Genomic DNA, 55,824 nt, shown 5'->3' with positions numbered 1-55,824 from the left:
GTACCACGCCGGGATCTGGTGGCCCCACCAGAGCTGGCGGCTGATGCACCAGTCCTGGATGTTGTTCATCCACTGGTGGTAGGTGTTCACCCATTGCTCGGGCACGAACCTGACGCGGCCGTCCTGCACCACCTCGATGGCTTCCTCGGCGATGGACTTGCCGTTCGCGCCCGGCTTGCTCATGGCGACGAACCACTGGTCGGTCAGCATCGGCTCGACCACCTGCCCGGTGCGCGCGCAGCGCGGCACCATCAGCTTGTGCTTGCGGGTCTCGACCAGCAGGCCCTGCGACTCGAGGTCGGCGACGACCTTCTTGCGCGCGACGAAGCGGTCCAGGCCGCGGTAAGGCTCGGGCACGTCGTCGGTGGTCTTCGCGTCCAGCGTGAGGATGCCGATGACGGGCAGGCCGTGTCGCTGGCCGACCGCGTAGTCGTTGAAGTCGTGCGCCGGCGTCACCTTGACCACGCCGGTGCCGAAGGCCTTGTCCACGTAGGCATCGGCGATCACGGGCACCAGGCGGCCCGTCAGCGGCAGCTTCACCTGCTTGCCGACGAAGGCGGTGTAGCGTTCGTCCTCGGGGTGCACCATCACCGCGGTGTCGCCGAGCATGGTCTCCGGCCGCGTGGTGGCCACGACCAGCTCGCCAGAGCCGTCGTCGAGCGGGTAGCGGATGTGCCAGAGGAAACCGTCCTCCTCCTCGCTTTCCACCTCCAGGTCGGAGACGGCGGACTTCAGCACCGGGTCCCAGTTGACCAGCCGCTTGCCGCGGTAGATCAGCCCCTCCTCGTACAGCTTGACGAAGGTGTCCGTCACCACCGGCGAGAGCTTCTCGTCCATGGTGAAGTACTCGTGCTGCCACGACACCGAAGCGCCCAGGCGCCGCATCTGCCGGGTGATGGTGGAGCCCGACTGCTCCTTCCATTCCCACACGCGGGCGACGAAGTTCTTGCGGCCGAGGTCGTGGCGGCTCTGGCCCTGGTCCTGCAGCTGGCGCTCGACGACGATCTGGGTGGCGATGCCCGCGTGGTCGGTGCCCGGCACCCACAGCGTGTTGAAGCCCCGCATGCGGTGGTAGCGGGTCAGCGCGTCCATGATGGTCTGGTTGAACGCGTGCCCCATGTGCAGCGTGCCCGTCACGTTGGGCGGCGGCAGCTGGATGGCGAAGGAAGGCCGCGTCTCGTCCAGCGTCGGCTCGTAGGCGCCGCTCTGCTCCCACAGCGGTCCCCAGCGGGACTCGATGGCGGCGGGTTCGAAGGACTTGGCGAGGTCGGTCATGACGGGCGGGCGGCGAGGGACGGCGGCGCGGGCGCGCGCGAAGGCGGGGATTGTAGGTAGGGCATGACGTACCACCGCCGTCGTTGCCCGGGCCCGGCGCCGAGCCCCGGGCCGCTTCACATCAGCAGGTGCTCGCCCGCGTTCTCGCCGCCGAGGATGACGTAGTTGACCTTGCGCAGGTCGGCCAGCTGCACGCCGCCGGCGTAGGACACCGAGCTCTGCAGGTCCTCCTGCATCTCGCGCAGCGTGTCGGCCAGCGTGCCCTTGATCGGCTCGAGGATGCGCTTGCCTTCGACGTGCTTGTACTCGCCCTTGTTGAAGTCCGACGCCGAGCCGAAGTACTCCTTGTAGAGCTTGCCGTCGACTTCCACCGTCTTGCCGGGCGACTCCTCCAGGCCGGCGAACAGCGAGCCGATCATCACCATGGTGGCGCCGAAGCGCACGCTCTTGGCGATGTCGCCGTGCTCGCGGATGCCGCCGTCCGCGATGATGGGCTTGCTGGCCACACGCGCGCACCACTTCAGGGCCGACAGCTGCCAGCCGCCGGTGCCGAAACCGGTCTTCAGCCGGGTGATGCACACCTTGCCGGGCCCGATGCCGACCTTGGTCGCGTCCGCGCCCCAGTTCTCCAGGTCGATCACGCCTTCGGGCGTGCCCACGTTGCCGGCGATGACGAAGGCCTGCGGCAGCTGCTGCTTGATGTGCTCGATGGTGCGGCGCACGCTGTCGGCATGGCCGTGGGCGATGTCGATGGTGATGTAGTCGGCGCCCAGGCCTTCGGCCTTCAGCCGGTCGATGACGGCGAAATCGGCCGGCTTCACCCCCGAGCTGATGGACACGAACAGGCCCTTGTCGCGCATGCGGCGCGCATACGCCACCGCGTCGAGGTCGAAGCGGTGCATGACGTAGAAGTGGCCGTTGGCGGCCAGCCACTCGGTGGTCCGTTCGTCGACCACCGTCTTCATGTTGGCCGGCACCACCGGCAGCTTGAAGCGCCGCCCACCGAAGTCCACCGAGGTGTCGCATTCCGCTCGGCTGTTCACGCGGCACTTGCGCGGCAGCAGCAGCACGTTGTCGTAGTCGAAGATGTCCATCGTCGTCGTCCGGTCACAGGAGGGTTCGGCGCGCTCTCCCCGGAAGGCCTGCGAAGGTCGGCAGGGCGGGACGGGCGGTGAGCCGTGGCGGCGCGTTGTGGCAGTGCGCGGCCCAATGGCTGCTGGGTGCGGCTGGCGGCCGGAGGCCTCGCAAGGCGCGACGGCCGACGCGTACCCGGGCGCCGATTCTACGAAGCCCGGGTCACCATGGCGCGGCGGCGGCCATGGCGGTGTCTGCTGACCGGTGGCGTGCAGACATGAAAAAGGCGGGCCGCAGCCCGCCTTTTGTCATCGCACGGTGCGCTTATTCGGCACGCTTGCGGCGACGGGCCATCCAGCCGGCGACACCCAGGCCACCCAGCATCAGAGCGTAGGTGCTCGGCTCGGGCACCACGGTGACACGGAAGACCATGTCGTTGTAGTCCTTGTCGCCGTCGGGCAGCAGGATGTCCTCGAAGCCGAGGATGAAGGTGCTGCCCTGCTCGTTGATCAGCTTGACCTGGTTGAAGTCGACACCCGTGGACAGGGTGTAGTCGTTGCTGTCCAGGATGCCGTTGGAGTTTTGGTCCACGGTCAGCGTGAAAATTGCGGGGCTCGTCACGTTGGGAATGACGACCGTGTCGCCGATGTTGGACGTGTTGTTAACAAACACGGCGCCGGCCCAGCTGATCTGATACAGCGTGTTCTCGTAGGTTGCACTATGACCCAGGAATTGGACCGTGACCGGGCCCGGGCTCGGCGAGAAGGCGATCTGCGGCGCCGCGATGGTCGGGTACAGCGGATCGGCGAGCTTTTCCAGGAAGCTGGGGCTTCCGGTGGTCAGGCTCGGGTCGTAGACGCCGAAGGGCGAGGCGCTTGCGGCGCCGGCGAAGGCCAGCAGCGCTGCTGCGGCCAGAACATTGCGTTTCATTGAAAACTCCCCCGGAGAGCTGGTGTTGGAACGTCGAGGCCAGCTACTGCTCTTTTGCCGGCGTAAGTAAGTGTGGCATGGGGGTTCGGGTTGTCACCCCCTCAAGCCAGTGGCAGTGCAGCAATTTCGCGGGATGGTGGTCGTCCCTCCCGCGCCTGAGGGTCGACCGCTCCGCGGAGCGGGCGGAATCGGCGGCTTCCTAGAATCCGGCGATGAGCAGCACCCGATCGCCCGACCTCTTCTCCTTTGCCGACGCGGAGGCGGACACGGGGGAAGGTGTGCTCCAGAACGGTGCCGGCGCCGACGGCAACCCGCTCCTGCGGCACCTGAACCCGGAGCAATTGGCGGCGGTGACGCTGCCGGCCGAGCCGGCGCTCATCCTGGCCGGGGCCGGCTCCGGCAAGACCCGCGTGCTGACCACCCGCATCGCCTGGCTGCTGCAGACGAACCAGGTGTCGCCCGGCGGGGTGATGGCGGTCACCTTCACCAACAAGGCCGCCAAGGAGATGCTGACCCGGCTGTCGGCGCTGCTGCCGGTGAACGTGCGCGGCATGTGGATCGGCACCTTCCACGGGCTGTGCAACCGCTTCCTGCGGGCGCACTGGAAGCTGGCCGGGCTGCCCCAGTCCTTCCAGATCCTCGATGCGGGGGACACCGTCTCGGCCGTCAAGCGCGTCATCAAGGGCATGGGCCTGGACGAGGAGCGCTTCGTGCCCAAGCAGGTGAGCTGGTTCATCGCCGGTCAGAAGGAGGACGGCCAGCGCCCGAAGGACCTGGTGCCGCAGGACGAGCACACCCGCCGGCTGATCGAGGTCTACCAGGCCTACGAGGACCAGTGCCAGCGCGAGGGCGTGGTCGACTTCGCCGAGCTGATGCTGCGCACCTACGAGCTGATGCGTGACAACGCCGCCGTGCGCGACCACTACCAGCGCCGTTTCCGCCATGTGCTGGTCGACGAGTTCCAGGACACCAACCGCCTGCAGTACAACTGGCTCAAGATGTTCTCGCCGCCCGGCCGCGCCGGCCACGGCACCTTCGCGGTGGGCGACGACGACCAGAGCATCTACGCCTTCCGCGGCGCCCAGGTGGGCAACATGGCCCTCTTCGAACGCGAATACCGGGTGCGCCGGGTGGTCAAGCTCGAGCGCAACTACCGCAGCTTCGGCCACATCCTCGACAGCGCCAACGAACTGATCGCGCGCAACAGCCGGCGCCTGGGCAAGAACCTGCGCACCGAGGCCGGCCCGGGCGAACCGGTGCGCGTCTACGAGGCCACTAGCGATTTCGCCGAGGCGCAGTGGTTCCTCGAGGAAGCGCAACAGCTGCACCGCGCCGGCATGCCGCGGCGCGAGATGGCCGTGCTCTACCGCAGCAACGCGCAGTCGCGGGTGATCGAGTCGGCGCTGTTCAACGCCGGCATCCCGTACCGCGTCTACGGCGGCCTGCGCTTCTTCGAGCGCGCCGAGGTGAAGCACGCGCTGGCCTACCTGCGGCTGATCGAGAACCCCAACGACGACACCAGCTACCTGCGGGTGGTCAACTTCCCGGCGCGCGGCATCGGCGCCCGCACGCTGGAGCAGCTGCAGGACGCCGCCCGCACCTCCGGGCGCAGCCTGTACCAGAGCGTCGGCGCGGTGCCGGGCAAGGCCGGCGCCAACCTGCTCGCCTTCAACCGCCTGGTCGAGGCCATGCGCGACGCCACCCGCGGCCTGACGCTGCGCGAGATCATCGAGCACGTGGTGCACGCCAGCGGCCTGGTCGACTTCTACCGTACCGAGCGGGAAGGCGCCGAGCGGCTGGAGAACCTGGACGAGCTGGTCAACGCCGCCGAGGCCTTCGTCACCCAGGAGGGCTTCGGCAAGGATGCGGTGGCGCTGCCCGTGGACGAGGCGGCGAGCGCGGACGAGCGCCTGCCGGCACCGGCGGCCGAGTACCTGACGCCGGGTGCCGAGGCGGTGGCCCGCCTCGACCTCACCCCCGACGCCGAGACCGGCGAGATCGTCTCGCCGCTGGCCGCCTTCCTCACCCACGCCGCGCTGGAGGCCGGCGACAACCAGGCCCAGGCCGGGCAGGACGCCGTCCAGATGATGACGGTGCACGCCGCCAAGGGGCTGGAGTTCGACGCCGTCTTCATCACCGGGTTGGAGGAGGGCCTGTTCCCGCACGAGAACAGCCTGTCCGACGTCGACGGGCTGGAGGAGGAGCGGCGGCTGATGTACGTCGCCATCACCCGCGCCCGCCAGCGGCTGTACCTGAGCTTCAGCCAGACCCGGCTGCTGCACGGCCAGACCCGCTACCACGTGAGGAGCCGCTTCCTGGAAGAGCTGCCCGAGGGTGCGTTGAAGTGGATCACCCCGAAGGGCGGGATGGGCGGTGCGGCGTCGCCCGGCCGCTGGGGCGGGGCGGGCGGTTGGGGCGCTGCCGCCGCCCCGGCGCCGCTGCCCCCGTCGATGGCGCAGGCCCGCGAGACGCACGGCCTGCGCACCGGCCAGGCCGTCTTCCACAACAAGTTCGGCGAGGGCGTGGTGGTCACGCTGGAAGGCCACGGCGCCGACGCCCGCGCCCAGATCAACTTCGGCCGCCACGGCATGAAGTGGCTGGCGCTGAGCGTCGCAAAGCTCACCCCCATCGCCTGAGCGCCCGCGCAGCGGCCGGGGCGCCGCCCGTCACGGAACCGTCACAACGCCCGCCAATAATTCGACGGTTATCGAATTGACGAAGGGAAGGCGATGGCGGGCGACCTGCGGGTGGGCATCAACGGGCTGGGCCGCATCGGCCGGCTGGCGCTGCGGGCGGCGCTGGGCGCCGCGCACCGGCCGGCCGACGACCCGCGTGCGGGCAACCGGCTGCCCGTGGTGCACCTCAACGAGCTGAAGGGCGGCGCGGCCGCGACGGCGCACCTGCTGCAGTTCGACAGCGTGCAGGGCCGCTGGCGTGCCGACATCGAAGCCGAGGGCGACGACGCCATCCGCATCGGCGACCACCGGCTCGGCTTCTCGGCCCACGACTGGCCCGCCGCCATCCCCTGGGGCGACCTCGGCGTGGACGTCGTGCTGGAGTGCACCGGCAAATTCCTCACCCCCGAGACGCTGCAGGGCCACCTCGACCGCGGCGCCAAGCGCGTCATCGTCGCCGCGCCGGTGAAGGTGGGCGACGTGCTGAACATCGTGGTCGGCGTCAACCACGGCGCCTACGACCCGGCCCGGCACCGCATCGTCACCGCCGCCTCCTGCACCACCAACTGCCTGGCGCCGGTGGTCAAGGTGGTGCACGAGGCGCTCGGCATCCGCCACGGCCAGATCACCACGATCCACGACCCGACCAACACCAACGGCGTGGTCGACGCGCCGCACAAGGACCTGCGCCGCGCCCGCAGCGCGCTGCTCAGCCTGGCGCCCACCACCACCGGCAGCGCCACCGCCATCACGCTGATCTACCCCGAGCTGAAGGGCAAGCTCGACGGCCACGCGGTGCGCGCGCCGGTGCTCAACGCCTCGCTCACGGACGCCGTCTTCGAGCTGAACCGTCCGACCACCGCCGAGGAGGTCAACCGCCTCTTCGCCGAGGCCGCCCGCGGCCCGCTGGCCGGCATCCTCGGCGTCGAGACCCGGCCGCTGGTGAGCGCCGACTACGCCGGCGACACCCGCAGCGCCATCGTCGACGCGCCGTCCACGCTGGTCACCGACGGCACGCTGCTCAAGGTCTACGCCTGGTACGACAACGAGATGGGCTACGCCTGCCGCATGGTCGACCTGGCCTGCCACATCGACGCGATGGGCGTTTGAGGAGGCCGCATGACCTCCGGCACCCGGAACTACGCCATCGTCACCGCGGCCTACTGGGGCTTCACCCTCAGCGACGGCGCGCTGCGCATGCTGGTGCTGCTGCACTTCTACCGGCTGGGCCATTCGCCGTTCACGCTGGCCTTCCTGTTCCTCCTGTACGAGGCCATGGGCGTGGTGGCCAACCTGGTCGGCGGCTGGCTGGCCACCCGCTTCGGCATCGCCCGCATGCTGGCGGTGGGCCTGGCCACGCAGATCGCCGGCTTCCTGCTGTTGTCGGCGCTGTCGCCGGACTGGACGGCCGCGGTGTCGGTGGCCTGGGTCGTGGTGGCGCAGGGCGTCTGCGGCGTGGCCAAGGACCTGACCAAGACCGCGAGCAAGTCCGCCATCAAGGCGACCGCCGGCGACGCCTCGGGGCGGCTCTTCAGGTGGGTGGCCTTCTTCACCGGCAGCAAGAACGCGATGAAGGGTCTGGGCTTCTTCCTCGGCGGCGTGCTGCTGCAGGCGCTCGGCTTCCAGGCCGCGCTGTGGACCCTGGCCGGGCTGCTGGCGCTGGTCTTCCTCGGCGTCGTGGCCTTCGTGCCGCCGCTGATGGGCAAGGGCCGGGCGTCGTCGTCGGCGCGCGAGCTGTTCGCCAAGCAGCGCGGCCTCAACCTGCTGGCCGCCGCCCGCCTGGTGCTGTTCGGCGCCCGCGATGTCTGGTTCGTCGTCGGCGTGCCGGTGTTCCTCTACGCCTCCGGCTGGACCTTCACCATGGTCGGCGCCTTCCTCGCGTTGTGGACCATCGGCTACGGCGTGGTGCAGGCCGCCGCCCCGGCGCTGGTGCCGCGCAGCGGCGACGGCCTGAGCGCTGAGGTGCCGGCCGCCCGCTGGTGGTCGGCCGGCCTGGCGCTGGTGCCGATGGCGCTGGCGGTGCCGGTGGTGCTGCAGGTGCCGCACCTGGAGTGGGTGGTGGTGGCCGGGCTGGGCGTGTTCGGTGTCGCCTTCGCCGTCAATTCCTCCATCCACTCCTACCTGGTGCTGGCCTATGCCGGCTCGGAAAAGGCGGCGGAGGACGTCGGCTTCTACTACGCGGCCAACGCCATGGGCCGCTTCGTCGGCACGCTGCTGTCGGGCCTGCTCTACCAGTGGGGCGGGCTGGCCTGGGCACTGGCGGGCTCGGCGGCCATGCTGACGGCCTGCTGGGCGCTGACGCTCGCGCTGCCGGTGGACAAGGGTTGAGCATGGACGAAGCCGTCGCCGTCGCCGCCCTGGCCGCGCTGGCGCAGCCGATGCGCCTGCGGGTCTTCCGCGCGCTCGTCGGCGCCGGCCCCGACGGGCTCACGCCGGGGGTGCTGTCCGCCTCGCTCGGCGTGCCGGCCTCCACGCTGTCCTTCCACCTCAAGGAACTGGGGCATGCCGGACTGGTGACGCAGGAGCGCGACGGCCGCCACCTCATCTACCGACCGGCCATCGGTCACATGAACGGGCTGCTGGACTACCTGAGCGCGCACTGCTGCCAGAGCGGGCCGGTCGCAGGCTGCACGCCGCATCCCGTCACCGGTTGCACCGACTGCTGAACCGTCGTCCGTCGTCCCATCCACCCGTCCAGGAGCCGCCATGAGCGACAAGGTCTACCAAGTTCTCTTTGCCTGCAGCCACAACTCGGCCCGTTCCATCCTGGCAGAGGGGCTGCTCAACAGCCTGGCCGCCGGCCGGTTCAAGGCCCACTCCGCCGGCAGCCATCCGTCGGGCATCGTCCATCCGATGGCGTTGCACACGCTGCGCCGCATGCGCATCCCGGCCGACGGTTTCCGCAGCAAGGACTGGGCGGAGTTCGCCCGGCCTGAAGCGCCCGCCATGGACTTCGTCTTCACCGTCTGCGACAACGCCGCCGGCGAGGTCTGCCCGGTGTGGCCCGGCCAGCCGATGACGGCGCACTGGGGCGTCGCCGACCCCGCGGCCTTCGTCGGCAACGAGGAGCAGACCGAGCGCGTGTTCTGGGACACGGCCCTGGTGCTCAAGCGCCGCATCGAGCTGATGCTGGCGCTGCCCATGCAGGCGCTGGACCGCCTGGCCCTCCAGCGCGAAGTGCGCGACATCGGCACCCGGTGACCACGATGCGCGCCGTCACCGCGGCCGGGCCGCCTGCAGCCCCCGCCTCCATGAGCGTCTTCGAGCGCTGGCTGACCCTGTGGGTGCTGTTGTGCATCGTCGCCGGCATCGCGTTGGGACAGTGGTTTCCGTCGCCGTTCCACGCGCTCGGTCGCATGGAGGTGGCCAGGGTCAACCTGCCGGTCGGCCTGCTGATCTGGGTCATGGTCGTGCCGATGCTGCTGAAGGTGGACTTCGGCGCGCTGCGGCAGGTGGGCCGGCACTGGCGCGGCATCGGCGTCACGCTGTTCGTCAACTGGGCGGTCAAGCCGTTCTCGATGGCGCTGCTGGCGTGGGTGTTCATCCGCCATGTCTTCGCCCCCTGGCTTCCCGAGGATCAGGCCGATGGCTACGTCGCCGGCCTGATCCTGCTGGCCGCGGCGCCCTGCACCGCCATGGTCTTCGTCTGGAGCCGGCTCACCGGCGGCCATGCGCTGTTCACGCTCAGCCAGGTGGCGCTGAACGACACCATCATGGTGTTCGCCTTCGCGCCCATCGTGGCGCTGCTGCTGGGGCTGTCCTCGATCACGGTGCCGTGGGACACGCTGCTGACCTCGGTGGTGCTGTACATCGTCGTGCCGGTGATCGTGGCCCAGGCCTGGCGGCGCGCCCTGTTGCGCCGCGGTCCGGCGGCGCTGGAGGCCGTGCTCGCGCGGCTGGCCCCGGCGTCGATGGCGGCGCTGCTGGCCACGCTGGTGCTGCTGTTCGCGTTCCAGGGCCAGGCCATCCTTCGGCAGCCGCTGGTCATCGCCCTGCTGGCGGTGCCCATCCTGCTGCAGGTGCTCTTCAACGCCGGCCTGGCCTACTGGCTGAACCGGCGGCTCGGCGAAGCGCACAGCGTGGCCTGCCCGTCGGCCCTCATCGGCGCCAGCAACTTCTTCGAGCTGGCGGTGGCGGCGGCCATCAGCCTGTTCGGCTTCGAATCCGGCGCCGCGCTGGCCACCGTCGTCGGGGTGCTGATCGAGGTGCCGGTGATGCTGCTGGTGGTGCGATGGGTCAACGCCAGCCGCGGCTGGTACGAACGCGGACGTTCCGCCTGAGGCGCCGCCCGGGTGCCCGGCGGGCTGTCACCCCGCGGTCACGTTCCGGTCACTGCACGTTCATGGCCGCTGCATAGCCTCTCGCCCGCTTCCATTGAACGACGCGAAGGACTCCATGAACAAGCCCGCCGACCTCCCGCTGAGCCACATCGATCCCGACGACATCGGCTACAACGACTCCGCCAACCCGACCTTCGACAGCGTGCTGCAGGCCCGCCTGTCGCGTCGCGGTCTGCTGCGCGGCGGGGTCGGCACGGCGGCGACGGCGCTGTTCGGCAGCGTGCCCCTGATCGCCTGCGGCGGTGGTGACGACGCGCCGGCCGCGCCGAGCACCGTCACCGCGCTGGGCTTCACGGCGGTCGCCAAGAGCCTGGCCGACGCGGTCACCGTGCCGGCCGGCTACACCGCCACCGTGCTCTATGCGCTGGGTGACCCGCTGACCGCGGCCACGCCGGCCTACAAGAACGACGGCACCGACACCGACTTCGACAACCGCGCCGGCGACCACCACGACGGCATGGAGTACTTCGGCCTGTCGGCCAGCGGACAGCGCGACGACAACTCCTCCGAGCGCGGGCTGCTGGCCATGAACCACGAGGCGCTGACGCAGCACTTCCTGCACGCCACCGGCGCCAGCAACAACCCCCGGCCGGCGGCGCAGGCCGACAAGGAGATCCCGGCGCATGGCGTGTCGGTGGTCGAGGTCCGCCGGACCGGCAGCGCCTTCGCCTACGTCCAGGACTCGGCCTTCAACCGCCGCATCACGCCGCTGACCGAAGTGGAACTGGCGGGCGTGGCACGCGGCAACGCGCTGATGCGCACCAAGTTCTCCACCAACGGCCAGCGCGCGCGGGGCACGATCAACAACTGCGGCACCGGCAAGACCCCCTGGGGCACGCTGCTGACCGGCGAGGAGAACTGGAACGGCTACTTCCTGCGCTCGGCCGGCGACGATGCCGCCCGCGGCAACGACAAGAGCGTCGCCTCGCTGAACCGCTACGGCCGGGCGCAGAACTCGTCGTCGCGCCACGGCTGGGAGACTGCCGGCAGCGCCGACCAGTACCAGCGCTGGGTGCTGAACAAGACCGGTGCCTCCACCGACGGCACCGACGACTACCGCAATGAGCTGAACACCTTCGGCTACATGGTCGAGATCGACCCGTACGACAAGACCAAGGCGATCAAGAAGCGCACCACGCTCGGCCGCTTCGCCCACGAGAGCGCGGCCTTCGGCAAGCTGACCGCGGGCAAGCCCCTGGCCGTCTACATGGGTGACGACTCGCGCGGCGAGTACTTCTACAAGTACGTCTCCAACGCCAACTGGGCGGCCGCCGACGCCACCGCCGCCGACCGCATCGCCACCGGCGACAAGTACCTGGACGCCGGCAAGCTGTACGTGGCCAAGTTCAACGCCGACGGCAACGGCCAGTGGATCGAGCTGACGATCGCCAACCCGACCATCGCCGGCTTCGCCGGCTACGCCTTCGCCGACCAGGGCGACGTGGTGGTCAACGCCCGGCTGGCCGCCGACGCGGTGGGCGCCACCAAGATGGACCGGCCGGAGTGGTGCGGCACGCACCCGACCACCGGCGAGGTCTACTTCACGCTGACCAACAACTCCAACCGCAAGGTCACCGCCGGTGCCGGCCAGCAGGCCGTCGACGCGGCCAACCCGCGCGCCTACCAGGACGGCTTCAACGGCGGCGCGCAGGGCAGCCCGGGCAACTACAACGGCCACATCCTGCGCATCGCCGAGACCGGCGGCGAGCCCGGCGCCACCACCTTCAAGTGGGACGTCTACCTCTTCGGCGCCCAGGCCCAGCGCGATGGCAACAGCGCGCTCACCGACGCGCAGTACGGCAACCTGGTGAACCTGCACGCGCTGACCGCCGAGCAGGACTTCTCCAGCCCCGACGGCCTGGTCTTCAGCCCGAGCACCGGCATCTGCTGGATTCAGACCGACGACGGTGCCTACACCGACGTCAGCAACTGCATGATGCTGGCCGCCATCCCCGGCACGGTGGGCGACGGTGCCAAGCGCACGCTCGACTACGGCGGCGGCACCACGGTGGACACCTACGCCGGCAAGGCGCCGACGGCCACGACGCTCAAGCGCTTCCTGGTCGGCCCGAAGGACTGCGAGATCACCGGCCTGGCGGAAACGCCGGACGGCCGGGCGCTGTTCGTCAACATCCAGCACCCGGGCGAAACCATCTCGGCGGCCAACGTGGCCAACCCCAACAGCTACCTCAGCCACTGGCCGGCCAACGCCGGCTACGGCGCGGGCGGCACGCTGGGCCGGCCGCGCTCGGCCACCATCGTCATCACCCGCACCGACGGCGGCCGCATCGGCGCCTGATCGGCCACCCCCCGCGGAGGCCGCATGCCGCGCGCCCTGCGTCGAAGCCACCGGCCCCCGCCGGTGGCTTTTTTCATCGCCGCCGCGGTGGCCTCGCCGGCGGTCGCGCAGGACGCGGTGCGTGGCGCGGGCCTGTACCTGCAGTTGCCCGCGGCGGCGAGCTGCGTCGCCTGCCATGGGCCGGACCTGCTGGCCAACCGCAACGGATTCCTGAGGGCCGCCGACCGGCCCGAGGTCTTGCAGCGGGCGTTGAACACCGTGTCGGCCATGGGCTACCTGCAGCCGCACCTCGGCGTGCAGGAGGTCGCCGACCTGGCCGCCTTCCTCGGCCGCGTGCTGCCGCTGGCCGCCGGCACCGCCGCGCTGGAGGCCTGGCCGCTGGTGCTGGACTTCGGCAGCGTCGTGCCGGGCGCGGTGTCGCCGGTGCAGACGGTGGCGCTGCGCAACCGCGGCGGCACGCCGCTGCCCCTGGCCGTGCAGCCGCAGGGCGACGGGTTCCTGCTGGCCCACGACTGCCCCTCCACCTTGCCCGCCGGTGCGCGCTGCAGCCTGTCGCTGCGCTGGCAGCCGCCGCAGGCGGGGCCGGGTCGCACCGGCGTCGTCGCCGTGACCAACCCCGCCACCGCGCAGCCGGTGCTCGTCGCCATGGTCGGCCGGGCGCCGGCCGCGGCGGGCGCGGTGCTGCACTGGCAGGGCGAACCCGGCGGGCTGGACTTCGGCACGGTGCCGGCCGGCGAGGTGCGCACGCGAACGTTGCAGCTCCTCAACGCCGGCAGCGCCCCGGCGGTGCTGGGCACCACCACGGTCATCGGGCCGCAAAGCCCGCGCTTCGCGACCGCCGGTTGTGCCACCGGCACCGTGCTCGCGCCCGGGCTGGGCTGCGCCATGACGGTGACGCACACCGGCGGCGGTCAGGCCGCCGACGCCGTCCTGCAGACGCGCTCCGACGGCGCCAACCCGGCGGCGCTGGCCTTGTCGGCCGCCGCGCCGCCGGCACCAGCCCCGTCGGCGCCGGCGCCGGCGCTGCCCGCCGACGACGGCGGGGGTGGCGGCGCGGCCTCGGGCGCCTGGCTGGTGCTGCTGCTGTGGGCCGTGCTGGCGCTCACGAGCCGATCAAACCGCCGTCGTCCTTCGTGATCATCACCGTGGCCGAGCGCGGCCGCGCCACCGCGCCGCCCGGGCCGTAGGGCGCCGACAGGCCGCCGCCGTTGCCCGGCCAGTGGCTCTCGTACCGCGACGGCTCGCCGATGGCCGTGGCCGGCGTGTTCTCGCCCGGGTGCTGGATGTTGACGAAGAGGGCCCGGCCATCGGGCGACTCGGTGACGCCGGTCACCTCCGCACCGCGTGGCGCGACCAGGAAGCGGCGCAGCGTGGCCTCGGTCATGCGCCGGCCGACGTGCGTCCGCACCGGCACCTCGGCCTGCACCGACGGATCGGGGCTGCCGGCGGCCTCGTTGGCCACCACCACCTCGGCGCCATCGCCCACGCGTCCCGGCACCGCGGCCAGCAGCATGCAGTTCGTGACGTCGGCGTAGGTGTTGTCGTCGGTCTCGATCCACAGGATGCCGGTGGTCGGCGAGAACCAGCAGCCGTCGGGCTTGGACAGGTCGTTCGCATCGGTCAGGCCGGAGAGGTTGACGTTGCGCTGGTAGTGCGCGTCGTCCAGCCCGGCGTCGGCCCGGGCTTGCGCGCCGAAGAGGAAGACATCCCAGCGGAAGACTTCGGCCGCGGCGTCGTCGCCCTGCTCGCGCAGGCGCAGGATGTGGCCGTTGACGTTGCCCTTCTGCTCCCGGCCTTGTCGCAGGTCGCGCCAGTGCCGCGGGTTGGCGGCGTCCAGCGGCGCGTGCGGCACGTCGTTGGCGCTGCGGCCGGTGTTGCCCCGGTCCGGGTTCTCGGTGCAGGTGACGTAGACCTCGCCGTTGGCCGGGTTCACCGCCGTCCACTCCGGCCGGTCGAGCCGGGTCGCGCCGACGGCGTCGGCGGCCAGGCGGGCGTGCAGCACCAGTTCGTCGGCGCGCTGCAGGCCGGCGGCGCGCACCGCGGGCTGGTCCGGGTCCAGCCGCAGCCAGCGGCCGCGGCCGTCGGCGTCGAAACGGGCCGCGTACAGCGTGCCCTCGTCGAGGTACCGGTCGCCGGCCTCGAGCCCGCCGCGTGCATCGGCCGGCGACCAGGTCGCCCGCGAGACGAACTTGTAGAGGTACTCGCCGCGCGCGTCGTCGCCCATGTAGAAGGCCAGCGGGCGGCCGGCCACCGGGCGGCTGGGCGTGGCGCCCTCGTGCGCGAAGCGGCCCATCGCGGTGCGCTTGCGCGGCGCGGCGTTGGGCGCGAAGGGGTCGATCTCCACCGGCCAACCGAAGGTGTTGGGCTCGTGGCGGAAGTCGCCCCCGGCTTCGGCGGCGCGCACGCTGGCGTCCCAGCGCGCGAACTCGGTGTCGTCGCCGGCGGTGCTCCAGCGGAACGTGTCGCGGCGGCCTTCACGCAGGCCGACCCGGCGCAGGCCCTTCGCCTCCAGCGGCGGGCGTGCCGCGTCGTCGCCGGCGCCGCGGGCGAAGTAGTACGCCCAGTTCTCCTCGCAGGTGAGGTAGGTCCCCCAGGGGGTGCGGTGCGCGGCGCAGTTGCTCAGCGTGCCGCGGGCGCGCGTGCCGTCGGTTGAGTACGCGGTGCGCGCCAGCGGGCTGCCGCGCAGCGGTCCGTGCAGGTCCACCGGCGTGGCGGCGGTGATGCGGCGGTGCAGGGGCGAGGCGGCCTGCCGCGCGAAGCGGCCGTCGGCGCCGCGGCGGATCTCGACCATCGACACGCCGTGGGCGTCGATCTCCTTGCGCACCTCGGCCGCCGGGCGGCGGCCGTCGGCGTCGCGCGTCGGCCCCTGCGGGTGCAGGAACATCACCGTGCCGTAGACGTTCTCGTGGTTCATCACCAGCAGCGCGCGGTCCGGCGCACGCGGGTCGTGGCGGCCGTCGGCACCGATGCCGAAGTACTCGATGGCGTCGTGGTGGTCGCCGGCACGGCGGTCGAAGCCGGCGTCGGTCCCGTCGTTGAGGTACTCGCCGACCGCGGGGTCCAGCGCGTCGCCGGTGGCGCAGAGCACCGTGGCGGTGTAGCCCGGCGGCACGGTGAGGCGGTCGTCGCGGTGCTTGGCCACCGGCGCGAACCCGAGCGCGGGCGTGCGTGTCGCCGGGGTCGCGCAGCCGGCCAGGCCCAGCGGCGAGAAGGCCGCCGCCGTCATCGCGGCCATGCCACCCTGCAGCAGCCGGCGCCGGGGCATCAGCGTCGAGAGGTGCCGGTTGCCGCTGTCGGGGTGCTCGCCGTCGTCGGGGTCGGCTTCGGCGGACGACGGGGCGAAGGGACGGTCGTTCATGTCGGGCATCCGGCGGCGGGTCGGGTCAAAGCAGCCGGGCGGACCCCAGCCGCGGCCGGCGTGACCAGGCCGCGGCAGCGCCCGGCGCCGCCTCAGTCCTGCGCGGCCGGCTCACCGGCACCGAAGCAGTCGACGAAGCTGAAGTACAGCGAGACGTAGAACGCCGCCGAGAACAGCAGGCTGGCCGCCACCGCCACCGGCCCCAGCACCACCGTCAGCCCGAGCAGCGAGAACAGGATGCTGGAGGCCACCGCCGCCGCCATCACCAGGCCCAGCCCGGCCAGCGCGTACAGCGTGAACGCGCCCTTGTTGCGCCAGCAGGCCAGCGTGCTCGAGAACAGCGACTGGGCCACCCCCTGGCCGCCCCAGGCCACCAGCGGCGGCGCATGCCAGAACGGGATCGACAGCAGCGCCGTCAGCCCCAGGCGCAGCCACACCGCCGCGATGAGCCGTCCGTCGTCGAGCAGCGCCTCCAGGTCCTGCGGCTGGGCGCTGTCGCTGGTCATCAGCTCGCGCACCCGGTCGAGACGGCCGCCATCGACCCATTCGCTGACGACCAGCACGGCCAGCATGGCGAGGCCGTACAGCGCGCACAGCTTGAGCAGCGTGGCGCGCCGCGGGCCGGGCGCCTTCAGCGGCGCGGTGAAGTGCGACAGCGTCGGCCGCTCGCCCTTCAGCGCCGCGCGGGTGGCGTTCATGTAGCCCAGCGACAGCAGCGGCAGCGCGGCCAGCGTCAGCGCCAGGCCGGGCCACGACAGCATCAGCAGCACCAGCGCCGCCAGCAGGAACAGCGACAGGAAGCCGGTGAAGGCGACGGCGCGGCGGCCGAAGGTGCGCAGGCCCATCCGCACCCACTGCACCCCCTGGGCGGGCGCCACGCGCTTGAGCTGAAGCCCCATCAGGCGTCGGCCTCGTCGACGGGTGCCGGGTGCCAGGGTTCGCGGCGGCGCGCGTCGAGCACGCGTTCGAAGTGCACCGGGTCGTGGGCCTTGAGCATCGAGGCCTCGCGCGGCAGGTGCAGGTCCCACAGCCGCGACAGCCAGAAGCGGAAGGCCGCCGCGCGCAGCAGCGCCGGCATCAGCCGCCGCTCGTCGCCGTGCAGCGGGCGCACGCCCTCGTAGGCGGCGACGAAGGCGGTGGCGCGGGCCTCGTCGAGCCGGCCGCTGTCCAGGTCGATGCACCAGTCGTTCAGGCACACCGCCAGGTCGAAGCCCCAGGTGTCGACACCGGCGAAGTAGAAGTCGAAGAAGCCGGACAGCCGCTCGCGGCCGGTCAGGCCGACGGCGGGCGCGTCGCCGGGCGCCGGGGCGGGCAGTTCGGCGGCGGCGTCGGGGCCGCCGTCGAACATCACGTTGTCGCGGAACAGGTCGGCGTGCACCGGCCCGCGCGGCAGGGCGGCGTAGGCGGGCGACGCCGCCAGCGACGCCTGGAAGGCCAGCTCGTCGGTCAGCAGGGCGCGCTGCGCGTCGGTGACGAAGGGCAGCACCTGCGGCACGGTCTCGCGCCACCAGGGCAGGCCGCGCAGGTTGGGCTGCACCAGCGGGAAGTCCTGCCCGGCCAGGTGCATGCGCGCCAGCATGGCGCCCACCTGCTGGCAGTGGTGCAGGTCGGGCGCCAGCTGGTGGCGGCCGCGCAAGCGGTCGACCACCGCGGCCGGCTTGCCGCACAGCGTGTGCAGGATGCGGCCGTGGCCGTCGGCGCGCGGCTCGGGCACCGGGATGCCGCGCTGCGCCAGGTGGCGCATCAGCTCCAGGTAGAAGGGCAGCTGCTCGGCGGACAGGCGCTCGAACAGCGTCAGCACCCAGTCGCCGCGTTCGGTGCTGAGGAAGTAGTTGGTGTTCTCGATGCCGGCGGCGATGGGCTGCAGCCCCGTCACCGGCCCCAGGGCCAGGCGTTCGGCCAGGGCCGCGGCATCGGCCGCGGAGACCTCGGTGAAGACGGCCATCAGCGCCGCCCGGCCGCCCGAAGGCGCGGGGCGCCCCCGCGGGGGGCAGCGAGCGCAAGCGAGCGTGGAGGTGCCATCCGGTCGTGCTTAGAAGGTCAGCACCTGCCACACCCGCTGGCCGAAGGCCGCGCTCGGCCGGTCCGGCCGCGAGGGGTCGGCCGACGGGTCGGTGGGCAGGATCTGGTAGGCCGGCGCCCGCGAGTTCTTCGGCGTCACCGTCACCTGCTGCACCCGGCCGCGAACGCGCAGCTCCTCGATGCGGGTCTGGTCGTCCTCGACCACCGAGCGCTGCACCGCGGGCTCGCCGGCGCGGGGCGGCGCCTCCTGCGCACGGGCCATGGACAGGCCGCCGACGCAGGCGGCCAGGGCCAGCAGGGGAAGGGCGTGGGCACGGCGCATGGCCTCGATTCTAGGAGGGGGCCGGCCACCCCCGGCGCCGGGGCGCCATCGGGCCTTGGCCGACAATCCGTCGCCATGAGCGCCACGACCGCCGACCTTTCCCTGTCCGACACCGCGGTGGCCGAGGCGGCCGGCGCCGACCTGCTGCTGCTGGTCGACGGCTCCAGCTATCTGTACCGCGCCTACCACGCGCTGCCCGACCTGCGCGGCCCCGGCGGCGTGCCCACCGGCGCGCTGCACGGCATGGTCGCGATGCTGAAGAAGCTGCGCGAGCAGTACCCCGCCAGCCATGCGGTGTGCGTCTTCGACGCCAAGGGCAAGACCTTCCGCGACGACTGGTACGCCGACTACAAGGCCCACCGCGCGCCGATGCCCGAGCCGCTGGCCGAGCAGATCGGCCCCATCCACGAGGTGGTGAAGCTGCTCGGCTGGCCGGTGCTGGAGGTGCCCGGCGTCGAGGCCGACGACGTCATCGGCACGCTGGCCTGCCAGGGCGAGAAGGCGGGGCTGAAGGTGGTGGTGTCCACCGGCGACAAGGACCTGGCGCAGCTGGTCACGCCCAAGGTGACGCTGATCAACACCATGAGCGGCGAGGTGCTGGACGAGGCGGCGGTGCTGGCCAAGTTCGGCGTGCCCCCCAACCGCATCGTCGACTACCTCAGCCTCATCGGCGACGCGGTGGACAACGTGCCCGGCGTGGACAAGGTGGGGCCGAAGACCGCCGCCAAGTGGATCGCCGAGCACGGCTCGCTCGACGGCGTCATCGCCGCGGCCGCCGGCATCAAGGGCGTGGCCGGCGACAACCTGCGCCGCGCGCTGGACTGGCTGCCGCAGGGCCGCCGGCTGGTGACGGTGGTGTGCGACTGCGACCTCGCCGCGCACGTCGCCGGCTGGCCGTCGCTGGACGAACTGGCCTTCAAGCCGGTGGACGCCGACGGTCTGCTGGCCTTCTACACCCGCTTCGGCTTCACCACCTGGAAGCGGGAGCTGGAGGCCGCGCGCAGCGCCGCCGCCGACGCACCGCCGCCGCCGGCGGTGGACGTGAAACGCGAGTACGAGACCGTGCTCACGATGGACGCGCTCGACCGCTGGACCCACCGCCTGCGCGCCGCGCCGCTGGCGGCGCTGGACACCGAGACCGATTCGCTGGACCCATTGCGCGCGCGCATCGTCGGCATCTCCTTCTCGGTCACGCCGGGCGAGGCGGCGTACGTGCCGCTGAAGCACGACTATGCCGACGCACCGGCGCAGCTCGACATGGCCACGGTGCTGGACAAGCTCAGGCCCTGGCTGGAAGACCCGGCCGCGCCCAAGCTCGGCCAGCACATCAAGTACGACGTGCACGTGCTGAAGCGCCATGGCATCGACGTCCAGGGTTATGTGCACGACACCCTGCTGCAGAGCTACGTGCTGGAGGCGCACAAGCCGCACAGCCTGGACAGCCTCGCCCAGCGCCACCTCGGCCGCAAGGGGCTGAGCTACGAGGACGTCTGCGGCAAGGGCGTCAACCAGATCCCGTTCTCGCAGGTGACGGTGGAACGCGCCACCGAGTACAGCGGCGAGGACAGCGAGATGGCGCTGCAGGTGCACCTGGCGCTGTGGCCGCGGCTGGAGGCCCAGCCCCGGCTGCGCGAGGTGTACGAGCGCATCGAGCTGCCGACCTCGCGCGTCCTGCAGCGCGTCGAGGCCAATGGCGTGTTGATCGACCGCGACCGGCTGGCGCAGCAGAGCCGCGAACTGGCCGAGCGCATGGTCGAGCTGGAACGCCAGGCGTACGAGCTGGCCGGCCAGCCCTTCAACCTCGGCAGCCCGAAGCAGATCTGCGAGATCCTGTTCACCAAGGCCGGCCTGCCGGTGATCAAGAAGACCGCCAGCGGCGCGCCGTCCACCGACGAGGAGGTGCTGGAGAAGCTGGCCCAGGACCACCCGCTGCCGGCACGGCTGCTGGAGCACCGCGGCCTGGCCAAGCTCAAGGGCACCTACACCGACAAGCTGCCGCTGATGGTGAACCCCGAGACCGGCCGCGTGCACACCACCTACGCGCAGGCGGTGGCGGTGACCGGCCGGCTGTCGAGCAACGAGCCCAACCTGCAGAACATTCCCATCCGCACGCCGGAGGGCCGCCGCGTGCGCGAGGCCTTCGTCGCGCCGCCGGGCCACGTCATCGCCAGCGCCGACTACTCGCAGATCGAGCTGCGCATCATGGCCCACATCTCCGGCGACGAGGCGCTGCAGCGGGCGTTCTCCGAACGGCTGGACGTGCACCGCGCCACCGCGGCCGAGGTGTTCGGCCTGCCGCCCGACCAGGTCAGCAGCGAGCAGCGCCGCTACGCCAAGACCATCAACTTCGGCCTCATCTACGGCATGAGCGCCTTCGGCCTGGCCGCCGCGCTGGGCATCGAGCGCAGCGCCGCCACCGCCTACATCGAGCGCTACTTCCAGCGCTACCCGGGCGTCAAGCGCTACATGGACGAGACCAAGGCGCAGGCGCAGGCGCAGGGCTACGTCGAGACCTTGTTCGGCCGCCGCATCGAGCTGCCGGAGATCCGCGGCGGCAGCGGCCCGCGCCGCGCCGCGGCCGAGCGCCAGGCCATCAACGCGCCGATGCAGGGCACCGCGGCCGACATCGTCAAGCTGGCGATGATCGCCGTGCAGGACGCGCTGGACGCGGCGAAGCTGCGCACGAAGATGATCCTGCAGGTGCACGACGAGCTGGTCTTCGAAGCGCCCGAGGACGAACTGCCCTGGCTGCAGGCCGAGGTGCCGAAGCTGATGGCCGGCGTGGCCCAGCTCGCGGTGCCGCTGGACGCCGAGCTCGGCTTCGGCGGCAACTGGGACGAAGCGCACTAGATGACCCACCCCCGTCGCGCCTGCGGCGCTCCCCTCAAGGGGGCGCCGTCAGTGGACCGGCTAAGCCGGATCCACGACGGCCGCTTGAATCGCCTCTTCGCTTCGCTTCATCGGCTGTCGTCCGGTGAGGTCGTCACCCTCCCCATCGACATGGACGGTCTGACCGATCCTTTGCGCATCCGGCGCGCGGACCGCGGGCTGCTGTCGCTGGCGCTGATGGACAGCCGCAACCGGCTGCTGCGCTGGCTGGCGGCCTTCGAGGCGGCGCTGCCGCACGTGCAGCGGGCCGATGCCGCCTTGATCGAGGCCGCCGACCCGCCGCTGTGGCTGATCGGCCATGCCGCCTGGTGGCAGGAGCGCTGGATCGCGCGCCACGTGCAGCGTGGCCGCGGACCGGCGGCCGAGCCCGGCACCGCGCCGCTGGCCTCGGTCGAGCCGCAGGCGGACGCGCGCTGGGACCCCCGGCAGCGCGGCCGGGCCGCCCGCTGGGCACTGGAACTCCAGCCCGCAGCGCCCACGCCGTCGGCGCTGCGCGGCTACCTGGCCGCCACGCTCGACACCACGCTGGAGCTGCTCGACGCGCTGCCGGCCGAGGCCACGGACGACGCGCTGCACTTCTACCGGCAGGCGCTGTGGCTGGAGGACGGCATCGCCGAACGCCTGGCGGAACTGGCGCAGGGGCTGGACCTGCCCGCCGAGCTGCAGGCGCCGTTGCGCGAGCCGCCGCGCGGACTGCCCGCGCGCGAACCGCTGCTGCTGCCCGCGCAGCGGGCGGTGATCGGCGCCCCGCGCGAGGCCGGTGGTTTCGTGCCCGAGGCCGAGCAGTGGGCCCATCCGGTGGAGCTGCCGGGCACGCAGATCGACGCCCAGCCGGTGAGCTGGCAGCAGTTCGCCGAGTTCGTGCAGGACGGCGGCTACGACGAGCGCGGCTGGTGGGGCGAGGCCGGCTGGGCCTGGCTGCAGCGCGAGCAGCGCCGTGCCCCGCGCCACGTCGCGCAATGGGGGGCCGGCGGGGCTGCTGGTGCAGCAGGCCGGTCGGCTGCTGCAGCTGTCGCCGCGAGGCGCCGCCTGCCATGTCAGCGCGCACGAGGCCGACGCCTGGTGCCGCTGGGCCGGCCGCCGCCTGCCCACCGGGGCCGAATGGGAAGCGGCCGCGCTGGCGTTCGGCGGGCGCGGCTTCGCCTTCGGCGACGTCTGGGAATGGACGCTCGGCACCGCCGGTCCCTACCCGGGGCATCGCCCGTCCGCCGCGCCGGTGCTGGGCGCGCTGCCCGGCGAGCGCGAGCGTGCCCTGCGCGGCGGCAGCGCGCAGACCGTGCCGCGGCAGCGCCATCCGCGTGTGCGGGCCTTCGCGCTGCCCAGCCACGACGGCATGTTCAGCGGCTTCCGCAGCTGCGCGCTGTAGCGTGCGGGTCGCCGGGCCGGTGCGCCGACAATCGACGCGCCCATGCCGCTTCGCACCGTCACCGTCACCCGCTACGTCACCCCGCTGCGCGAGGGCGGTTCGCTGCCCGCGGTGGTGGAGGCCGACGACGACGGCCTGTACGTGCTCAAGTTCCGCGGCGCCGGGCAGGGGGCCAGCGCGCTGGTGGCCGAGCTGATCGGCGGCGAGCTCGCCCGCGCGCTCGGCCTGCCGGTGCCGGAGCTGGTCTTCGCGCAGCTCGACGCCGACATCGCCCGCACCGAGCCCGATCCCGAGATCCAGGAGCTCATCCGTGCCAGCGGCGGCCTGAACCTGGCGCTCGACTACCTGCCGGGTTCGCTCAACTTCGACCCGCTGGCAATGCAGCCCGACGCCGCGCTGGCCTCGTCGGTGGTCTGGTTCGACGCCTTCATCAGCAACCTCGACCGCACGGCGCGCAACACCAACCTGCTGGTCTGGCACCGCGGCCTCTGGCTCATCGACCACGGCGCGGCGCTGTACTTCCACCACCAGTGGGACGGCGACGACGCACGCGCCGACCAGCCCTTCGCGCTCATCGCCGACCATGTGCTGCTGCCCTTCGCCACCCAGCTCGCCGCAGTGGATGACGCGCTGGCCGAGCGCCTGAGCGACGAGCGCCTGCAGGCCGTGCTCGCCGAGGTGCCCGCCGACTGGCTGGGCGAGACGGCGCACGCGGCGGAGGCCCGGCGCACGGACTACCTGCGCTACTTGCGCCGTCGGCTGCGGTCGCCCCGGGCCTTCGTGCAGGAAGCGCTGCGGGCCCACGCGGCCCAGGTGGGGCGGTGACGATGGCCACCTACGACTACGCCGTGCTGCGCGTCGTGCCCCGCGTCGAGCGCGGCGAGTTCGTCAACGTCGGCGTGCTGCTGTCGTGCGCGGCGCAGCGCTACCTGAAGGCCGCGATCGAGGTCGACGCGGCACGGCTGAAGGCGCTGGCGCCCACGCTCGACCTGGCGGCGGTCTGCGACGGCCTCGACGCCATCCGCCGCGTCTGCGAGGGCGGTGCGGCCGCCGGCGCTTTAGGCCGGCTGTCGGTGCGCGAGCGCTTCCACTGGCTGGTGGCCCCGCGCAGCGGCGTCATCCAGACCTCGCCGGTGCACACCGGCCGCTGCGACGACCTGGACGCCACGCTGGACCGCTTGATGCAGCGCATGGTGCGGCCGCCGGCCGACAGCCGCTGACCCGCGCAGCCGCGCGCGGGTCGGACACCGGGCGGCCCTACCCCAGCGCCTCGATCACCATCTGCACCCGCTGCTCGCCGCGGAACTCGTCCAGGCAGACGCGGTAGGCGAGCCTGGCGCGGTCGGGCACCGGTTCGACGCGGCCGAACCAGATGGCGTCGCGCAGCTGGCCGGCATGGCGCAGGCGCAGCTTGAGGTGCTTCTCGCCGACCAGGCGCTGGGCCACGACCTCCACCTCGTCGCAGAACAGCGGGGGCTCGAAGGCCTGGCCCCACACCTGCGCCTCCAGCGTGGCGACGGTGCGCGGCTCGAAGTGCTCGGCGGCCAGCGGGCCGTCGGTGCGCAGCCGTCGCTGCAGCGTCGCGGCGTCGAGCCATTCGGCGGCCACCGCCTGCAGCGCCCGGGCGAAGGCATCGAAGCCGCTTTCGGGGATGGTGGCGCCAGCCGCCATCGCGTGGCCGCCGAAGCGCAGCAGCAGGCCGGGCTGGCGCTTGCTCACCAGGTCCAGCGCGTCGCGCAGGTGGAAGCCGGCGATGGAGCGGCCGGAGCCCTTGAGGTGACCGTCCTGGCCCCTGGCGAAGACGAAGGTCGGCCGGTGCAGCCGGTCCTTCAGCCGTCCGGCGACGATGCCGACCACGCCCTCGTGGAAGTCCGGGTCGTACAGCGCCACCGCGGCCGGCGCCGGCGCGGTCTCGTCGGGCCACAGGCGTTCCAGCAGCACGGCCGCCTGCTCGCGCATGCCGTCCTCGACCTCGCGCCGTTCGCGGTTCACCGCGTCCAGCCGCTGCGCCAGGTCGGCCGCCTGGCCGGGGTCGTCGCAGAGCAGGCATTCGATGCCCAGCGTCATGTCCATCAGCCGGCCGGCCGCGTTGAGCCGCGGCCCCAGCGCGAAGCCGAAGTCGAAGGCGGTGGCCCGCGTGGGGTCGCGGCCGGCGACGGCGAAGAGCGCCGCCACGCCGGGCTGCATGCGGCGCTGGCGCACGCGCTTCAGGCCCTGCGCGACGAGCCGGCGGTTGTTGGCGTCCAGCCGCACCACGTCGGCCACGGTGCCCAGCGCCACCAGGTCGAGCAGGCTGTCCAGCCGCGGCTGCTGGTCGGGCGCAAAGGCGCCGCGGGTGCGCAGCTCGGCGCGCAGCGCCAGCAGCACGTAGAACATGACGCCCACACCGGCCAGGTGCTTGCTTTCGAAGCCGCAGCCGGGCTGGTTGGGGTTCACGATGACGGTGGCGTCCGGCAGCACCACCTGGCCGCCGCCGTCCAGTGCGGGCAGGTGGTGGTCGGTGACCACCACGTCCAGGCCCAGCGCGCGCGCATGCGCCACGCCGTCGAGGCTGGCGATGCCGTTGTCCACCGTCAGCAGCAGGTCGGGCGACCGTTCGCGCGCCAGGTCGACGATGGCCGGCGTCAGCCCGTAGCCGTGCCGGGCGCGGTCCGGCACCACGTAGGCCAGGGTGCCGGGCCGCGCGCCCAGCAGGGCCAGGCCGCGAAGGGCGACGGCGCAGGCGGTGGCGCCGTCGCAGTCGTAGTCGGCGACCAGGCAGATCCGCCGGCCGTGGGCGAGGGCATCGGCCAGCACCCGTGCGGCCTCCGCCGCGCCGTGCAGCGTGGTCGGCGGCAGCAGGTGCTGCAGGCCGTCGTCCAGCTCCGCCGCATGGCGCACGCCGCGGGCGGCGAACAGGCGCGCCAGCAGCGGGTGCACCCCCGCCTGTTCGAGCGACCAGGCCAGCCGCGGCGGCACGTCGCGGGCTTCGATCAGCATGGGCGCGCCCTCATCGCAGCGACGCCAGCAGCTGGGCCGGCGTGGGGGCCGCACCGAGGCCGAGGCCGGCCTTCAGCCGCTGCCAGGGTGACGCCGCGGCGGGCTGCAGGGTGACGCCGTCGCAGGCGCCGCACAGAACCAGCGACCGGTCCGCCGGCCAGGCGCGCAGGCGTTCGGCGTCGAGGGCGCCCCAGGCCTGTTGCCAGGCCGCCCAGTCGCCCGCCAGGAAGGGGCCGCGCAGCCGCTCGTCCAGTTCGGCGTCGCCGGTGGGGCGCTGCCGCGGGCCGCAGCCGCTCAGCCACACCGAGTTCACCGGCAGCCGGCCGGCGCTGTCGCGGGCCTCGTTGAGCGGGTGCGCGTGCAGCAGCATCTGCACCTCGTTCTGCAGCCGCCGCAGGTCGCGCGCGGCGGGGTGGCCGGCGTCGACGGCGCGCGGGTCGATGCGCTGCCCGATGCTGCGGTCCAGCGACGGCGCGCGCCAGTGGCGCAGCCGTTCGTGCGCCGCGTACCAGCGCAGCGGCGCGCCCCACAGCAGCACGAAGCCGTCGTCCTCGAACAGCGGCCTGACGGCGTCGAACAGCGCCCGCGATTCGCCTTCGCCGAGGTCGAGCATCGCGGGGTCGGTGACCACCACCTCGTCCAGCCCGACCTGCCAGTGCACCGGCGTCAGCAGCCCCCACACCCGGTCGCCGGGGTCGAGGCCGTCGCGCCCCATCGACCAGGCCGCCAGCGGCAACTCGCCGTCGGCGCCGGCCAGGCCGACGGCGCGCGCCAGCGCCCGCTCGTGCGGGGCGTTCAGGTCGTCCGCGGCGCCGTCGTCGCGGACCGCGCGGCGGCGCGCCAGCAGCGCCTGCAGGCCGGGCAGGGCCAGCGCCGGCAGCACGGCGTCGGCGAGGGCCGGCGGCGGCGCGGCGAAGGGCACGATGAGCGGCATGTGGGCACGGATTATCGGGGTCGATCCGGGCCGGCCCTGGGCACAGGCCTTGCCGAGTTGGTACACGAACACCGGCCCGCCGGGCCCTTCCAAGCCAATCGCCAGGAGATATTCAATGCCCGCCAAGAAGACCCAAGACGCCGTCGCCCTGCTGATCGAAGACCACCGAACCGTGCAGAAGCTGTTCAAGCAGTTCGAGAAGCTCTGCGAATCGGACGGCTCCGAGGAAGAGAAGGAGGCCCTGGCCCTGCAGATCTGCAGCGAGCTCACGGTGCACGCGCAGATCGAGGAAGAGATCTTCTACCCCGCCGCGCGCGAGGTGATGGACGAGGACGACCTGCTCAACGAAGCCGAGGTGGAGCACGCCAGCGCCAAGGACCTGATCGCCCAGATCGAGGAGATGGAGCCCACCGAGGAGCTGTACGACGCCAAGGTGACCGTGCTCGGCGAGTACGTGAACCACCACGTCGAGGAAGAGGAAAGCGAGCTGTTCAAGCAGGTCAAGAAGACCGAGCTCGACCTCGAGGCGCTCGGCCAGGAGCTGTCGCAGCGCAAGATGGAGCTGATGAGCGAGCTCGGTCTCATGGACGACGACGACGCGGTCGCCGAGGAGGAAGGCGCGGTGGCCAACGGCGCCGCCTCGGCGTCGAAGCCGGCGGCGAAGAAGTCGGCCGCCAAGTCGAAGAAATAAGCTCGGGCGGGTCCGGCGCGGACCGGACCGGCGGCGCCGTCGGGGGCTGCGGTTAGCATCGCAGCCCCTATGAGCCTCCCCTACGAGCTGGTCGTCGGCTGGCGCTACACGCGCGCCGGCCGCGCCGGCCGCCGCAACCGCTTCATCTCCTTCATCTCCGGCGTGTCGGTGCTCGGCATCGCGCTCGGGGTCGCCGCGCTCATCATCGTGCTGTCGGTGATGAACGGCTTCCAGAAGGAGGTGCGCGACCGCATGCTGTCGGTGATCGCGCACGTCGAGCTGCTCGACGCCACCGGCGAGGCGCTGCCCGACTGGCAGGCCACCGCCGCGCTGGCCCGCGAGGACAAGCGCGTCGTCGGCGCCGCCCCCTTCATCGCGGTGCAGTCGCTGATCGCGCGCGGCGACCTGATGCGCGGCGCCGTCGTGCGCGGCGTCTCGCCCGCCGACGAGCCCTCGGTCACGCCGCTGGCCAGGGAGCTCCAGCGCAGCGGCCTGCTCGACCAGCTGCAGGAGGGTGCCTTCCGCATCGTGCTCGGTGCCGAGCTGGCGCGGCAGCTCGGCGTGCGAGAGGGCGACCCGGTGACGCTGATCGCCCCGGGCGGCGCGGTCACGCCGGCCGGCGTGGTGCCGCGGCTGAAGACCTTCACCGTCGCCGGCACGTTCTCCGCCGGCCACTACGAGTACGACAGCGGCCTGGCGCTGGTCCACCTCGGCGACGCCGGTCGGCTGTACCGGCTGGCCGGGCCCAGCGGCGTGCAGCTGAAGCTGGCCGACGTGCAGGCGGCGCGCGAGGTCGGCCGCGACCTGCAGGCGCGGCTGGGCCGTGGCGTGCTGGTGCGCGACTGGACCGACACCAACCGCAACTGGTACGACGCGGTGCAGATCGAGAAGCGGCTGATGGGCATCATCCTCACGCTCATCGTCGCGGTGGCGGCCTTCAACCTGGTGTCCACGCTGGTGATGACGGTGACCGACAAGCAGGCCGACATCGCCATCCTGCGCACGCTGGGCGCGAGCCCGCGGTCGGTGATGGGCATCTTCGTCGTGCAGGGCGCGGCGGCCGGTGTCATCGGCACGCTGGCCGGCACCGTCGGCGGGCTGCTGGTGGCCTTCAACATCGGCACCATCGTGCCGGCCATCGAGCGGCTGCTGTCGATCAGCTTCCTGCCCGGCAGCATCTACCTCATCAGCCAGATGCCCAGCGACCCGCAGCGCGACGACATCGTGCCCATCGTCGTCACCTCGCTGGTGCTGGCCTTCCTGGCCACGCTGTACCCGAGCTGGCGCGCCAGCCGTGTCCAGCCCGCCGAGGCCCTGCGTTATGAATGAGGCGGTGGTCCTGCAGGCGCAGGGCGTCGAGAAGCGCTTCCGCGAAGGCGGGCTCGACGTCGCGGTGCTGCGCGGCGTCGACCTGGCGGTGCGCGCCGGCGAGACGCTGGCCATCGTCGGCGCCTCCGGCTCGGGCAAGAGCACGCTGCTGCACCTGCTGGGCGGCCTGGACGCGCCCAGCGCTGGCCGGGTGACGCTGGTCGACCGCGACTTCGCCGCGCTGTCCGCCGGCGAGCAGGGCCGCTGGCGCAACCACCACCTCGGCTTCGTCTACCAGTTCCACCACCTGCTGCCCGAGTTCAGCGCCCTGGACAACGTGGCGATGCCGCTGCGCATCCGCCGCCAGTCCGACGCCGACGCGCGCGAGGCGGCCGCCACGGTGCTGCGGCGGGTGGGCCTGGGCGAGCGGCTGGCGCACCGGCCGTCGCAGCTGTCCGGCGGCGAACGCCAGCGGGTGGCCATCGCCCGGGCGCTGGTCACCCGGCCCGCCTGCGTGCTGGCCGACGAGCCCACCGGCAACCTCGACCGCCGCACCGCCGACGGCGTGTTCGACCTGATGCTGCAGATGGCGCGCGACCTCGGCACCGCCTTCATCCTCGTCACCCACGACGAGCAGCTCGCCGGGCGTTGCGGACGCGTGCTGCGGCTGGTCGAGGGGCGGCTGCAGAGCGCCTCGGCCTGAGCGGTCAGGCGGCCGGCCGCCGCGCCCTGTGCAGCGCTTCCGCCAGCACCGCGCCGAGCGCCTGCGGCGACCAGGGCTTCTGCAGCAGCGGCAGGCCCTCGGCCATGACCTTGGCGGTCTCGCTGGCGTGGCCGGTGGTCAGCACCACCGGCAGGCCGGGGAAGGCGGCGCGCAGCTTCAGCGCCAGCGCCAGGCCGTCCAATTCGCCCGGCATGACGATGTCGCTCAGCACCAGGTCGAAGCCCTCGGGCTCGGCCTGCAGCAGCGCCCAGGCGGCCTCGCCGTTCGGCACCCGGCGCACCTGGTAGCCCCAGCTGGCGAGCAGGGGCTCGGTGGCGCCGGCCACCTCCTCGTTGTCCTCGACCAGCAGCAGCCGGCCGTCGGCGCGCGGCAGCGGCGGCGCGGTGTTGGGGTCGCCCTGCGGCATGGCCAGCACGCCGGGCAGCAGCAGGTCCACCGTGGTGCCCTGGCCGGGCGTCGAGTGCAGCACCACGCCGCCGCCGGCCTGGCGGCAGAAGCCGAACACCTGTGACAGCCCGAGTCCGGTGCCCACGCCCGGGGGCTTGGTGGTGAAGAAGGGCTCGAACACCCGCTCCATCACCTCGGGGGTCATGCCGGTGCCGCTGTCCTCGACGCGGATGCGCACCCAGCCGGCCTGCGGGTGCTCGCCGCGCTCGGGCGGACCGGCCTCGCCGGGCCCGGCCAGCACCCGCAGGCGGCCGCCGTCGGGCATGGCGTCGCGGGCGTTCACCGCCAGGTTGATCAGCGCCAGCTCCAGTTCCGCCGGGTCGACCTCGACGCAGGGCGTGTCGGGGTCGACCTCGGTGGTGAGCGCCACCCGCGCCGGCACCGAGTGCCGCATCAGGTCGGTCAGCAGCGGCCATTGGTCCTGCAGGCGGATGACCTCCGGCCGCAGCGCCTGCCGGCGCGAGAAGGCGAGCAGCTGGCGGGTCAGCCGGGCGCCGGTGTCCACCGCGCGCAGGATGGCCTGCAGCGGCCGCTCGCCCTTGCCGTCGCCGACGTGCCGGCGCAGCAGGTGGGCGTTGTTGCTGACCACCATCAGCAGGTTGTTGACGTCGTGCGCCACGCCGCCGGTGAGGTGGCCCAGCGCCTCCAGCCGCTGCGTCTGCCGCAGCGCCCGCTCGGCCTGCTCGCGGCGCTGCGCCTCTTCCTGCCAGCGCCGGTGGGCGGCGCTCTCGCGCCGGGTGTGCTGCAGCGCCAGCCAGGCGACCCAGGCCAGCGCCAGGGCGGTGGGCACGGTGAAGGCGGCCAGGCGGGCCAGGTCGGCGTACCAGGCCCGGCGGACGGCTTCGTGGCTCACGGTGGCGCTGAGGTACAGGTCGTGGCCCTCCACCGCCAGGAAGGCGGTGCGGCGCGCGCGGCCGTCCACCGGCGACACGATGTCGAGCAGCCCGCTGGTCTCGCCCGCCGCGACGCGCCGCATCATCTGGCCGCCGGCCGGTGCGATCCGGCCCGCGGCGCCCGATGCCGGCGGGTGCCGGCTGACGATCATCCCGCTGCGGTGGAACAGCGACACCGAGCCGTCGGCGCCCGGCGGCAGCAGCTCGCCGTAGAAGCCGGAGAACACCGCCTCCGGCAGCGCCAGCAGCAGCACGCCGTCGAAGCGGCCGTCGGCGCCTTCGCGCCGCGTGCTCACCACCAGCACCGGCGCCGGGTCGTCGATGAGGCCGCGCTCGGGCTTGGACAGGTAGAGCCCGCGCCCGCCGTCGCGGTGCACCTGGAAGAACTCGCGGTCGGCCAGGCTCTTCGCCACCAGGCCGCCGGAGGCCAGCAGCGGCCGGCCCTCGGCGTCGAGCACTGCCAGCAGGCGCAGCTCGGGCACGCTCATCTCGATGCGCAGCACGTGGCCGGCCAGCGCCGGCGGGACCTCGTTGGCGCCGCCGCGCAGCACCGATGCCGCATCGGCCAGCCGCTGCAGCACCTGCTCCTGCGTGCGCATCACCTTCTGCGCGTGCTCGCCGGCCAGCGCCACCGCGCGCTGCACCTGCTGGTCGGCCTGGCGCTCGGCGATCTGCCGGCTCTGCCAGCCGGCGGCGGCGAGGAAGGCTGCAGGCACCAGCAGGGCGGCGGCCATCAGCGCGCGCAGCCAGCGCTCGCCGCCGCCGCTGGACGCCGCCGCCTGCGCCGGCACCGGGCGGGAGGGCGAGACCAGCGGCAGACCGAAGCGCAGCGACATGCGGTGGGGGAGGCCGGCCCTCGACGTGGGCCGCCGGTGCATTCTCGGTGCAAAGCCGCCGGCGGCCGGCAGCCGCTACCCTGCCGGGCCACGCGCCGCCCCGCCATGTCCGCCGCCCCCTGGATCGACACCCACTGCCACCTGGACGCCGCCGAGTTCGACGCCGACCGGGAGGCGGTGCTGGCGCGGGCGCGCGCCGCCGGCGTGGGCCGCCTCGTCCTGCCCGCGGTGGCGGTGGACAACTTCGAGGCGGTGCGCACGCTGGCCCATGCCGCCGGGCACGCCTACGCGCTGGGCCTGCACCCGCTGGCGGTGCCGCGCTGCGACGACGGCGACCTCGACCGCCTGGCCGAGGCGCTGCGGCGCCACCGCGACGACCCGCGGCTGGTGGCGGTGGGCGAGATCGGCCTCGACTTCTTCGTGCCGGGGCAGGACACCGAGCGGCAGCGGCGCTTCTACGTGGCGCAGCTGAAGCTCGCCCGCGACGCCGGCCTGCCGGTGCTGCTGCACGTGCGGCGCTCGGCCGATGCGCTGCTCGCGGGGCTCAACCGGGTCTTCGGCAGCGCCCCCGACGCCGGCGGCATCGCCCATGCCTTCAACGGCAGCCGCGACCAGGCCCAGCGCTTCATCGACCGCGGCTTCGCGCTCGGCTTCGGCGGCACGCTGACCTTCGAGCGGTCCCTGCAGATCCGGCGGCTGGCCGCCGCGGTGCCCGAGACGGCGCTGGTGCTGGAGACCGACGCGCCGGACATCCCGCCGCAGTGGCTGTACCGCACCGCGGCCGAGCGGGCGGCCGGCGCCCCCCGGCGCGCAACGAACCCGCCGAGCTGCCGCGCATCGGTCAGGGACTGGCCGCCTTGCGCGGCTGGACGCTGGCCGAGACGGCCGCGCGCACCGCGGCCAATGCCCGCCGCGTGCTGCCGCGGCTGGCCGTCCTGCCCGGCGGGTGACACACGGCCGGCCGCCGCGCCGGCACCCCTTTCACCGCCCTTCGCTACGTTCGGTGACATCGATCCCCTGATTCACGGGGGGCGGTCCACCGATTGCCTTTGTCCTCCTGCGGCTTGTCCGTTCAGCAGCCGGATGTGGGAACACGATCCCAATCCCACCGCCGGCAACGTAGTTCTTGAATGTCGGAGTAACCATGAGAAGCAAGAAGTTCAGTGTCGTCGTCGGTGCGGTGCTCGCCTGCCTGGCGTCGTATTCCTCGGCGGTGACCATCGGCAGCCTGACGCTGCCCGACGGCGCGCAGATCCACGCCGGCACGGTGTACGAGAACATCGTCACCGCCCCGGGCCAGACGCTGGCCGGCTACGGCACCGTGGGCCAGATCAACGGCCTGCCGCTGTCGACCTACTGCAGCGGCTGCGAGCTCACCTTCACCTTCGGCGGCTACCAGGTGCAGACGATCACCTCGCCGACGGATGTCACCTTTTCCGGTGGCTGGGTGAACTTCTACCTGGACGCCTCGCCGGACTTCAACAAGGACGTCGCCGGCTCCGCCAGCGACGGCACGCTGTTCCTCACGCTGGCCGGCCGCGGTCTCGTCAGCAACAACGTCAACACCGGTTCCGGCCTGCTGCAGGGTTCGGGCAACGGCCTGGCCGACGTGGACTTCACCGGCTCCGCCAACGGCAACACCGCCGGCGCCGGCGCGGTCGCCAACGCGTTCTTCAACACCAACACCTTCAACGGTGCGGACGTGCTGTTCAACACCTCCTACACCATCTACAACAACGGTTCGCCGCTGTGCCCGAGCGGTGCGCCCTGCGTGGTCGGCAGCGCCGACCTGCACGCCGCGCCGATCCCCGAGCCGGAGACCTATGCGCTGGTCGCTGCCGGCCTCGGCATGATCGCCTTCATGGCGCGTCGCCGCCGCGCGGACTGACCGCGCGCGCGCCTGCGGCCTCGGGCCACCGAGGCCGCGGCGCTCACCGCGCCAGGGCGCGTAGCGTCTGCGCCGCGCGCAGCGCTTCCGCCTGCGCTGCGGCCGCCACCGCGGCGGTCTGCGCCGGCGCGGCCACCGGGGACGGCACGACCGGGCGTGCAGCCCCGGCGGCGGCGGCCGCCGCCATGCAGCCGGGCAGGCTGCACTGCCGCTGGATCTCGTCGCTGCGCGAGAACAGCTCGGCCACCCAGTCGACGAACACCCGCAGCTTGGCGCTGAGGTGCCGGTTGGGCGGGTAGACGACATGGATGGGCACGCTCTCGGAGCACCAGTCCACCAGCACGGGCCGCAGCAGCCCGGCCTGGATGTACGGCTGTGCCATGAAGGTCGCGGTGTTGACCAGGCCCAGCCCCGCCAGCGCCGCCGTCAACCCGGCGTTGGAATCGTTGATCGACAGCCGGTGCCGGCCCACCACCTCGAGGCGCTCCTCGCCGCGCTCGAAGACGAAGGGGAAGATGCGGCCGGTGCGGGGTGAGAAGTGGTTCACCACCACGTGCTCGCCCTCCTCGATGTCGCGCGGGTGCTGCGGCATGCCGTGCCTCTCCAGGTAACCCGGCGTGGCGCAGACCAGCGTGTGGAAGTTGCCGATGCGCCGCGCCACCAGCGACTGGTCGGTCAGTTCGCCGCCGCGCAGCACGCAATCGACGTTCTCGCCGATCAGGTCCACCGGCCGGTCGCTGACGCCGAGGTCGATCTGGATGTCCGGGTACCGGGCGTGGAAGTCGGGCAGGGCGGGGATGAGCAGCAGCTGCGCCACCGCGGTGCCGGCGTCGATGCGCAGCCGGCCGCGCGGGTTGGCCTTGGCCTTGGACAGGCTGGACTCGAGTTCCTCGAGCTCCGACAGCAGCCGCATGGCGCGGTCGTAGTAGGCCGCGCCGTCGGCGGTGACCGTCACCCGCCGCGTGGTGCGGTTGAGCAGCTTGGTCTGCAGGTCGGCCTCCAGCCGCTGCACCAGCCGCGTCACCGTCGGCTTGGGCAGCGACAGCGTGTCGGCCGCGCGGCTGAAGGTGCCGGCCTCCACCACGCGCACGAAGGCCTGCATCGCGAGCAACTTGTCCATCGGGGCTCCTGCAAAGCTGTATTGCCGAGCCCACATTGGAACGCGGATGCGGCCGCCGCATTGTTGGAAGGGGCGCAACAAAGCATGAGCGCGCGCCGCGTTGATCCGCCGCCCGGCGCTGTCTATCGTTCGCCGCATCGCACTGCCCAGCGCCCTGCCGCGTCCGCACCATGGTCCGCCCGTCCGATTCCGCCGCACCCCCCGCCCCGCTGGTGGCCGAGGACGCGCTGCGCCTGCCGGGCCTGGACGCCCCGCTGGCGCTGCGCTGGACGCTGCCGGCCGGCGAGCCGATCGCCCTGGTGCTGCACCTGCACGCCGGCGCCTTCACCGCCGGCTCGCCGGCCGAGGGCGAGCGCATGGCCGGGCTGCTGGCGGCCGAGGGCGCGCGGGTGGCCTCGCTGGCCTATCCGCTGTCGCCGGCGATGCCCTTCCCGCAGCCGGTGGAAGCGGTGCATGCCGCCCTCGACTGGCTGCACCGCCAGCGCCGCAAGCTGAAGGCCGAGCGGCTGCCGCTGCTGGTGGCCGGCGAGGAAGCCGGCGGCAACCTGGCCGCCGCGGCCGCGCTGGCCGCCCGCGACCGCTGCACCCCGCCGCTGCACGGCCAGGTGCTGCTGTCGCCGATGCTCGACGCCTGCACCGCCACGGCGTCGCTGCGCGACGCACGGGCCGGCGAACCCGGCTGCTGCTGGGCCGAAGGCTGGCGCCGCTACCTCGCCCGCGCCTGCGACGCGCTGCACCCCTACGCCACGCCGGGCCGCGCGATGCGGCTGGCCGGCCTGGCGCCGGCGCTGCTGGTCACCGCCGAGGACGACCCGCTGCGCGACGAGACCCGCGCCTACGGCCAGCGCCTGCGTCAGGCCGGCGTGGCGGTCGACGAGGTGGTGCTGAGCGCGCCCACCGGCTGGCCGCAGAGCCACCGCGCGCCGGGCGAGGCCCCCTGGTCGGCCGAACTGGGCCCGCCGCTGCGCGCCTTCCTGCAGGCGCGCCGCGCGGCCGCCGGTGGCCTCGCCGGTTGTCGACCTCGGCCCGCCCCCCGCCCCGGCTGACCCCACCGTGTCCCGATGCCGCCCGTTGGCCGCCCGTGCCGCCAGCGCCGGCCCGCGTTTGCCCGCCCTTCCAGGAGAACTTCACATGCCCAACCTGCACCAGACCCTCGTCCGCCGGCCCGTCGTCGCCGGCCTGTCCGTGCTCACCGCCGTGGTGGCGCTCGGCGCAGTGGGCTCGGCCCTGTTCGGCCTGGCGGCCAGCCAGGCCGAGGCGCCGCCGGCCGCCGCCGCGCCGCCCGCCGTGCCGGTGTCGGTGGCCGAGGTGGTGCAGCGCGAGGTCAGCGCCTGGCGCGAGTTCTCCGGCCGGCTGGAGGCGGTGCAGCGGGTGGAGGTGCGCCCGCGGGTGGCCGGCTCGCTGCAGGCGGTGCACTTCCGCGAGGGCGCGCTGGTGAAGGAGGGCGACCTGCTGGTCAGCCTGGACCCGGCGCCGTACGCGGCCGAGGTCGAGCGTGCCGAAGCGCAGCTCGCCGCCGCCCAGTCGCGGCTGGCGCAGGCCCGCAGCGAGCAGCAGCGCGCCGAGCGGCTGTGGGAGGACCGCGCCATCGCGCAGCGCGAGTTCGACGAACGCGGCCACGGCCTGCGCGAGGCCGAGGCCAACCTGCGGGCGGCGCAGGCGGCGCTGCAGTCGGCCCGGCTGTCGCTGTCGTACACCCAGGTGCGCGCGCCGGTGGCCGGGCGCATCGGCAAGGCCGAGGTCACCGCCGGCAACCTGGTCGCCGCCGGGCCCAACGCGCCGGTGCTGACCACGCTGGTCTCGGTGCACCCGATCTACGCCAGCTTCGACGCGGACGAGCAGCTCGTCGCCCGCGCGCTGCACGACCTGCCCGGCGGCGCGCTGGCGCGCGGCCAGGTCGAGCGCATCCCGGTGCGCATGGAAGGCACCGACGGTCCGGTGGAGGGCCGGCTGCAGCTGGTCGACAACCAGGTCGACGGCAAGAGCGGCACGGTGCGCCTGCGCGCGGTGTTCGACAACCGCGAGGGCCGGCTGATGCCCGGCCAGTTCGCGCGGCTGCGCATGGGCCAGCCGCGCGGCGAGACCGCGCTGCTGGTCAGCGAGCGGGCGGTGGGCACCGACCAGAGCAAGCGCTTCGTCATCGTCGTCGACCGCGACCACAAGGCGGTCTGGCGCGAGGTGAAGCTGGGCGCGCCGGTGGACGGCCTGCGCATCGTCACCGAAGGCCTGCAGCCCGGCGAGCGGGTGGTGGTCAACGGCCTGCACCGGGTGCGTCCGGGCGCCGTGATCGCGCCGCAGCCGGTGCCGATGACGGCGCAGGCCGACACGGCCGTCAACGTCGCGGCGCGCTGAACGGCACGGGGCCACTGCCATGAACCTCTCGAAATTCTTCATCGACCGGCCGATCTTCGCCGGCGTGCTGTCGCTGCTGATCTTCCTCGGCGGGCTGATCGCCTTGAAGGCGTTGCCCATCTCCGAGTACCCCGAGGTGGTGCCGCCGCAGGTGGTGGTCAACGCCCGCTACCCGGGCGCCAACCCCAAGGTCATCGCCGAGACGGTGGCCACGCCGCTGGAGGAATCGATCAACGGCGTCGAGGGCATGCTCTACATGGGCAGCCAGGCCACCACCGACGGCCTGATGACGCTGACCGTGACGTTCAAGCTGGGCACCGACCCCGACAAGGCGCAGCAGCTGGTGCAGAACCGGGTGGCGCAGGCCGAGCCGCGGCTGCCGGAGGAGGTGCGCCGGCTGGGCATCAGCACGGTGAAGAGCTCGCCCGACCTGACCATGGTGGTCCACCTCGTCTCGCCCAACGGGCGCTACGACATGGACTACCTGCGCAACTACGTGCTGCTGAACGTGCGCGACAAGCTGGCGCGCATTCCCGGCGTCGGCCAGGTGATGACCTGGGGAGGCGGCGAGTACGCCATGCGCGCATGGCTGGACCCGCAGAAGGCGGCCGAGCACGGCATCGCCGCCGGCGACGTGGTCAGGGCCATCCGCGAGCAGAACGTGCAGGCCGCCGCCGGCGTGGTCGGCGCATCGCCGGGCCTGAAGGGCGTGGACGTGCAGATGTCCATCAACGCCCAGGGCCGTCTGAAGAGCGAGGCCGAGTTCGGCGACATCATCGTCAAGAGCGGGCCGGGCGGCAGCGTGGTGCGCCTGCGCGACATCGCCCGCATCGAGCTGGGCGCGGCCGACTACTCGCTGCGCAGCCTGCTGGACAACGCGCCGGCGGTGGGCACCGGGGTCTTCCAGGCGCCCGGCTCCAACGCGCTGGACATCTCGGCCGCGGTGCGCGCCACGATGGACGAGCTGCAGAAACAGATGCCCGAGGGCGTGGAGTACCGCATCGCCTACGACCCGACGCAGTTCGTGCGGGCGTCGATCGAATCGGTGGTGCACACGCTGATCGAGGCGGTGCTGCTGGTGGTGCTGGTCGTCATCCTGTTCCTGCAGACCTGGCGCGCGTCCATCATCCCGCTGCTGGCGGTGCCGGTGTCCATCGTCGGCACCTTCGCCGTGCTGCACCTGCTGGGGCTGTCGATCAACGCCCTGAGCCTGTTCGGACTGGTGCTGGCCATCGGCATCGTGGTCGACGACGCCATCGTGGTGGTGGAGAACGTCGAGCGCAACATCGCCGCCGGCCTGTCGCCCCGCGACGCCACCTACCGCGCGATGCGCGAGGTGTCCGGTCCCATCATCGCCATCGCCCTGGTGCTGGTGGCGGTGTTCGTGCCGCTGGCCTTCATCAGCGGCCTGACGGGGCAGTTCTACAAGCAGTTCGCGGTGACCATCGCCATCTCCACGGTGATCTCGGCGGTCAACTCGCTGACGCTGTCGCCGGCGCTGGCCGCGCTGCTGCTCAAGGGCCACGACGCGCCGAGGGACGCGCTGACGCGCGGCATGGACCGTGCCTTCGGCTGGCTGTTCCGCGGCTTCAACAACGCCTTCGGCCGCGGCTCCACCGCCTACGGCCGCGGCGTGCAGGGCGTCCTGTCGCGCAAGGCGATGGCCTTCGGCGTCTACCTCGTGCTGGCCGGCGCCACGGTGCTGCTGTTCAAGGCCGTGCCCTCGGGCTTCGTGCCGACGCAGGACAAGCAGTACCTGATCGGCTTCGCCCAGCTGCCCGACGGCGCCACGCTGGACCGCACCGACGAGGTGATCCGCCGCATGGGCGACATCATGAAGAAGACGCCGGGCATCGAGGGCTCGCTGGCCTTCCCGGGGCTGTCGATCAACGGCTTCACCAACAGCTCGAACTCGGGCATCGCCTTCGCGATGCTGAAGCCCTTCGACGAGCGCAGGGATCCGTCCCTCAGCGCGCAGGCGATCGCCGGCGAACTGAACAAGGCCTTCGCCGGCATCGAGGACGCCTTCATCGTCATGTTCCCGCCGCCGCCGGTGGCCGGGCTGGGCACCACCGGCGGCTTCAAGCTGCAGCTGCAGGACCGCGGCTCGGTGGGCTATGAGGCCATGGACCAGGCCGTCAAGGCCTTCATGGCCAAGGCCTACCAGGCGCCGGAGCTGGCGGGCGTGTTCTCGAGCTGGCAGGTCAACGTGCCGCAGCTCTATGCCGACATCGACCGCACCAAGGCGCGGCAGCTCGGCATCCCGGTGACCGACATCTTCGACACCCTGCAGATCTACCTCGGCAGCCTGTACGTCAACGACTTCAACCAGTTCGGCCGGACCTACTCGGTGCGGGTGCAGGCCGACGCGCCCTTCCGCGCGCGGGCCGAGGACGTGGGGCTGCTCAAGGTGCGGTCGGCGTCGGGCGAGATGGTGCCGCTGTCGGCGCTGATGACCGTGGAGCCCAGCTTCGGGCCGGAGCGCGCCATGCGCTACAACGGCTTCCTCTCGGCCGACATCAACGGCGGCCCGGCGCCCGGCTATTCGTCGGGCCAGGCGCAGGACGCGATCGAGCGCATCGCCAAGGAGACGCTGCCGCCCGGCGTCAGCTTCGAATGGACCGAGCTGACCTACCAGGAGATCCTGGCCGGCAACTCCGCCGTCTGGGTGTTCCCGCTGGCCATCCTGCTGGTCTTCCTCGTGCTGGCCGCGCAGTACGAAAGCCTGACGCTGCCGATCGCCATCATCCTCATCGTGCCGATGGGCTTGCTGGCGGCGATGACCGGGGTCTGGCTGGACGGCGGCGACAACAACGTCTTCACCCAGATCGGCCTGGTGGTGCTGGTGGGCCTCTCGGCGAAGAACGCCATCCTCATCGTCGAGTTCGCCCGCGAGCTGGAGATCGCCGGCCGCACGCCGGTGCAGGCCGCGGTGGAGGCGGCGCGGCTGCGGCTTCGGCCCATCCTCATGACCTCGCTGGCCTTCGTCATGGGCGTGCTGCCGCTGGTGCTGTCCACCGGCGCCGGTGCCGAGATGCGCAGCGCGATGGGCGTGGCCGTGTTCGCCGGGATGATCGGCGTCACCGCCTTCGGCCTCTTCCTCACGCCGGTGTTCTACGTGGTGCTGCGGCGCATGGCCGGCAACCGGCCGCTGGCGCACCACGGCGGGCAGCACGCGCCGGTGGTGACCCACGGCGGTGCCGTCACGGCGGCGCAGCCCGCGGCGCCGCGGTCCCACCACGAATGAGACCAGGGAGCCCACCATGACCCGATCCTTTGCCTTCACTTCCCTGTTCGCCGCCCTGCTGCTGGCCGGCTGCGCCACCGCGCCGCCTCCGGTGGACACGCAGGCCCTGCAGCCGGTGCCCGTCGCCTTCAAGGAACAGTCGACGGCCGACGCCGGCTCGGCCGGTGCGGCCGTCCCGCAGGCCGGCCGGTGGACCGTCGCCGCGCCGGCCGACGCGCAGCCGCGCGGCCGCTGGTGGTCGGTGTTCAACGACCCGGTGCTCGACGACCTGGTGCAGCGCGCCGGCGAGCGCAACACCTCGCTGCAGACCGCGGCCGCGCGCCTGGCGCAGGCCCAGTCGCTGCTGCTGCAGGCGCAGGCCCAGCGCCGCCCGGTGATCGACCTCGCCGCCGGCGCCAACCGGGCCACGCAGCCGCTGCTGGCGAACCGGCCGTTCACCCAGGACAGCCTGGCCGCACGGCTGAACTGGGAGGTGGACCTGTCCGGCCGCCTGGCACGGGCCAGCGATGCCGCGTCGCTGGACGCCGAGGCCCAGGCCGCGCTGCTGGAGAGCACGCGGCTGATGGTGCAGGCCAGCGTGGCGCAGACCTACCTGGCGCTGCGCGGCCTGGACGCCGAGCGCGCCATCGTGGCCGACACCCTGCGCGCCCAGCGCGACACGCTGCGCCTGACCGAGCGCCGGCTGTCGGCCGGCGACGTCGGCGAACTGGACGCCGAACGGGTGAAGAGCGAACTGGCGGGCACCGAGTCCGACGCGCTGAGCGTGGAGCGGCAGCGCCAGCTGCTGGAACATGCGCTGGCGCAGCTGCTGGGCGAACCGGCATCGGGCTTCGCGCTGGCGGCCACCGACGGCGCGTTCGACACCGCGCTGCCCGCCATCCCCGCCGGCCTGCCCGCCACCGTGCTGGCGCGGCGGCCCGACGTGGCCTCGGCGCAGCGCCGGCTGCTGGCCGCGCAGGCCCGCATCGGCGTGGCGCAGGCGGCGTGGTTCCCCAGCCTGTCGCTGACCACCTCGGCCGGCACCGCGTCGCCCGACCTGGGCGACCTGCTGCGCTGGTCGTCCAGGGCGTGGGGCCTCGGTGCGCTGCTGTCGCTGCCGATCTTCGACGGCGGCCGGCGCGACGCCGGCATCGCCAACGCCCGCGCCGAGTTCGACGGCGCGGCGGCCGGCTACCGCGAACAGGTGCTGGTGGCGGTGCGCGAGGTGGAGGACGAGTTGGCGTCGCTGCGCCTGCTGCGCGCCCAGGCCGAAGCCCAGACCCGCGCCGTGGCCGCCGCGGCCCGCGCCACCGCGCTGTCCGGCGTGCGCTACCGCAACGGCCTCATCGGCCAGCTCGAACTGCTCGACGCCCAGCGCAGCGAGCTGCGCAACCGCCGCCAGCAGGTGCAGGTGCGCGCGGCGCAGGCGCAGGCGACGGTGGGGTTGATCCGGGCGTTGGGTGGGGGGTGGGAGCGGGGCTGAGCTTGGCCGTGGCCGAGCGGACCGGGCCTGGCCCGGCCCGTCCGCCGTCGATCAGCCCCGGTCGGCGCGCGGCGCGCGGGTGCTGCGAACGTTGGTGCCGGCGTCGGTGCCGGTGCGGTCGTTGCCCATCAGACCGCCGCTGCGGTTGTTCGGGGTCCGGCCCATGTTCTGGTCGCCCGGCGTCACCGCCGCCTCCGCGGCACGGCCCGCCGCGCCGCCGGGCTGGTCATTGCCCATGAGGCCGCCGCTGCGGTTGTTCGGGGGTGCGGCCCATGTTCTGGTCGCCGGGGGTCACCGCGGCCTTGGCGGCGGCGCCGGTGTCACGCGCGGCTTCGCCGACGGCGGACTGTGCCTGGGCGATGCCGACGAGGGCGGCGCCTGCGATGAGCGCAACAAGTTTGGCCTTCATGGAGGTCTCCTGTGTGTTGTGGAGCAAAAACGCTGGCAATTCAGGTGCCGCCGGCCGTCGGTTTCTGGGAGAACGATCCCTGACAGGAGCCTTCGACGCGCTTCGGTGGTTCACCGAAAGAAGAAATAGAGCAGCACGAGGACGATGCCCGGGACGCCGAGCAACCAAGCGATGAAGTACTTGCCCATAGACGCCTCCTTGGAGTGGTGGACATCACCTTAGGCGGCCAGCGGGTGAGCCACCAGCGGCGGACGGGATCACCGCCTGTCGGTGAAGCGGAGGACTGTTGTCAGCGTGAATCCCGCCCCGGGGATCGGATACAGAGTGCCGGTGCGCCCTGGGTGGCCGACATGGAACCGCCGGTCCAGACTCCATCGACCCCCTCGAAAGGATTCCCCATGAGCGCCACGCTTGCCTACGTCGACGCCGTCGACCTGCTGGATGCGGACCACAAACTGGTCCAGAAACTGTTCCTCGACTACCAGGCCCTGTGCGACAACGGCGCGGCGCCCGAGGCGAAACAGCGGCTCGCGCTGAAGATCTGTGGCGACCTCGGCGTGCACACGCAGATCGAAGAGGAGATCTTCTATCCCGAGGTGCGGGCCGCCATCCGGGACGATGTGCTGATGGACGAGGCGCTGGAAGAGCACGCCGAGGCCAAGGCGGCGATCGCCCAGATCCAGGCCATGCCGCCCACCGACGCGGCGTATGACGGCACGGTGCAGCAACTCTTCGCCACCGTCATGGACCACGTGATGGACGAGCGCGAGCAGGTGTTCCTGAAGGCGCGCTACTCCACCGCGGACCTGCGCGGCCTGGCGCCACGGCTGTATGCGCGGAAGAAGGAACTGCAGAGCGGTAAGCCGGCGCCCATGCCGGCCGGAAAGAAGAAGGTGGCGTCATGAAGGCCCTCGTCTACAACGGGCCGCGCGACGTCAGCGTCCAGGACATGCCCGACGCGCGGATCGAGCGTCCGACCGACGCGGTGGTCCGCATCACCCGCACCAACATCTGCGGCTCCGACCTCCACATGTACGAGGGCCGCACCGACATGCGGCCCGGCCGCATCCTCGGCCACGAGAACGTCGGCGAGGTGATCGAGGTCGGCCCGGCCGTCGACCAGGTCAAGGTCGGCGACATGGTGTCGGTGCCGTTCAACATCGGCTGCGGTTTCTGCGAGAACTGCGAGCGGGGCCTGAGCAACTACTGCCTGACCTGCAATCCGGGCCTTGCCGGCGCGGCCTATGGCTTTGCCGACATGGGGCCCTACCACGGCGGGCAGGCGCAACTGCTTCGCGTGCCCTACGCCGACTACAACTGCCTGATCCTGCCGCGCGACGCGGCGGAGAAGCAGAACGACTATGTGATGCTGTCGGACATCTTCCCGACGGGCTACCACGCCACCGAGATGGCACAGCTGCGGCCCGGCCAGTCGGTGGTGATCTACGGCGCCGGACCGGTGGGCCTGATGGCGGCGCTGTCGGCCACGGTCAAGGGCGCGAGCCTGGTGATGGTGGTCGACACCCACAAGGACCGGCTGGCGCTGGCCGAGCAGATCGGCGCGGTGGCCATCGACGACACCGAAGGCGGCGGCCTCGAGCGGGTGATGGAGCTGACCGGCGGCCGCGGCGCGGATTGCGGCTGCGAGTGCGTGGGCTACCAGTGCTGCAACCGGCACCAGGAGGAGGTGCCCAACCTCACGATGAACAACCTCGTCAACGCGGTGAAGTTCACCGGCCACATCGGCTGCGTGGGCGTGTTCGTGCCGCAGGACCCGAACGCCAAGGAGGCGCTGCAGCGGCGCGGGCAGATGGCCTTCGACTTCGGCATGTTTTGGTTCAAGGGCCAGAAGCTGGGCACCGGCCAGTGCCCGGTGAAGGCCTACAACCGCTTCCTCAGCCGCCTCATCGAGCAGGACAAGGTCGAGCCGTCGTGGATCGTCTCGCACGAGCTGCCGCTGGAGCAGGCGCCGGAGGCGTACAAGAACTTCGACGCCCGCGAGGACGGCTGGACCAAGGTGACGCTGAAGCCGAACGGCTGAGCCGCCAGGGCACGGCCGGAAGCCGCGGGTCTGCACGAACCCGTCCACGGTGCGCCGGGGGATGCCCAGCGCAGCCACCGGCGCCTGCTCGTCACGTCAGCCCAGCGACAGGCCGCACACCGTCACGGGGTCGGCCGGCATGCCCAACCGCGGCGCGATGACCGCGTGGTCGGGCGCGAGGCTCACCTGCGGGCAGGTGTCCAGGCCGCGGGCGGCCAGCATCACGCTCTGCAGGTACGGGCCTAGGTCGAGCCAGGACGCCTCGTCGCGCGGGGCAGCTTCATGGACGGCCGGACACCTGCTTGGGGCTGCATTTCACATGGTCTGACCGCCAGCTTGTCAGCTGCAGCTGAGCCTCTGTGGTCGCTTTCTTCGCGACGTCAATGGCAGCAATGCAGCGGTTGCGGCCACATAGCCAATTGCAATGGGCGGCTCCTTCCGACCCGAAGCCGACCCCCCGCCCCTTCAACTACGTCGCCCTGAAGCCGCCCGTCAGACCATAGCGACGCGCGGTGAGGGCAGGCATCGTGTTGCACTCAAATACCTCGACGGCGACCCTGCGAGTCCAACAAGATCATCGCCGACCACCTCAGCGTCAGACTCGCCGTATCGGGCTACACAGCCCTCGGGTGGCTCGGCGCGATTGCATTCAAGCAGCCGGAGGTCGAAGCTCAAATCGAGATGCCCACGTCGGCTTTCGGTGTCGATGCCAAAGAGCGCCACAAATGAATGACGAATTCCCCGTTTACTGAGTTCCACATCATGGGGTCCATGCGAATCAACGGTTTGGCGAATCCGAATCCGCCGGCAATCTGCGGCACGCCTCCAGTCGAGGCCTCGGTACGGCAGGCTAAACTGGCGAGAGAAAAGCAGCCTGTTGGGGAGAGACATGGGAGCAGATGCCAGGCCGAAGCGAACGCTCATAGCCTATTGTGTACTGGCTGATCGCCTGCAGCAGCCGGGCCTGGGAATCGGTCAGGCGATAACACCATTTCTCGCCGAGGCCTGTCAAGAATTCGCCGGTGACCTCTTTGACGCCGCCAAGTTCTGCAATGCGGTGGCCCAGCGCTTTGGGATCTCGATTCCCCGCTTGGCCGCGCTGGGGCTGACAGAGCAACTCGCGGCCGAGGGGATTCTGCTGCTCGTATCTGGCCACGCTTCGTCGGCGGTCTATCGCTACGCGCCCGGGAAGACCATTGGCGATGTCGCCGCAGCGCCGCCCGTGACGGAAGCAGACGTTGAGAACGTACTTAACTCGTTCCTTGAGTACTGCCGGACCGATGGAAGAATAGAAGGCAAGGAGCAGTCCTGGCTCGAGGCCGCCTTCCTCGATCGCCTTCTAAACGTTGATTCGATGCGGTTGCTTACTCGGCGTGAAGTGTCGATTTCCGCCAAGCGGACAGCGGAAACCATCACGCTGAAGAAGCCCCAGCCTAAAGCTGAGCGAAGTGATCCAGAGGAGTTACATCTTGACTTCCTGGTCTCGCAGTTCTTGCTGGACCTCCGCAGCAACTATCCCCAGGCCTTCGATCGTGTATCGAATGTCGCCTTTGCCAACATGGCGGCTGAGGCGATCGCATGCTTTCGAGAGCCGTCAGGGGACAACGCGCCGCTCGACGGGTTGACTGTCTATCTTGATTCGCCCCTTCTCCTCGACATGCTGGGTGTGAACGGAGAGTACGAGGAGTACGGCCTGGAGTTGCTCGAAGCGATTCACGAGGGCGGCGCGAAACCGGCAGTGTTCGACCACTGCGTTGCGGAGGCCGAGACCGCGGTCAAGGCGCGGCTGGAGTTCCTGCGGTCGGGGATCAATCAAGTGGCGTCTGGTTGGGGCACAACGGCTGCCCCTACAGCCCTTGCAGCACTAACTGGTCGCGTTGCAGAGCGTGCAGAGCAGCGACTCGGCATCGCTGTGCACCGAGACCCGGAAACCCCTCTGCATCGCAAGTCGATGACATCAGTGGGCGACATCGAGTCGTACATGAGCTCACGTATGCAGGCGTGGCGAAACGATGAGGCCAAGGCCCACGACCGGAAGTCGGTGTGGTCCATGATCTCTCTCCGAGACACAGGCGATGTTTGCACTCGACTCTGCGACGCGAAGGCGCTGCTGCTAACTCGAAATACGGCCCTGGTCGGAATCGCGAATGAATCCTGGCGGCTTTGGCTGAAAGGCGCGACCTCTCATGCCGCGGCGAAGATTGAACGCGGGGTCCCGGTGGCCTTGTCTGACAAGCAATTTGCCGGCTATCTCTGGCTGCGTAAGGGCGGCGGTGATGGCAAGATTTCCAGAGCGCGCCTGCTGGCTCACTGCTCCGCCGCGGTCAGACCGCGACCTGACATCAAGGCTCGCGCCTACAACCTGATGCTTGAGCTGAGCGGTAAAGAAGCTGCACAAGACATCGCAGCACTGCTCGAGGACCGAGAGGGTGCAAGCGCGCTGATGCGGGCAACGCGTGGCGACCCGGAGGACGTGACTAAGGAGCGCCTGCCGTTCATCCTCGAGAAAGTGAAACTCGCGGCCGGAGACTATGCGGCCGAAGCGGAGCGCAAGAAGGCAGAAGCTGCAATTGCGGCGGTCAAGGCGGGCCACGCGGTCGTTGTTGAGCAGCTCTCTACGGCCATGAGTGCCGCATCTGAGGCACACGCTCGCGACGCCAAACTGCTGCGTGAGGAGATCGAACGCCAGCGCCTTGCGGCAGAGTCTCATGAGATCTCCAAGGGCAAGCTGGAGCGGACGGTCGGCGAACTGATGGAGGCCGAAAGGCAGCGCAGGGCCCAGGTGGCTGCAGAGGGCATGCGGGCGGGACGTTCGGTCTATCGACGGCTTCGGTTCGAGATTGCGGGCCTCTTCGGAGCCCTGACGCTGCTGGGCACAAGCCTAGCGGAGTCGGAGCCCGGGATCTCCGCTGGCCTGACCGTGCTCTTGGCCGTTCTCGGGTTCTGGTTCATTCCAGACAAGCTGCGCGGACCACTCGCGCGTCATGCACATAGCCACATGCGCGCTGTGATGGCGCGGAGGGACTCATCGGTGCCCGTGCCGGACGAGATCCCGGACCTCAAGTAGCGGCCAATCACCCAGGCGGGCTTCGGGGTTTCGAGCCGGTCGTGGTCGGGTCGGAGCGGATGGCCAGCCGGAAAGGTGACAGTCACTAAAGACGACTTCTGGCCGAGAGCGGTCCTCCCCGTGCGCGAGGCTGAGCGACTGCAACCAGAGTCTGACGCAGCCTTCTGCCTATCCAGAAGCGTCTTCAGCCCGACACGCCACCCTGCACCCCGCCAGCCTCCAGCCCCGTCAGCCACATCCGGACATCGAACTCCAGCTGGTGGTAGTCGGGCTCCATGTGGGTGCACAGGGCGTAGAACGCCTTGTCGTGCTCGCGCTCCTTCAGGTGCGCAAGCTCATGCACGACGATCGTCCTCAGGAATGCGGCGGGGGCCTGGCGGAACAGGCTGGCGATGCGGATCTCGCGCTTGGCCTTGAGGTTGCCGCCTTGCGGGCGCGACACGGTCGTGTGCGTGCCCAGGGCCCGGTGGGTCAGGTGCAGCCGGCTGTCGTAGAGCACTTTGGCCAGCGGCCCGGCGTTGCGCATGTGGCGGCTCTTCAGCTCTTGCACATACTCGTACAGCGCGGCGTCGCTGGCGATGTCGTGGCGCTCGGGATGGCGCCGCATCAGGCTTGCGAGGAGCCGCCCCTCGGCGATCAACACCCGCACCTGCGCGCGCAGGTCAGGCGGATAGGCCGCCAGGTACTTCGCGGTCGGGTCGGCGCTCATCCTTGAGCGTCTGGCGGGCCACCGCGCCGCAGGTCCCGCAGCATGAAGCGGTACAGGCCCTCGACCTTCTCGCGCGCCCACGGTGTCTTGCGCAGGACCTTCAGGCTGGAGCCGATGCTCGGCTGGCTGCTGAAGCAACGGAGGGCCACGCGCTGCGCGAGGCCGTCCCAGCCGTAGTGCGCCACCAGCTCGGTGAGGATGGCCTCTAGGGTCTTGCCATGCAGCGGGTTGCGGGGCTGGGCGGGCGGTGGCGGTGGCGTCGACGACATGTCGGGTGATTTTCGCGCGCGGCGAGCGGGCTCGCGAAGTGCCGCAGCCCGCGCAGAATCCAGCGATCGTCAGCAGCCGGAGTGCCAAGCCATGCCCCAACCCGCCCGCGAAGGCCAGCCCGTCCCGCACGTCAGGTTCCGCTACCGCGCAGACAACGAATGGAAGGACATCAGCTCCGACGATTTGTTCAAGGGGCGCACCGTCGCCGTGTTCTCGCTGCCCGGCGCCTTCACGCCGACGTGCTCCAGCACGCACCTGCCCCGCTTCAACGAGCTGGCCCCCACGTTCAAGCAGAACGGCGTCGACCAGGTGGTCTGCATCGCCGTGAACGACCCGTTCGTCATGGAGGAATGGGCCAAGAGCCAGGAGTGCGACAACGTCTTCATGCTGCCGGATGGCAACGGCGCCTTCACCGAGCAGATGGGCATGCTGGTCGACAAGAGCGACCTGAACTTCGGCAAGCGGTCGTGGCGCTACTCGATGCTCGTGCGCGACGGTGTGGTCGAGAAGATGTTCGTGGAGCCGGAGGAGCCGGGTGACCCGTTCAAGGTCTCCGATGCCGATACGCTGCTGCACTACGTCAACCGGGACGCCCGCGAGCCGGACCAGGTGGCGCTGCTCACGCGCGAGGGCTGCGCCTTCTGCGCCAAGGCGAAGCAACTGCTGGACGAAGCCGGCGTCCCGTACGCCGACGTGCCGCTGCCGCACAGCATCCGCACGCGCGCGCTTGGCGCGATCGCGCGGGCCGGGACGGTGCCGCAACTGTTCGTGAACGGTCAACTGATCGGCGGCAGCGACAAGGTGGAGGCGTGGGTGAAGCAGCGGAGCCGCTGAAGCGGTGGGAGCCGCGGGTGACGGGTGGAGGCCGGCCCGCCTCGCGGCAGGGACATTCCCTGGGGTTGTCGGGTTGTTGACATCCGGGCCCGCCGCGCCGTGTCCCAATCGCCCACCACGACCCTGCCAGGAGTACCGCATGAACCCCGCCACCGCCGCCGTCCGCGACCAGGTCTCCGCCGAGGAATGGCAGCTGCGCCAGGACCTGGCCGCCTGCTACCGGCTGGTCGCCCTGTCCGGCTGGGACGACCTGGTGTTCACCCACATCAGCGTGCGGGTGCCCGGACCGGAGCACCACTTCCTGATCAACCCGTACGGGCTGATGTTCGAGGAGATCACCGCCTCGTCGCTGGTCAAGGTGGACAGCGAATGCCGCAAGGTGATCGACTCGCCGCACCCGGTGAACCCGGCCGGCTTCGTCATCCACAGCGCGGTGCACGCCGCCCGGCCCGACGTGCAGTGCGTGCTGCACACCCACACCATGGCCGGCGTGGCGGTGAGCGCCCAGCGCGACGGCGTGCTGCCGATCTCCCAGCAGGCCACCTTCGTGCTGGCCTCGGTGGGCTACCACGACTACGAAGGCGTGGCCTTCCGGCCCGACGAGGGCCCCCGCCTGCAGGCCGACCTGGGCCGCAACACCTTTCTGGTGCTGCGCAACCATGGCCTGCTGACGGTGGGCCGCAGCGTGGGCAACGCCTTCCTGTCGATGCACACCTTCGAGTCGGCCTGCCGCATCCAGGTGATGGCGCAGAGCGGCGGCGCGCCGCTGACGGCCGTCGACCCGCAGATCATCGCCGGCACGCGGGAGGCGATGCGGGTGCAGACCGGCGGCCTGGGCGGCGACTTCGTCTGGCCGGCGCTGCTGCGCCGGCTCGACCGGCTGGGCCACAACTTCCGCGACTGAACCGGGCGCACGGCCCGGTTCGTCGCCGGTGCCAGTGCCTCAGCCTTGGCGACGGCGGCGCCGGGCCGCAACGCCCAGGGCGCCCAGCCCGGCCAGCATCAGCGCGTAGGTCTCCGGCTCGGGGATGGGCGCCACCGCCAGCCGCTGGTCCAGGCTGACCAGGATGAACTCGGTGTTGTCCGGGCCCACGGTGGTGCGGCCGCCGTTGCCGGGGTAGTTGTTGTCGTTGATCACCAGCAGGGTGTGGGCGTCGACGACCAGCACGTCCTCGATGGTGACGAAGGGGAAGTCGAAGGTCAGCCGGCCGTCGCCGTTGAGGTCGTTGGGGTCGGCGATGTTGAGCAGGTCCACCACCTCGGTCTTCTCGGCGAAGCCGTTGGCGTCGACCTTGTTCAGGTCGATCTTGTAGACCTTCTTGAACATGTCGGCGGCGTTCGGCTGGGTGCCCTGGATGCCGTTGCGCTCGATGACCAGGAACTCATGGTCGTTGATCGCCGTCATGTCGCCGATGTTGGTGCCCTTGGGGTCGAGCTTGTAGCCGAAGGTGCGGCCGGTGTAGGCCTCGGTGGCCAGGTCGAACTCGTTGATGATCAGCCGCTTCTGGTCGGCGTCGGGGATCAGCGGCCCTTCGAGCAGCGTGTAGAGCTTGTTGCCTGAGGTGTCGATGGCCAGGCCCTCGAAGCCGTTGGAGCCGCGCAGGTTGTTCTGCCCCGGCGCCACGTACGGGTTCTGCGGCGACTGCACCAGCGGCGCGCCGCCGGTGCCGGTGCTGTTGGGCAGCGCGATCTCGCTGCGCAGCACCTTGCCGGTGGCGTCGGTCTTGACCAGGAAGGGGCCGAACTCGTCGCCGAACCAGAGGTTGCCGTTGCGGTCCTGCCGCACCGCCTCGATGTCCAGGTCACCGCCGGTGAGCCAGCGGTTGGCCTTGAGCTGCGGGTCCACCGGAATCGACGAGCCGGGGTAGTTGGTCTGGTTGGCGACGAGGTTGAAGCCCAGCCGCTGGTCGGGGTCGCGCAGCTGGATGAAGGTGCTGGTGTTGAAGCTGGGCTGGGGTGCGCCGGTGACGTAGTGGAGCGGGGTCACCGTGCCGCTGCCGCCGCTGGCCGTGCGCCATTGCGGCGCCACCGCGTACATGCGCAGCAGGTAGTCCGGCGAGTTGGCGATGTTGCCGAAGCCGTTGTCCGGCATGACGAAGTAGCTGCCGGCCACCGGGCCGTTCAGCACCGCCGAGAAGCCCTGCACCGGCTGCTGGTTGACGTAGGGCGGCGTGACGCCGTTGGACGGCGCCGTCAGCTGGCCCGAGGTCGGCCCCGGCGCGAAGGTGTTGGCCGGCAGCAGGGCGAAGCCGGTCAGCGTGTTGGCGGCGTGCACGCCGGTGGCGGCGAGGGCGCACGCCAGGGCGACCAGGCGGCGGGCGGTGAAGAGGCGGTGGTCCATGCAGGTTCCTTGTTGTGATCGGAACCTGCGAGTCTGGAAAGCGCCGATGACAGCGGCGCGAAGCGTTGATGAAGCGCCCGCTTCAGCGTCACGCGCCGGGCATCAGCGCGGCATCAGCTCGGCATCAATTGCGCGGCGCGCTCGGCCATCTCGCGGCGCAGCTGCTTGCGCACCTCGGCGGCCGCGAAGCGGCGGCGTTCGTCGGGGCTGAAGGGCCGCAGCGGCGGCACCGGCACCGGCTTGCGCTCGTCGTCCACCGCCACCATGGTGAAGAAGCAACTGTTGACATGCCGCACGGCCTGCGTGCGGATGTCCTCGGCGATGACCTTGATGCCGATCTCCATCGACGAGGTGCCGGTGTGGTTGACCGCCGCCAGGAAGGTGACCAGCTCGCCGACGTGGATGGGCTGGCGGAACATCACCTGGTCCACGCTCAGCGTCACCACGTAGCGGCCGGCGTAGCGGCTGGCACAGGCGTAGGCCACCTGGTCCAGCAGCTTGAGGATGGTGCCGCCGTGCACGTTGCCCGCGAAGTTCGCGGTGTCCGGCGTCATCAGCACCGTCATGGTCAGTTGGTGGGCGGGCAGGTCCATGGCCGCCGATTATGGGCGGCGGCCACGGGTTTCCGATCCGATCCCTGTGGGGACAGGTCGCCGAAGGCGACCAGGGGCTTCAGTTCAATCCGCGACGATCTTGCGCTCGCGGATGATGGCGCCGAAGCGCTTCGCGTCCTCCTCCGCCTTGGCGTGGAACTGCGCCGGCGTCATCGGCGCCGGCTCGCCGCCCAGCGCCAGGATGCGCTCGCGCACCGCGGGCAGGGCCAGCGTGCGGTTGATCTCGCGGTTGAGTCGGTTGACGATGTCCGCCGGGGTGCCGGCCGGCGCGTAGAAGCCGAACACGCTGTCGGCGTCGAAGCCCTTCAGGCCCATCGCCTCCTCCACCGTCGGCACGTCGGGGAACAGCGGCGAGCGCTTCGGGCTGCCCACCGCCAGCAGCTTGAGCTTGCCGGCCCGGACGTGCGGAATGCCGATGCCGGGGTCGAAGGTGTAGTCGATCTGGCCGGCCAGCAGGTCCTGCAGCGCCGGCGCGGCGCCGCGGTAGGGCACGTGCACCGCGAACACGCCGGCCTGGCTCTTGAACATCTCGCCGGCCAGGTGCGGCGAGCTGCCGTTGCCCGGCGAGCCGTAGGTGAGCTTGCCGGGGTTGGCCTTCAGGTAGGCGACGAAGGCCTTGCCGTTGTCCACCGGCAGCGCCGGCTTGGTGACCAGGAAGACCAGCACCCGCGCGGCGGCCGCCACCGGCGTCAGGTCCTTCGCCGGGTCGAACGGCATCTTGGGGTAGATGAAGGGGTTGACCGACACCATGCCGCCGGAGCTCATCAGCAGCGTGTAGCCGTCCGGCGCCGACTTGGCCACCAGGTCGCCGCCCAGGTTGCCGCCGGAGCCGGCGCGGTTCTCCACCACCACCGACTGGCCCAGCGCGTCCTGCAGCGGCGCGGCGACCGCGCGGGCGATGGTGTCGGCGGCGCCGCCGGGCGGGAAGTTCACGACCAGGCGGATCGGCTTGTTCGGGTAGGCCGCCGGCGCGGCCGGCGCCTGCGCCTGCGCCGTCAGCGACGCGCACAGCAGGCCGGCGGCGAACGCCAGGGCGCGGGTCAGCGACACGCCGGAAGGGGTCGAGCGGACGGGGGTCATCGGGTGTCTCCTATGGGTTCGGTCTTGGTCTGGGGTCGGGTCGGGCCGACGCCGATGATGCCGTCACGCCACCACCACCTCGACCAGGCGGGGCGCCGGGTCGGCGAGGGCCTGGCGCAGGCCCTCGGCCAGCGCGCCGGCCTCGGTGATGCGAACGCCGTCCAGCCCGTGGCCGCGGGCCAGCGCGCAGAAGTCGAGCGCGGGCAGCGCGGTGCCCGGCAGCTCGGCGCCGCGGTCGAAGCCGAAGCTGGGCGCGAACTCCTGCAGCGCGGCGTAGCGGCCGTTGTTGACGATGACGACGGTGAGCGGCAGCCTCAGCTGCGCGGCGCTCCACAGCGCCTGGATGCCGTACATCGCGGAGCCGTCGCCGACCAGCGCGATCACCCGCGTGCCCGGCCGGCCCAGCGCCACGCCGACCGAGGCCGGCAGGCCCCAGCCCAGCCCGCCGCTGTCCATGGTGTAGAAGCTGTCGGCGCCGGGCATCGGCAGGTGGCGCTGCATCACCGGCCGGGCGCTGGGCGCCTCTTCGACCACCACCGCGCCGGCGGGCCGCACCTCGGCCAGCGTCTGCATCAGGAAGGCCACCGACATCGGCGACGTGGGCTCGGCGCGGGGCGCCGGCTCGCGCCGCGGCGGCGACGGCCGGTCGGGGCGTGCGGGACGGTCGAGCAGGTCCTGCAGGCCCGGCAGGAGGCTGCCCACCGCCACCGTCCCCTCGGGCGTCCAGGCGGCGGTGTGCGGGTCGTCGATGAGCTGCAGCAGCCGGGCGCCGGCGGGCAGGTGCGCGCCGAAGCCCTCGACGTGATAGGTGAAGGCCGGCGCGCCGACGGCGAACACCACGTCGTGCCCGGCCAGCAGTTGCACGATGCGCTCGCGCATGGCGGGCAGGAAGCCGGCGAACAGCGGGTGCCCTTCCGGGAAGCCGCAGCGGCCGGCCATCGGCGCGGTGAAGACGCGGGCGCGGTGGCGCTCGGCCAGGGCGACCAGCGCCGGCAGCGCCTGGTCACGGTCGGCCGCGCCGCCAACGACGAAGGCCGGCCGCTGCGCGGCGTCGAGCGCCTGGCCGATCTGCGCCATCACCGCGGCGTCGGGCCGCACCGTGGTGGCGACGGTGCGCGACGGCAGCGGGTCGCAGGGCCGGGCCCAGTCGTCGGCCGGCACCGAGATCAGCACCGGCCCGCGCGGCGGCAGCATGGCCAGGTGGTAGCCGCGGGCGATGGCGGCGGGCACGTCCTCGGCCCGCGCCGGCTCGATGCTCCACTTGACGTAGGGCTTGGGCAGCTCGGTGGCCTCGCGCGAGAACAGGAAGGGGTCGAAGGGCAGGATGGACCGCGCCTGCTGGCCGGCGGTGATGACCATCGGCGTGCGGTTCTTGTGCGCGGTGAAGATGTTGCCCATGGCATGGCCCACGCCGGCGGCCGAATGCAGGTTGACGAAGGCGGCGTTGCGGGTGGCCTGGGCATGGCCGTCGGCCATGGCGATGACCACCGATTCCTGCAGGCCGAGCACGTAGCGGAAGTCCGACGGGAAGTCGAGGAACAGCGGCAGCTCGGTCGAGCCGGGGTTGCCGAACACGGTGGTCATGCGCAGGTCGCGCAGCAGGTCGAGGACGGCGTGGCGGACGGTGGGCATGGTGGACGGCGGGCGGCGGGGCGGACCGGCCAGTATGGGAAGTGCCGCGTCATCAGGCAATAAGATGAGCCGACTAAGCGGAATAAGCGCGCCGCATGACGATGCACGACGAGGCCGGCGACGCCGTGCGCCGGCTGGACCTCAACCTGCTGCGGCTGTTCGACGCGGTCTACCAGACCCGGCACGTCGGCCGTGCGGCGGAGCAGCTGGGCATGACGCAGCCGGCCGCCAGCCAGGCGCTGACCCGGCTGCGGCTGCGGGTGGGCGACCCGCTGTTCGCGCGGGCGGCCGGCGGCATGCAGCCCTCGGCGCGCGCGCACCGCATGGCGCCCACCGTGGCGGCGGCGCTGGCGCTGATGGCGCAGGCGCTGGGCGACGGCGAAGCCTTCGACCCGCAGCGCTCGGGCCGGACCTTCCGCGTGCACCTGAGCGACATCGGCGAGGCCCGCTTCCTGCCGTCGCTGATGGCGGCGCTGCACCGCCACGCGCCCGCCGTGCGGCTGGAATGCCAGGCGCTGCCGCAGGCCCGCATCGCCGCCGCGCTGGACGACGGCGAACTCGACTTCGCCTTCGGTTTCCTGCCCGGCGTGAGGGACACCCGCCGTGCGCTGCTGCTGCACGACCGCTACGTGGTGCTGCTGCGCGAGGGTCACGCGCTGGCCCGGCGGCGCCGGGCGCGGCCGGCGCTGTCGGACCTGGCCCCGCTGGAGTTCGCGGCGGTGCGCTCGCATTCGGAGACGCTGCGCATCCTGCAGCAGCTGGGGCTGGGGCCGCGGCTGCGGCTGGTGGCGTCGCACTTCCTGGCGCTGCCGGCGGTGGTGCGCGACAGCGACCTCGGCCTGCTCATCCCCGACGAGGTGGCGCGCGGCATCGCGCAGCACGGCGGCTTCGCCATCGTCGAGCCGCGGCTGCCGATGGGCGACTTCGCCGTGAGCCTGCACTGGAGCCGCCGCCACGAGGACGAGCCGGCGCAGCGCTTCTTCCGACGGCTGGTGACGGAGCAGCTGTTCAGCGGCTCGCGGCCCGCGGCGGCGCGTCGCTGACCGCGCCGCGGCCCAGCGCTTCGGCCGGCGCGCGGACTTCCGCCAGGAACAGCTCGCCCACCAGCTGGCGCAGCCAGCGGTGGGCCGGGTCGGCCATCTGGCGACGGTGCCAGTGCTGCTTGACCACGTAGCCCGGCAGTTCGAAGGGCAGGGGCCAGGCGGTCACCGCCGGCTGCTCGGCCATGATGGCGGCGGCACGCCCGGGCAGCAGGCAGACGTGGTCGGACCCGCCGATGACCGTCGGCAGCCCGAGGAAGTTCGGGATGCGCACCGCCACCCGGCGTTCGACGCCCAGCGAATCAAGCGCCCGGTCCATCGAGGTGTGGGCGCTGCCCGCGGTGACCACGGCCACA

47 protein-coding genes and 3 pseudogenes (2 of these 50 only partly in view) are annotated in these 55,824 nt (G+C 71.9%); 27 read left to right on the top strand and 23 right to left on the bottom strand.

The window, feature by feature from the left end; all coding sequences use genetic code 11:
• The 4 genes and pseudogenes from LRS07_RS20425 to LRS07_RS20415 form a co-directional block, all read right to left on the bottom strand.
• Positions 1-1,275: the 5' portion of a valine--tRNA ligase gene (locus tag LRS07_RS20425; RefSeq protein WP_260499751.1), read on the bottom strand. It extends 1,566 nt beyond the left edge of the window; the window shows 1,275 of its 2,841 coding nt (coding positions 1-1,275); it begins with the start codon at positions 1,273-1,275; its stop codon lies beyond the left edge, outside the window.
• 116 nt (positions 1,276-1,391) lie between these two features.
• Positions 1,392-2,369 (bottom strand): GMP reductase, encoded by a 978-nt coding sequence (locus LRS07_RS20420; RefSeq protein WP_260499750.1) that lies wholly within the window; start codon positions 2,367-2,369, stop codon positions 1,392-1,394.
• A 304-nt stretch (positions 2,370-2,673) separates the two neighbouring features.
• Positions 2,674-2,769 (bottom strand): annotated as a pseudogene (locus tag LRS07_RS22385) (PEP-CTERM sorting domain-containing protein); the annotation flags it as partial.
• A 6-nt stretch (positions 2,770-2,775) separates the two neighbouring features.
• Positions 2,776-3,279: pseudogene (locus tag LRS07_RS20415) on the bottom strand (DUF4114 domain-containing protein); the annotation flags it as partial.
• Positions 3,280-3,491: 212 nt separating this feature from the next.
• Between LRS07_RS20415 and LRS07_RS20410 the strand changes: the two are divergent.
• From LRS07_RS20410 to LRS07_RS20375, 8 genes are all read left to right on the top strand, one after another.
• A complete protein-coding gene (locus LRS07_RS20410; protein WP_260499748.1) occupies positions 3,492-5,915 on the top strand; it encodes a UvrD-helicase domain-containing protein in 2,424 nt (807 codons plus the stop codon).
• A 105-nt stretch (positions 5,916-6,020) separates the two neighbouring features.
• Complete coding sequence (locus tag LRS07_RS20405) at positions 6,021-7,064, top strand: ArsJ-associated glyceraldehyde-3-phosphate dehydrogenase (protein ID WP_260502186.1); 1,044 nt, start codon at positions 6,021-6,023, stop codon at positions 7,062-7,064.
• A 9-nt stretch (positions 7,065-7,073) separates the two neighbouring features.
• On the top strand, positions 7,074-8,282 hold the full coding sequence (gene arsJ / locus LRS07_RS20400; RefSeq protein WP_260499747.1) for an organoarsenical effux MFS transporter ArsJ: 1,209 nt from the start codon (positions 7,074-7,076) through the stop codon (positions 8,280-8,282).
• 2 nt (positions 8,283-8,284) lie between these two features.
• Positions 8,285-8,620, top strand: a complete 336-nt coding sequence (locus LRS07_RS20395; RefSeq protein ID WP_260499746.1) for an ArsR/SmtB family transcription factor — start codon at positions 8,285-8,287, stop codon at positions 8,618-8,620.
• A gap of 40 nt (positions 8,621-8,660) precedes the next feature.
• On the top strand, positions 8,661-9,155 hold the full coding sequence (locus LRS07_RS20390; RefSeq protein ID WP_260499745.1) for an arsenate reductase ArsC: 495 nt from the start codon (positions 8,661-8,663) through the stop codon (positions 9,153-9,155).
• 5 nt (positions 9,156-9,160) lie between these two features.
• A complete protein-coding gene (gene arsB / locus LRS07_RS20385; protein WP_409450570.1) occupies positions 9,161-10,234 on the top strand; it encodes an ACR3 family arsenite efflux transporter in 1,074 nt (357 codons plus the stop codon).
• A 115-nt stretch (positions 10,235-10,349) separates the two neighbouring features.
• Complete coding sequence (locus LRS07_RS20380) at positions 10,350-12,593, top strand: PhoX family protein (protein WP_260499743.1); 2,244 nt, start codon at positions 10,350-10,352, stop codon at positions 12,591-12,593.
• Between the two features lie 24 nt (positions 12,594-12,617).
• Positions 12,618-13,730: a choice-of-anchor D domain-containing protein gene (locus tag LRS07_RS20375; RefSeq protein WP_260499742.1), complete on the top strand. Its 1,113-nt coding sequence runs from the start codon at positions 12,618-12,620 to the stop codon at positions 13,728-13,730.
• On the opposite strand, the gene LRS07_RS20370 is transcribed toward LRS07_RS20375, so the two are convergent.
• From LRS07_RS20370 to LRS07_RS20355, 4 genes are all read right to left on the bottom strand, one after another.
• Entirely contained in the window at positions 13,696-15,951 is a 2,256-nt protein-coding gene (locus tag LRS07_RS20370) for a PhoX family protein (protein ID WP_260499741.1), read from the bottom strand. The two genes, LRS07_RS20375 and LRS07_RS20370, sit on opposite strands and share 35 nt — an antisense overlap.
• A gap of 92 nt (positions 15,952-16,043) precedes the next feature.
• On the bottom strand, positions 16,044-16,850 hold the full coding sequence (locus tag LRS07_RS20365) for a BPSS1780 family membrane protein (RefSeq protein ID WP_260499740.1): 807 nt from the start codon (positions 16,848-16,850) through the stop codon (positions 16,044-16,046).
• Positions 16,850-17,896 carry a homoserine kinase gene (locus LRS07_RS20360; RefSeq protein WP_260499739.1) on the bottom strand — a complete coding sequence of 349 codons (1,047 nt, stop codon included), beginning with the start codon at positions 17,894-17,896 and terminating at the stop codon, positions 16,850-16,852. Before LRS07_RS20360 ends, LRS07_RS20365 begins: the two co-directional genes overlap by 1 nt.
• A gap of 87 nt (positions 17,897-17,983) precedes the next feature.
• Complete coding sequence (locus LRS07_RS20355; protein ID WP_260499738.1) at positions 17,984-18,295, bottom strand: hypothetical protein; 312 nt, start codon at positions 18,293-18,295, stop codon at positions 17,984-17,986.
• A gap of 75 nt (positions 18,296-18,370) precedes the next feature.
• On the opposite strand from LRS07_RS20355, the gene polA reads away from it, so the two are divergent.
• Positions 18,371-21,145 carry a DNA polymerase I gene (polA, locus tag LRS07_RS20350; protein WP_260499737.1) on the top strand — a complete coding sequence of 925 codons (2,775 nt, stop codon included), beginning with the start codon at positions 18,371-18,373 and terminating at the stop codon, positions 21,143-21,145.
• Between the two features lie 60 nt (positions 21,146-21,205).
• Here the strand turns inward: polA and LRS07_RS20345 are convergent, their stop codons facing one another.
• Entirely contained in the window at positions 21,206-22,144 is a 939-nt protein-coding gene (locus LRS07_RS20345) for a hypothetical protein (protein WP_260499736.1), read from the bottom strand.
• Between LRS07_RS20345 and LRS07_RS20340 the strand changes: the two genes are divergently transcribed.
• Genes LRS07_RS20340 through LRS07_RS20330 form a run of 3 tightly spaced genes read left to right on the top strand, consistent with a single transcriptional unit; the run spans position 22,122 to position 23,770 of the window.
• Entirely contained in the window at positions 22,122-22,550 is a 429-nt protein-coding gene (locus tag LRS07_RS20340) for an SUMF1/EgtB/PvdO family nonheme iron enzyme (protein ID WP_260499735.1), read from the top strand. The two genes, LRS07_RS20345 and LRS07_RS20340, sit on opposite strands and share 23 nt — an antisense overlap.
• A gap of 42 nt (positions 22,551-22,592) precedes the next feature.
• The gene (locus LRS07_RS20335; RefSeq protein WP_260499734.1) at positions 22,593-23,375 is read left to right on the top strand and encodes a HipA family kinase; all 783 of its coding nucleotides are present in this window, start codon (positions 22,593-22,595) and stop codon (positions 23,373-23,375) included.
• A 2-nt stretch (positions 23,376-23,377) separates the two neighbouring features.
• Positions 23,378-23,770, top strand: a complete 393-nt coding sequence (locus LRS07_RS20330; RefSeq protein WP_260499733.1) for a DUF3037 domain-containing protein — start codon at positions 23,378-23,380, stop codon at positions 23,768-23,770.
• A 37-nt stretch (positions 23,771-23,807) separates the two neighbouring features.
• On the opposite strand, the gene recJ is transcribed toward LRS07_RS20330, so the two are convergent.
• Positions 23,808-25,529, bottom strand: a complete 1,722-nt coding sequence (recJ, locus tag LRS07_RS20325; RefSeq protein WP_260499732.1) for a single-stranded-DNA-specific exonuclease RecJ — start codon at positions 25,527-25,529, stop codon at positions 23,808-23,810.
• Positions 25,530-25,539: 10 nt separating this feature from the next.
• Positions 25,540-26,463 carry a hypothetical protein gene (locus tag LRS07_RS20320; RefSeq protein ID WP_260499731.1) on the bottom strand — a complete coding sequence of 308 codons (924 nt, stop codon included), beginning with the start codon at positions 26,461-26,463 and terminating at the stop codon, positions 25,540-25,542.
• 115 nt (positions 26,464-26,578) lie between these two features.
• Between LRS07_RS20320 and LRS07_RS20315 the strand changes: the two genes are divergently transcribed.
• The 3 genes from LRS07_RS20315 to lolD all read left to right on the top strand — a co-directional run bounded on the left by LRS07_RS20315 (position 26,579) and on the right by lolD (position 29,165).
• Positions 26,579-27,154 (top strand): hemerythrin domain-containing protein, encoded by a 576-nt coding sequence (locus LRS07_RS20315; RefSeq protein WP_260499730.1) that lies wholly within the window; start codon positions 26,579-26,581, stop codon positions 27,152-27,154.
• Between the two features lie 69 nt (positions 27,155-27,223).
• Positions 27,224-28,483 carry a lipoprotein-releasing ABC transporter permease subunit gene (locus LRS07_RS20310; protein ID WP_260499729.1) on the top strand — a complete coding sequence of 420 codons (1,260 nt, stop codon included), beginning with the start codon at positions 27,224-27,226 and terminating at the stop codon, positions 28,481-28,483.
• Positions 28,476-29,165 (top strand): lipoprotein-releasing ABC transporter ATP-binding protein LolD, encoded by a 690-nt coding sequence (gene lolD / locus LRS07_RS20305; RefSeq protein WP_260499728.1) that lies wholly within the window; start codon positions 28,476-28,478, stop codon positions 29,163-29,165. Before LRS07_RS20310 ends, lolD begins: the two co-directional genes overlap by 8 nt.
• 4 nt (positions 29,166-29,169) lie before the next feature.
• Here the strand turns inward: lolD and LRS07_RS20300 are convergent, their stop codons facing one another.
• Positions 29,170-31,362: an ATP-binding protein gene (locus LRS07_RS20300; protein WP_260499727.1), complete on the bottom strand. Its 2,193-nt coding sequence runs from the start codon at positions 31,360-31,362 to the stop codon at positions 29,170-29,172.
• A gap of 105 nt (positions 31,363-31,467) precedes the next feature.
• Between LRS07_RS20300 and LRS07_RS20295 the strand changes: the two are divergent.
• Together LRS07_RS20295 and LRS07_RS20290 are read left to right on the top strand one after the other, a co-directional pair.
• Positions 31,468-32,312 (top strand): annotated as a pseudogene (locus tag LRS07_RS20295) (TatD family hydrolase).
• A gap of 194 nt (positions 32,313-32,506) precedes the next feature.
• On the top strand, positions 32,507-33,250 hold the full coding sequence (locus LRS07_RS20290) for a PEP-CTERM sorting domain-containing protein (RefSeq protein WP_260499726.1): 744 nt from the start codon (positions 32,507-32,509) through the stop codon (positions 33,248-33,250).
• A 43-nt stretch (positions 33,251-33,293) separates the two neighbouring features.
• Here the strand turns inward: LRS07_RS20290 and LRS07_RS20285 are convergent, their stop codons facing one another.
• Entirely contained in the window at positions 33,294-34,370 is a 1,077-nt protein-coding gene (locus tag LRS07_RS20285; RefSeq protein ID WP_260499725.1) for a LysR family transcriptional regulator, read from the bottom strand.
• Between the two features lie 170 nt (positions 34,371-34,540).
• On the opposite strand from LRS07_RS20285, the gene LRS07_RS20280 reads away from it, so the two are divergent.
• From LRS07_RS20280 to LRS07_RS20265, 4 genes are all read left to right on the top strand, one after another.
• Positions 34,541-35,416, top strand: a complete 876-nt coding sequence (locus tag LRS07_RS20280) for an alpha/beta hydrolase fold domain-containing protein (protein ID WP_260499724.1) — start codon at positions 34,541-34,543, stop codon at positions 35,414-35,416.
• A gap of 85 nt (positions 35,417-35,501) precedes the next feature.
• The gene (locus LRS07_RS20275; protein WP_260499723.1) at positions 35,502-36,722 is read left to right on the top strand and encodes an efflux RND transporter periplasmic adaptor subunit; all 1,221 of its coding nucleotides are present in this window, start codon (positions 35,502-35,504) and stop codon (positions 36,720-36,722) included.
• A gap of 19 nt (positions 36,723-36,741) precedes the next feature.
• Positions 36,742-39,969, top strand: coding sequence for an efflux RND transporter permease subunit (locus LRS07_RS20270; protein WP_260499722.1), 3,228 nt, complete (start codon positions 36,742-36,744; stop codon positions 39,967-39,969).
• Positions 39,970-39,985: 16 nt separating this feature from the next.
• Complete coding sequence (locus LRS07_RS20265; protein WP_260499721.1) at positions 39,986-41,431, top strand: efflux transporter outer membrane subunit; 1,446 nt, start codon at positions 39,986-39,988, stop codon at positions 41,429-41,431.
• A 51-nt stretch (positions 41,432-41,482) separates the two neighbouring features.
• Here the strand turns inward: LRS07_RS20265 and LRS07_RS20260 are convergent, their stop codons facing one another.
• Positions 41,483-41,668: a hypothetical protein gene (locus LRS07_RS20260; protein WP_260499720.1), complete on the bottom strand. Its 186-nt coding sequence runs from the start codon at positions 41,666-41,668 to the stop codon at positions 41,483-41,485.
• Complete coding sequence (locus LRS07_RS20255; protein ID WP_260499719.1) at positions 41,658-41,840, bottom strand: hypothetical protein; 183 nt, start codon at positions 41,838-41,840, stop codon at positions 41,658-41,660. The genes LRS07_RS20260 and LRS07_RS20255 overlap by 11 nt, the downstream gene beginning before the upstream one ends.
• A gap of 398 nt (positions 41,841-42,238) precedes the next feature.
• Between LRS07_RS20255 and LRS07_RS20250 the strand changes: the two genes are divergently transcribed.
• Positions 42,239-42,745, top strand: coding sequence for a hemerythrin domain-containing protein (locus tag LRS07_RS20250; RefSeq protein WP_260499718.1), 507 nt, complete (start codon positions 42,239-42,241; stop codon positions 42,743-42,745).
• Entirely contained in the window at positions 42,742-43,881 is a 1,140-nt protein-coding gene (locus LRS07_RS20245) for a glutathione-independent formaldehyde dehydrogenase (protein WP_260499717.1), read from the top strand. Before LRS07_RS20250 ends, LRS07_RS20245 begins: the two co-directional genes overlap by 4 nt.
• A gap of 96 nt (positions 43,882-43,977) precedes the next feature.
• Here LRS07_RS20245 and LRS07_RS20240 read toward each other — a convergent pair whose 3' ends face one another.
• Complete coding sequence (locus tag LRS07_RS20240; RefSeq protein WP_260499716.1) at positions 43,978-44,103, bottom strand: nitroreductase family protein; 126 nt, start codon at positions 44,101-44,103, stop codon at positions 43,978-43,980.
• Positions 44,104-44,770: 667 nt separating this feature from the next.
• Here LRS07_RS20240 and LRS07_RS20235 point away from each other — a divergent pair.
• Positions 44,771-46,948 (top strand): hypothetical protein, encoded by a 2,178-nt coding sequence (locus tag LRS07_RS20235; protein ID WP_260499715.1) that lies wholly within the window; start codon positions 44,771-44,773, stop codon positions 46,946-46,948.
• Between the two features lie 184 nt (positions 46,949-47,132).
• Here the strand turns inward: LRS07_RS20235 and LRS07_RS20230 are convergent, their stop codons facing one another.
• Both LRS07_RS20230 and LRS07_RS20225 read right to left on the bottom strand, forming a co-directional pair.
• Positions 47,133-47,657 (bottom strand): M48 metallopeptidase family protein, encoded by a 525-nt coding sequence (locus LRS07_RS20230; RefSeq protein WP_260499714.1) that lies wholly within the window; start codon positions 47,655-47,657, stop codon positions 47,133-47,135.
• Entirely contained in the window at positions 47,654-47,926 is a 273-nt protein-coding gene (locus LRS07_RS20225; protein ID WP_260499713.1) for a VF530 family protein, read from the bottom strand. Before LRS07_RS20225 ends, LRS07_RS20230 begins: the two co-directional genes overlap by 4 nt.
• Before the next feature lie 91 nt (positions 47,927-48,017).
• Between LRS07_RS20225 and LRS07_RS20220 the strand changes: the two genes are divergently transcribed.
• Both LRS07_RS20220 and LRS07_RS20215 read left to right on the top strand, forming a co-directional pair.
• On the top strand, positions 48,018-48,761 hold the full coding sequence (locus LRS07_RS20220; protein WP_260502185.1) for a glutathione peroxidase: 744 nt from the start codon (positions 48,018-48,020) through the stop codon (positions 48,759-48,761).
• Between the two features lie 139 nt (positions 48,762-48,900).
• Positions 48,901-49,665, top strand: a complete 765-nt coding sequence (locus tag LRS07_RS20215; RefSeq protein WP_260499712.1) for a class II aldolase/adducin family protein — start codon at positions 48,901-48,903, stop codon at positions 49,663-49,665.
• Positions 49,666-49,704: 39 nt separating this feature from the next.
• Here LRS07_RS20215 and LRS07_RS20210 read toward each other — a convergent pair whose 3' ends face one another.
• From LRS07_RS20210 to mdlC, 4 genes are all read right to left on the bottom strand, one after another.
• Positions 49,705-51,102, bottom strand: a complete 1,398-nt coding sequence (locus LRS07_RS20210; protein WP_260499711.1) for an esterase-like activity of phytase family protein — start codon at positions 51,100-51,102, stop codon at positions 49,705-49,707.
• A 113-nt stretch (positions 51,103-51,215) separates the two neighbouring features.
• Positions 51,216-51,695, bottom strand: coding sequence for an acyl-CoA thioesterase (locus LRS07_RS20205; RefSeq protein WP_260499710.1), 480 nt, complete (start codon positions 51,693-51,695; stop codon positions 51,216-51,218).
• 84 nt (positions 51,696-51,779) lie between these two features.
• Positions 51,780-52,796, bottom strand: coding sequence for a Bug family tripartite tricarboxylate transporter substrate binding protein (locus LRS07_RS20200; protein WP_260499709.1), 1,017 nt, complete (start codon positions 52,794-52,796; stop codon positions 51,780-51,782).
• Positions 52,797-52,859: 63 nt separating this feature from the next.
• On the bottom strand, positions 52,860-54,428 hold the full coding sequence (mdlC, locus tag LRS07_RS20195) for a benzoylformate decarboxylase (protein WP_260499708.1): 1,569 nt from the start codon (positions 54,426-54,428) through the stop codon (positions 52,860-52,862).
• 95 nt (positions 54,429-54,523) lie between these two features.
• On the opposite strand from mdlC, the gene LRS07_RS20190 reads away from it, so the two are divergent.
• A complete protein-coding gene (locus tag LRS07_RS20190; RefSeq protein ID WP_260499707.1) occupies positions 54,524-55,471 on the top strand; it encodes a LysR substrate-binding domain-containing protein in 948 nt (315 codons plus the stop codon).
• Here LRS07_RS20190 and LRS07_RS20185 read toward each other — a convergent pair.
• A protein-coding gene (locus tag LRS07_RS20185) for a LysR family transcriptional regulator (protein ID WP_260499706.1) crosses the window boundary here: on the bottom strand, positions 55,437-55,824 show its 3' portion. Its footprint extends 578 nt past the window's final position; only the last 388 of its 966 coding nucleotides appear in the window; its start codon lies beyond the right edge, outside the window; the stop codon is at positions 55,437-55,439. The genes LRS07_RS20190 and LRS07_RS20185 overlap by 35 nt on opposite strands.

This window comes from Aquabacterium sp. J223 (genome assembly GCF_024666615.1).
Classification (GTDB): domain Bacteria; phylum Pseudomonadota; class Gammaproteobacteria; order Burkholderiales; family Burkholderiaceae_C; genus J223.
Note: the sequence above shows the minus strand (reverse complement) of the source record. Positions and strands in the feature narration are given on the sequence as shown.

Coding starts and splice junctions, on each gene's coding strand:
- LRS07_RS20370 (WP_260499741.1), bottom strand. CDS start 15,951: ATGAACGACCGTCCCTTCGCCCCGTCGTCCGCCGAAGCCGACCCCGAC.
- LRS07_RS20360 (WP_260499739.1), bottom strand. CDS start 17,896: ATGGCCGTCTTCACCGAGGTCTCCGCGGCCGATGCCGCGGCCCTGGCC.
- LRS07_RS20355 (WP_260499738.1), bottom strand. CDS start 18,295: ATGCGCCGTGCCCACGCCCTTCCCCTGCTGGCCCTGGCCGCCTGCGTC.
- LRS07_RS20225 (WP_260499713.1), bottom strand. CDS start 47,926: ATGTCGTCGACGCCACCGCCACCGCCCGCCCAGCCCCGCAACCCGCTG.
- LRS07_RS20275 (WP_260499723.1), top strand. CDS start 35,502: ATGCCCAACCTGCACCAGACCCTCGTCCGCCGGCCCGTCGTCGCCGGC.
- lolD (WP_260499728.1), top strand. CDS start 28,476: ATGAATGAGGCGGTGGTCCTGCAGGCGCAGGGCGTCGAGAAGCGCTTC.
- LRS07_RS20420 (WP_260499750.1), bottom strand. CDS start 2,369: ATGGACATCTTCGACTACGACAACGTGCTGCTGCTGCCGCGCAAGTGC.
- polA (WP_260499737.1), top strand. CDS start 18,371: ATGAGCGCCACGACCGCCGACCTTTCCCTGTCCGACACCGCGGTGGCC.
- LRS07_RS20205 (WP_260499710.1), bottom strand. CDS start 51,695: ATGGACCTGCCCGCCCACCAACTGACCATGACGGTGCTGATGACGCCG.
- LRS07_RS20280 (WP_260499724.1), top strand. CDS start 34,541: ATGGTCCGCCCGTCCGATTCCGCCGCACCCCCCGCCCCGCTGGTGGCC.
- LRS07_RS20375 (WP_260499742.1), top strand. CDS start 12,618: ATGCCGCGCGCCCTGCGTCGAAGCCACCGGCCCCCGCCGGTGGCTTTT.
- LRS07_RS20250 (WP_260499718.1), top strand. CDS start 42,239: ATGAGCGCCACGCTTGCCTACGTCGACGCCGTCGACCTGCTGGATGCG.
- LRS07_RS20235 (WP_260499715.1), top strand. CDS start 44,771: ATGGGAGCAGATGCCAGGCCGAAGCGAACGCTCATAGCCTATTGTGTA.
- LRS07_RS20380 (WP_260499743.1), top strand. CDS start 10,350: ATGAACAAGCCCGCCGACCTCCCGCTGAGCCACATCGATCCCGACGAC.
- LRS07_RS20220 (WP_260502185.1), top strand. CDS start 48,018: ATGCCCCAACCCGCCCGCGAAGGCCAGCCCGTCCCGCACGTCAGGTTC.
- LRS07_RS20365 (WP_260499740.1), bottom strand. CDS start 16,850: ATGGGGCTTCAGCTCAAGCGCGTGGCGCCCGCCCAGGGGGTGCAGTGG.
- LRS07_RS20310 (WP_260499729.1), top strand. CDS start 27,224: ATGAGCCTCCCCTACGAGCTGGTCGTCGGCTGGCGCTACACGCGCGCC.
- LRS07_RS20255 (WP_260499719.1), bottom strand. CDS start 41,840: ATGAAGGCCAAACTTGTTGCGCTCATCGCAGGCGCCGCCCTCGTCGGC.
- LRS07_RS20315 (WP_260499730.1), top strand. CDS start 26,579: ATGCCCGCCAAGAAGACCCAAGACGCCGTCGCCCTGCTGATCGAAGAC.
- LRS07_RS20245 (WP_260499717.1), top strand. CDS start 42,742: ATGAAGGCCCTCGTCTACAACGGGCCGCGCGACGTCAGCGTCCAGGAC.
- mdlC (WP_260499708.1), bottom strand. CDS start 54,428: ATGCCCACCGTCCGCCACGCCGTCCTCGACCTGCTGCGCGACCTGCGC.
- LRS07_RS20335 (WP_260499734.1), top strand. CDS start 22,593: ATGCCGCTTCGCACCGTCACCGTCACCCGCTACGTCACCCCGCTGCGC.
- arsJ (WP_260499747.1), top strand. CDS start 7,074: ATGACCTCCGGCACCCGGAACTACGCCATCGTCACCGCGGCCTACTGG.
- arsB (WP_409450570.1), top strand. CDS start 9,161: ATGCGCGCCGTCACCGCGGCCGGGCCGCCTGCAGCCCCCGCCTCCATG.
- LRS07_RS20215 (WP_260499712.1), top strand. CDS start 48,901: ATGAACCCCGCCACCGCCGCCGTCCGCGACCAGGTCTCCGCCGAGGAA.
- LRS07_RS20320 (WP_260499731.1), bottom strand. CDS start 26,463: ATGCCGCTCATCGTGCCCTTCGCCGCGCCGCCGCCGGCCCTCGCCGAC.
- LRS07_RS20190 (WP_260499707.1), top strand. CDS start 54,524: ATGACGATGCACGACGAGGCCGGCGACGCCGTGCGCCGGCTGGACCTC.
- LRS07_RS20230 (WP_260499714.1), bottom strand. CDS start 47,657: ATGAGCGCCGACCCGACCGCGAAGTACCTGGCGGCCTATCCGCCTGAC.
- LRS07_RS20200 (WP_260499709.1), bottom strand. CDS start 52,796: ATGACCCCCGTCCGCTCGACCCCTTCCGGCGTGTCGCTGACCCGCGCC.
- LRS07_RS20390 (WP_260499745.1), top strand. CDS start 8,661: ATGAGCGACAAGGTCTACCAAGTTCTCTTTGCCTGCAGCCACAACTCG.
- LRS07_RS20260 (WP_260499720.1), bottom strand. CDS start 41,668: ATGGGCAATGACCAGCCCGGCGGCGCGGCGGGCCGTGCCGCGGAGGCG.
- LRS07_RS20300 (WP_260499727.1), bottom strand. CDS start 31,362: ATGTCGCTGCGCTTCGGTCTGCCGCTGGTCTCGCCCTCCCGCCCGGTG.
- LRS07_RS20270 (WP_260499722.1), top strand. CDS start 36,742: ATGAACCTCTCGAAATTCTTCATCGACCGGCCGATCTTCGCCGGCGTG.
- LRS07_RS20240 (WP_260499716.1), bottom strand. CDS start 44,103: ATGCTGGCCGCCCGCGGCCTGGACACCTGCCCGCAGGTGAGCCTCGCG.
- LRS07_RS20285 (WP_260499725.1), bottom strand. CDS start 34,370: ATGGACAAGTTGCTCGCGATGCAGGCCTTCGTGCGCGTGGTGGAGGCC.
- LRS07_RS20265 (WP_260499721.1), top strand. CDS start 39,986: ATGACCCGATCCTTTGCCTTCACTTCCCTGTTCGCCGCCCTGCTGCTG.
- LRS07_RS20210 (WP_260499711.1), bottom strand. CDS start 51,102: ATGGACCACCGCCTCTTCACCGCCCGCCGCCTGGTCGCCCTGGCGTGC.
- LRS07_RS20290 (WP_260499726.1), top strand. CDS start 32,507: ATGAGAAGCAAGAAGTTCAGTGTCGTCGTCGGTGCGGTGCTCGCCTGC.
- LRS07_RS20330 (WP_260499733.1), top strand. CDS start 23,378: ATGGCCACCTACGACTACGCCGTGCTGCGCGTCGTGCCCCGCGTCGAG.
- LRS07_RS20410 (WP_260499748.1), top strand. CDS start 3,492: ATGAGCAGCACCCGATCGCCCGACCTCTTCTCCTTTGCCGACGCGGAG.
- recJ (WP_260499732.1), bottom strand. CDS start 25,529: ATGCTGATCGAAGCCCGCGACGTGCCGCCGCGGCTGGCCTGGTCGCTC.
- LRS07_RS20395 (WP_260499746.1), top strand. CDS start 8,285: ATGGACGAAGCCGTCGCCGTCGCCGCCCTGGCCGCGCTGGCGCAGCCG.